The following is a 56,624-nucleotide window of genomic DNA, read 5'->3' on the forward strand; positions in this document are numbered from 1 at the left end:
GATGAACGCCCGCTATCGCCCGAAGGACGAGCCCGGTGGGAAGAAGGCCCAGCCGGCCTTCGTCCACACCATGAACGGCTCCGGCGTCGCGGTGGGCCGCGCGCTGATCGCGGTGATGGAGACGCACCAGCAGGAGGACGGCTCGGTGCTGGTGCCGGAGGTGCTGCGCCCCTGGATGGGTGGGCTGGAGCGCATCGGCCCCTGACGTCATGGCCCCCGGCGGCAAAGCCACGGGGGTGCCTTGCGTCCGGGCCCGCCTGCCCATAGGTTCCGCGCGCAAGCACTTTCCGGCACGGGGCGTGGCGCAGCCTGGTAGCGCGCCTGTTTTGGGTACAGGAGGTCGTGGGTTCGAGTCCCGCCGCCCCGATACCGGCAAGGGTTCCTGGGATTACGCCACAGGTTTCAGAAGGTACGGCATGAGCAAGGCGCGCATCTACAATCCCCCGAAAAGCGCGATGCAGTCCGGCCAGGCCCGAACCCATGGCTGGGTCCTGCGGCATGTGCCCGACCAGCCGAAGCGAATCGACCCGCTGATGGGCTGGACCGGCTCCGCCGACACGGAACAGCAGGTCGTCCTCCGCTTCGAGACTCTGCAGGAGGCTGAGGACTATGCCCGGGCGAACGGCATCGAGTACGAGGTCGAGGCCCGGCGGCAGGTTCCGGCCCTGAAGCCCAAGTCCTATTCGGATAACTTCCGCTGGGGCCGCAAGCAGAACTGGACCCACTGACCGCCGCTTGTCGCTTCTCGCCCCGGTGATCCTGCGCTAGAGCAGAGCACGATCAGGCGGTATCGCGCAGCGCCCTTAGCTCAACTGGACAGAGCAACCGGCTTCTACCCGGTTGGTTGGGGGTTCGAGTCCCTCAGGGCGCGCCAGCCATCCGTCTGACATGTCATCGATATTTCTTTGACATGAGGCCTTGCCCTCTCGACAGCGTCGGCGGCCTGCCGACATGCCGGGGCGATGCAGCAAGAGTCCAACGCCATCCGGCAGATTCCCACATCGGCGAGTCCTGTCCTGATCGGATCGGAGATCTACCGCCACTCCACCTATGGCGGGAAACATCCGCTGGCTATCGCCCGCGTTTCCACCGCGCTGGACCTGATCCGCGCCCTGGGCTGGCTGAACCAGGAACGCTACCGCGACAGTCCGATGGCCACGCCGGAGCAACTGGCCCGTTTCCACACGCCGGACTACATCGCCGCCCTGCAAAGGGCCGAGGCCGAGCAGGCGGCGGACGAAACGATGCGCGAGCGCCATCACCTGGGCGCCCATGGCAACCCCATCTACCGCGAGGTCTTCCGCCGCCCGGCGACGGGGGCGGGAGGCGCGATCCTGGCGGCCCAACTGGTGCGGCATGGCGGCATCGCCCATGTGCCGGGCGCCGGCACCCACCACGCCATGCCCGACCGGGCCAGCGGCTTCTGCTATGTCAACGACGTGGCGCTGGGGATTTTCGCCCTTGTGGATGCCGGGCTGGAGCGCGTCCTCTATGTCGATATCGACGCGCATCACGGCGACGGGGTGGAACTCGCCTTCCACGATGATCCGCGTGTCTTCACGCTCTCCGTCCACGAGGCCAATCGCTGGCCGCGCACCGGTCGCATTGAGGACCGGGCGGGAGGCTACGCCCGCAACATCCCGGTCCCGGAAGGATTCAACGACAGCGAGATGGACTGGGTGCTCCGCAACGCCATCCTGCCGGTCGCGAGGCACCTGCGGCCCCAGGCGATCGTGCTGCAATGCGGCTCCGACGCCGTGGAGGAGGACCCGCTGTCCCGGCTGGCCCTGTCCAACAACAGCCATTTCGCGGTGGTGGGGGCGCTGCGGGGCCTGGCGCCGCGCCTCATCGTCACCGGCGGCGGAGGCTACAACCCCTGGTCCGTCGGGCGTTGCTGGGCCGGGGTCTGGGCCACGTTGAACGACCTGCCCATCCCCGCCCGGCTGCCACCGGCGGCCGAGGCGGTGCTGCGCGGCCTGTCCTGGTTCCGCGCTGCGGGCCGGGAGCCGCCGGAGCACTGGTTCACCACGCTGCGGGACGAGTTCCGCCCGGGTCCCGTGCGGGCGGAGATCCGCGAGCTTTGCGCCATCACCTTGCGTGACCTTCCCTGACCGGGATGGCCGCGCCGGAGGATCAATCCGGCAGCAGGACCGAAACCGCCGCCTGGGCGGCGATGCCCTCGCCCCGCCCGGTGAAGCCCAGGCGCTCGGAGGTGGTGGCCTTCACCGAGACGCGGCCCAGGGGAATTCCCATCAGCTCGGCTAGGCGGGCGCGCATGGCGGGGGCATGAGGGGTGATCTTGGGGCGCTCGCAGATCAGGGTGACATCGGCATTGGCGATCAGCCCGCCGCGCTCCCGCACCAGACCGGCCGCGTGGCGCAGGAAGCGGGCGCTGTCCGCGTCCTTCCACTGTGCCTCGGAGGGCGGGAAATGCCGTCCGATATCGCCCTCCGCCATGGCGCCATAGATCGCGTCGCAGAGGGCGTGGATGCCGACATCCGCGTCCGAATGCCCGTCCAGGCCCATCTCGTGCTCGATCTGCACGCCGCACAGGATCATCGGCCGCCCGGCCACCATCCGGTGCACGTCATAGCCCGTGCCGACACGCGGCAGCAGGGCGCCGCGCCGCGCGGCCTCCAGCCGCTCCAGATCGCTGGGATAGGTCACTTTCACATTCTCCTCCGACCCCGGCACCAGGGCCACCGAGTGTCCGGCCGCTTCCAGCAGCGCGGCGTCGTCCGTGGCGCCGACCGGCCCGTTCCGGTGCGCCTCCAGCAGCGTGGCGAAGCGGAAGCCCTGCGGTGTCTGCGCCCGGAACAGGTTGTCGCGCGGCACGGTGCCGGCGATCACGCCCTCGCCGCACAGCTTCAGCGTGTCGCTGACCGGCAGGGCGGGGATCGCCCCGTGATGCCGCTCCAGCGCCTCGACCACGGCGCGGACCGTGCCCGGCGGCAGCACCGGGCGGGCCGCGTCATGCACCAGGACGAAGTCCGGCGGATTCGCCGCCAGGGCTTCCAGCCCGGCCCGCACGCTGTCCTGCCGCGCGATGCCGCCCGGCACGGGAGGCAGGACGGGCAGGCCGTCGAGGATGCCGCTCACCCGCGCCTCCTCCCCGGCGGAGCAGACCGGCAGCACGGCCTCCACCAGCCCGTCCGCCAGCAGCGCCTCGGCGGCATGGCGCAGCACCGGCCGGCCGGCCAGGGCGAGGAACTGCTTGGGTTCCGCGGCGCCGAAGCGCTGGCCGCGACCGGCGGCCACCAGAAGCGCGACGACGCGCATTCGCTGAACTCCCTGCTGGATAGGGTCATGCGGGATCGGACCACGGGTTCCGAGCCGCTTTTCCAGAGCAGATCTGCCCCGGGCGGCGCAAACTAGCCGCGCGGGATGGCGGCGCCCAGGGGGGCGGGAGCGGTAGGGAAGGAGGATGGTGGGCGAAGCAGAGGCCGCGGGAGGGGCTCCGGCGAACGCTCCTTCGTGTGCATTGGCGGAATGATCGCCTGTACCCCTTGCCCGCTGGATTAAACGGTCGTCAGATTGTCACGAAGCAGGAGGCATTCTGCCGCGCGGATCGGCGCTTGACGATCTGCCTGCCCAAGGGATAGGCATCCCGCATGGACGGTTCAGAAGATTTCTCGCCGGCCGTTTCCCCCGCGACCACGGGAAACGGCCCCGGCATGTTGCGCCCGATCGACCTGGGGGGCGTTACGATCGATTGCCCGGTCCTGCTCGCCCCCATGTCGGGGGTGACGGACCTGCCCTTCCGGCGCCTGTCGCGCGAGCTCGGCACGCCGATGGTGGTGAGCGAGATGATCGCCAGCCAGGCCATGGTGCGGGAGAACCGGCAGACGCTGAAGATGGCGGAGGTGGACGGCTTCGGTGGCCCGGCCTCGGTGCAGCTCGCGGGCTGCGACCCGCAGGTGATGGCGGAGGCGGCGAGGCTGGCCGCGGACCGGGGCGCCGCCATCGTGGACATCAATTTCGGCTGCCCGGTGAAGAAGGTCGCCCTGGGCCAGTCCGCCGGCTCGGCACTGATGCGCGACGAGGTCGCGGCGGCACGAATCCTGGAAGCGACGGTGCGTGCTGTCTCCGTGCCGGTGACGCTGAAGATGCGCATGGGCTGGGACCACAACAGCCTGAACGCCCCGCGCCTGGCGGTGATCGCACGCGAGAGCGGTATCCGCATGGTCACGGTGCACGGGCGCACCCGGCAGATGTTCTACACCGGCAAGGCGGACTGGGACTTCATCGCCCAGGTGAAGGCGGTGGCCGGGATTCCGGTGATCGCCAATGGCGACATCCTGAACGCCGCCGACGCGGCCGAGGCGCTGCGGCGTTCCGGCGCGGATGGCGTGATGATCGGGCGCGGCGCCTATGGGCGGCCCTGGGTCATGGGCGCCGTCGCGGCCCGGCTGCGCGGGTTGCCGGAGGGCGTCGCGGTCGCGGAAGAGCCTTCGCTGGCGGAACGCTATGCCATCATGCTGCGGCATTACGAAGCGATGCTGGATTATCACGGCCGCGACCCCGGCATGCGCCTCGCCCGCAAGCATCTCGCCTGGTACTCCTACGGCCTGCCCGGCAGCGCCGAGTTCCGGGGGCGCGTGAACCGCGCCGATACGGTGGAGGCCGCGCTGGAAGAAATCCGGCGCTTCTGGGAGCCGCTGATCGAGAGCGGCGTCACCATCCAACATGGTCGCGCGGAGGCGATTGCCGCATGAGCGGAGCCGTCAGTGCCCTGATACGCCGGGTGACGCCCCGGAGCGGGAAGAGCACCTTGCCGCCGGAAAGCGCCGCCGTGCTCGCGGCGATCCCGATGCCGGTCGTGGTGCTGGACGAGGCGGACCGCTTCCACTTCGCCAACCCGGCGGCGGAACTCTTCTTCGACCTCTCCGCCGTGTCCCTGGCGCAGATCTCGCTGCACGAGCTGCTGCCCGAGGACAGCCGCCTCTTCTCGCTGATCCGGCAGGTGCGGATGGCGGAGGCGCCGGTGTCCGACCACGACCTGATCCTGGAAAGCCCGCGCCTGCACCGGACGGACGTGACCGCCCATGGCGCGCCACTGCCGGAACTGCCGGGGGCGGTGGTGCTGACGCTGCAGGACGGTTCCACGGCGCAGAAGCTGGACCGGCAGCTCAACTTCCGTGGCGCGGCGCGCGGCGCCTCGGCCATGGCGGCGATGCTGGCGCATGAGGTGAAGAACCCGCTTTCCGGCATCCGCGGCGCCGCCCAGCTCCTGGAACAGTCGGTGGGAGAGGGCGACCACGAGCTCTGCACGCTGATCCAGGACGAGGTGGACCGCATCCGCGACCTCGTCGAGCGGATGGACATGTTCAGCGAGCGCCCGGTGGAGCGGGGCCCGGTGAACATCCACGAGGCGCTGGGCCATGTCCGCCGCGTGGCCGGGACGGGCTTCGCCGCCCATCTGCGGATCGTGGAGGAATACGACCCCTCCCTGCCGCCGGTCCTGGGCAACCGGGACCTGCTGGTGCAGGTGCTGCTGAACCTGGTGAAGAACGCCGCCGAGGCGGTGGACCCGGTGGAGGGGGAGATCGTGCTCTCCACCGCCTACCGCCACGGCGTCCGCATCGCCATCCCCGGCAGCGACGAGCGCGTGCATCTGCCGCTGGAGGTCTGCGTCCGCGACAACGGACCGGGCATCCCGGAGGAGGTCCGCGCCAACCTCTTCGAGCCCTTCGTGACCACCAAGCGCGGCGGGCAGGGGCTCGGCCTGGCGCTGGTGGCCAAGCTGGTGGCCGATGCCGGCGGGCTGATCGCCTGCGAGAGCCGGCCGGGCCGCACCATCTTCCGCCTCGCCCTGCCGATGCCGCCGGCGGTGCAGGCCGTCGTGCCCGCCGCCGGGGCCAAGAGCCGCCCCTCGTCTTCCCGTGCCGCCAAGGACCCCGCCGTACCGTGAGTGAGCAGACCATCCTGATCGCCGACGACGACCGGGCGATCCGCACCGTTCTTTCCCAGGCCCTGGGTCGGGCCGGCTACAATGTCCGCGCCACCTCCTCCGCCGCCACGCTCTGGCGCTGGGTGGAGGACGGGGAGGGCGACCTCGTCATCACCGACGTGGTGATGCCCGACGAGAACGGGCTCGACCTCCTGCCCCGGATCAAGCGGATACGGCCCGACATGCGCGTGCTGGTGATGTCGGCCCAGTCCACCTTCACCACGGCGGTGAAGGCGGCCCAGCGCGGCGCCTTCGAGTACCTGCCTAAGCCTTTCGATCTGAAGGAGCTGCTCTCGGTGGTGGGGCGCGCGCTCACCACCCCGGTCCCCTCGGTCGCGCCGCCGGAGGATGGGGAGAGCGAGCGCCTGCCGATCGTCGGGCGCTCCACCGCGATGCAGGAGATCTACCGCACCGTCGCGCGGCTCACGACCACTGACCTGACGGTGATGATCACCGGCGAATCCGGCACCGGCAAGGAGCTGGTGGCGCGCGCCCTGCACGACTATGGCAAGCGCCGCACCGGCCCCTTCGTGGCGATCAACATGGCCGCCATCCCGCGCGAGCTGATCGAGGCGGAGCTGTTCGGTCATGAGCGCGGCGCCTTCACCGGCGCCCTGGCGCGCGGCGTGGGCCGCTTCGAGCAGGCGGCGGGCGGCACGCTCTTCCTCGACGAGATCGGCGACATGCCGCCGGAGGCACAGACCCGCCTGCTGCGCGTGCTGCAGGAGGGCGAGTTCACCACGGTCGGCGGACGGCAGCCGATCAAGGCCAATGTCCGCATCATCGCCGCCACCCATCGCGACCTGCGTCAGGCGATCCGGGCCGGGACCTTCCGCGAGGACCTGTTCTATCGCCTGAACGTGGTGCCCATCCGCCTGCCGCCACTGCGCGAAAGGCTGGAGGACATCCCGCTGCTCGCCCGCCACTTCCTGGAGCGCGCCCGCGCCGCCGGCCTGCCCGGCAAGACGCTGGACGAGGAGGCGATGGAGCGGCTGAAGGACCATTCCTGGCCCGGCAATGCGCGCGAGCTGGAGAACCTGATGCGCCGCCTCGCCGCGCTCTATCCGCAGGAGGTGATCGGCGCCGACGCGGTGGCGGCGGAGCTGACCGAGACGGAAAGCAGCCCGGCCCTGCCCGGGGAGCCGCGCAGCCCGGAGACGCTGGAACAGGCGGTGGAGCGCCACCTGCACAGCTTCCTCGGCGCCCATCGCGACGGCATGCCGGTGCGCGACCTCTACGAGCGCGTGGTCTCCGAGGTGGAGCGGCCGCTGATCCGGCTGGCCCTGGCGGCGACGCGGGGCAACCAGATCAAGGCGGCGGCGATGCTGGGGCTGAACCGGAACACGCTGCGCAAGAAGATCCGGGAACTGGAGTTGCCCGTGGTCCGGGGCTTGTCCTGACGGACCGGCCGCGCGCCCCGGGGCGGCGGGTTGGGGTCCGGGGATCGGGTTCTGTGTGGCGGCGGGGAACTGCTCTAGACTGCCCCCGATGAGTTCCGCCCCCGCTTCCCGCAGCCTCACCCGGCGCGCTGCCGACCTCCTCCTGGGCCGGGCCATGACGCTCGGCCTGGCGCTCGGGGCGCTGCTGCTGGGGATCGGCACCTTCACCCTGCTGTCCAACGGCAGCCCCTTCGGCCCGACCCGGCCGGGGCAGGTGGCCGCCATGGTGCTGGTGAATGCCGCCTTCCTGCTGCTGCTGGGCGCCTCGCTGGCCGGGCGGCTGGTGCGGGTCTGGGCGGAGCGCCGCTCGGGCAGCGCCGGCTCGCGCCTGCATGTGCGGCTGGTGCTGATGTTCGGCGTGGTGGCGGTGGTGCCGGCCCTGCTGGTGGGCACCTTCGCGGCGGTCTTCTTCAACCTGGGCATCCAGGCCTGGTTCAGCGACCGCGTGCGCTCGACGCTGGAGGCCAGCCTCGTTGCCTCCCGTGCCTATCTGGACGAGCACCGCAACGCCATCCGGGCGGATGCGCTGGGCATGGCGGCCGACCTCAACCGCGCCTCCATGCTGCTCCAGAGCAACCCGGAGGCCTTCGGGCGGCTGCTGGCCACCCACACCGCCATGCGTGGCCTGACCGATGCCATCGTCTATGAGCCCGTGTTGGGAACCGTGGTCGCCCATGCGGGACTGTCCACCGCCACCGTCATGCCGCCGCTGGAAAGCTGGGCCTACGAGCTGGCCCGCTCCGGCGAGGTCGTGGTGCTGCCCAACGAGTCGGACGAGCCGCGCGTGCAGGCGCTGTTGATGCTGGATATCGCGCCGGGGCTGATCCTGCAGATCGGCCGCCCGGTGGATTCCGGGGTGCTGGAGCATATGCGGGCCACGGAGCGCGCCTTCCAGGCCTATGACCAGCTCGACCGCAACCGCTCCGGGTTGCAGATCACCTTCGCCATGATCTTTGCCATCGCGGCGCTGCTCGTGCTGATGGCGGCGGTGCTGATCGGGCTGGTCCTGGCCACCCAGATCGCCCGGCCGATCGCCCGGCTGATCAACGCAGCGGAGCGGGTGAGGGGCGGCGACCTTTCGGTCAAGGTGGAGGAGGGACCGCAGAACGACGAGGTCGCCTCCCTGTCCCGGGCCTTCAACCGCATGACCAACCAGCTCGCCGCCCAGCGGTCGGAGCTGATGGAGGCCTATCGCCAGATCGACGAGCGCCGGCGCTTCACCGAGACGGTGCTCTCGGGCGTCTCCGCCGGGGTGGTGGGGCTGGACACGGAGGGCCGGGTGAACCTGCCCAACCGCTCCGCCTCCGACCTGCTGGGCAAGGACATGGAGGCCGCGATCGGCCAGCCGCTGGCGGAGGTTGTGCCGGAATTCGCGCCGCTGATCCGCGCCGCCACAGCCGCGCCGGAGCGGGAGCAGACCGCCGAGATCCGCCTGGGGGCCGCGCCGGAGCGGCGCACCCTGCTGGCCCGCATGGGGGCAGAGGTGCAGGCCGGGCAGGTGGTGGGCTATGTCCTGACCTTCGACGACATCACGGCGCTGCTCTCGGCCCAGCGCAAGGCTGCCTGGGCCGATGTGGCACGGCGCATCGCGCACGAGATCAAGAACCCGCTGACCCCGATCCAGCTCTCGGCGGAACGGCTGAAGCGGCGCTACCTGAAGGAGATCGCCTCCGATCCCGAGACGTTCCAGGCCTGCACCGACACCATCGTCCGGCAGGTGGGCGACCTGCGGCGCATGGTGGACGAGTTCTCCGCCTTCGCCCGCATGCCGCAGCCGGTGATCCGGCCGGAGGACCTGTCGCGCCTGGGGCGGGAGGCCATGGTGCTGCAGCGGGACGCGCATCCGGCCATCACCTACGAGACCAGCTTTCCCGAGAACGGCCCCATCGTTCCCTGCGACCGGCGGCTACTGAACCAAGCCCTGATCAACCTGCTGCAGAACGCCGCCGACGCGATCGTGATGCGGCCGGAGGGGGAGGCCGGCGGCCGTATCGCCTTCACCGTCACGCCCGAGAAGGACGGGGCCGCCTTCATCGTCGAGGACAACGGTGTAGGCTTGCCGACCGGCGAGGACAGGGACCAGCTCACGGAACCGTACGTGACCCACAAGGCGAAAGGCACCGGTCTGGGCCTTGCCATCGTGAAGAAGATCATGGAGGACCATGGTGGCCGGCTGACGCTGAGCGACCGTGGAGACGGTCCGGGGGCGCGGGCGTCGCTCTTCCTGCCTTTCGCGTCCCCGGGGGAAAAACCAGGGGACAGACCGGGAGACAAACCGGGCGAGAAGAGGGAGGGTCATGCCGTGCCAGGTGAGACTGCCAGGGAAACGGAGAGCCTTCGTCATGGCGCATGACATCCTGATCGTGGATGATGAGCCCGACATCCGGTCCCTGATCGAGGGCATCCTGCAGGATGAGGGGTACGAGACGCGTTCGGCGCGCAATTCGGACGAGGCGCTGGCTTCCTTCCGACAGCGCCGGCCGAATCTCGTGATCCTGGATATCTGGCTGCAGGGTTCGCGCCTCGACGGGTTGGGCATCCTCCAGGCCATCCATGGCGAGGAGCCACAGGTGCCGGTGGTGATGATCTCGGGGCATGGCACCATCGAGACGGCGGTCCAGGCGATCCAGCAGGGGGCCTACGATTTCATCGAGAAGCCTTTCCAATCGGATAGGCTGCTACTCGTGGTCTCCCGGGCGCTGGAAGCCGCGCGGCTGAAGCGGGAGAACAGTGAGCTGCGCCTGCGGAGCGGGCCGGAAACGGAGCTCGCCGGCGTCTCCTCCGCCATCGCGCAACTCCGCCAGGCGATCGAGCGCCTGGCGCCCACCGGGTCGCGGGCGCTGATCACCGGCCCGGCCGGCTCCGGCAAGGAGGTCGCGGCGCGGATGATCCATGCGCGCTCCAAGCGCGCCGCCGAGCCCTTCGTGGCACTGAATTGCGCCACGCTGAACCCCGCCCGCTTCGAGGAGGAGCTGTTCGGCGTCGAGGGCGGCACCGATCCGGCCACCCAGCCGCGCCGCGCCGGCGTGCTGGAACGTGCCCATGGCGGCACGCTCCTGCTCGACGAGGTCGCGGACATGCCGCTGGAGACCCAGGGCAAGATCGTCCGGGCGCTCCAGGAGCAGGGCTTCGAGCGCGTGGGCGGCTCCACCCGGGTGAAGGTGGATGTGCGCGTGCTGGCCACCACCAACCGGGACCTCGCCGCCGAGATCGCCGCCGGGCGCTTCCGCGAGGACCTGTTCTACCGCCTCGCGGTGGTGCCCCTGCGCGTGCCGCCGCTGCGCGAGAGGCGGGAGGACGTGCCGGTGCTGGCGCGCTCCCTGATGGCCCGTTCCGCCGAGGCCGCCGGCATCCCGCCGCGCGAGATCAGCGAGGACGCCATGGCGGCGATGCAGGCCTATGACTGGCCGGGCAATGTCCGGCAGCTTCGCAACATCGTGGACTGGCTGCTGATCATGGCGCCGGGCGGGCCGGGCGAGAGCATCCGCCCGGAGATGCTGCCGCCCGAGATCGGTTCCGCCGCCCCGGCCATGCTGAAGCTGGACCGTTCCAGCGAGATCATGACCCTGCCGCTGCGGGAAGCGCGCGAGCTCTTCGAGCGACAGTATCTGGAGGCACAGCTTCTGCGCTTCTGCGGCAATATCAGCCGCACGGCGAATTTCGTCGGCATGGAGCGTTCGGCCCTGCACCGGAAGCTGAAATTCCTGGGTGTGAGCGCCGATGAGCGCGCCAATGCCAGCGTGGGGGCCTGAAGCGGGCCCCTGAGCCGGGTCACTGACCGAGCCTTCAGTCTTTTTTGCCCGGGTTTCGGGCCTGATGGGAGACCCCGGAGGGAAAGCCCCCGGGGATATCGGATGTCGCGTATCGCCTATGTGAACGGCCAGTATGTCCCGCAGCGCCAGGCCAGCGTGAATGTGGAGGACCGGGGCTATCAGTTCGGGGACGGGATCTACGAGGTCGTCCACATCCACCAGGGCCGCTTCATCGACGAGGACCGCCACCTCTCGCGGCTGGAGCGCAGCCTGCGCGAGATCCGCATCCCGATGCCGATGAGCATGGTGGCGCTGCGCTCGGTGCTGCGCGAGGTGGTACGGCGGAACCGGATCGCCGAGGGGCTGGTCTATATGCAGGTGACGCGGGGCGTGGCGCCGCGCGACCACGCCTTCCCGAAGAAGCCGGTGCCGCCGGCGGTGGTGATGACGGTCAAGCGGATCCCGCCTTATCCCGCCAGCATCGAGGGCTGGAGCCTCAAGGCCATCACCGCGCCGGATGAGCGCTGGGCGCGGCCCGACATCAAGACGGTGAACCTGCTGCCCAACGTGTTGGCGCGGCAGGCGGCGCGGGAGCAGGGCGCGGCCGAGGCCATCCTGTTCAACCCGGCGACCCGCGAGGTCACGGAATGCGCCGCGACCAGCTTCTGGATCGTGGACGAGGCCGGCACCATCCGGACGCGGCATCTCGACCAGCACATCCTGCCCGGCTGCACCCGTGGGGCGCTGATCGCGGAGATGCGGGAGGCCGGCATCCCCTTCGAGGAAGGCAGCTTCACGCTGGACGACCTCGCCCGGGCGCGGGAAGCCTTCATCACCTCCGCCACCTCCTTCGTGAAGCCGGTCGTCGAGGTGGACGGGAAGCCGGTTGGCGAGGGCAAGGCCGGGCCGGTGGCGCGGCAGCTCTTCGACCTCTTTGCCCGGCACGTGAAGGGCGGGCTCCCGAACGCCGCGTGAGCGCCCTGGACACTCTACCCCGGGCCATCGTCTGGGACTGGGACAACACCCTGGCCGATGGTTGGCCGGCCATCATGGCCGGACTGAATGCCGCCTTCTCGGCTTTCGGCCTGCCGCGATGGTCGTTGGAGGAGGTGCGGGCCAATGTCCGCAAGTCCCTTCGGGATTCCTTCCCCACGATCTTCGGGGCCGAATGGACCCGGGCGCGGGACATCTTCTACGCCGAGGTCCGGGCCCGGCATCTCGCGGTTTTGGAGCCCATGCCCGGCGCAGGCGCCCTGCTGGCCGAGGCCGCGCGGCATATCCCGCTGGCGGTAGTCTCCAACAAGCAGGGGCCGCTGCTGCGGGCCGAGGCCGCGCAACTCGGCTGGACGGGCCATTTTCGTGCGCTGGTCGGGGCAGGGGATGCGGCGGCCGATAAGCCCTCGCCGGAGCCGATCCGCCTCGCCTGTGCCGCCTGCGGCATTTTGCCGGGGCCGGATGTCTGGTATGTGGGGGATAACGCCCTGGACATGGAGGCCGCGCGCCGTGCCGGCTGCCGGGGCGTGCTGCTGGGCCTTGCCGAACACGATGGCGGGCTCGCGGCGATCATGCGGGACGGGGATTACCCTGACGCCGAAATGATGCGGTCCGCCCTGGCGGGGCTTGCATTGACGGCGCGCTTGGGCTGAACCTCGCCCGCTTGGGTGCGGGGGTGCCGCACCCTGTTTTCCAGGAGAGGGCCGGGCAAACCGGCTCCGCTCACAAGAAGAAGGACCGAGCCGATGGCCGCCGAGAAGTCCCAGAACGTTCAGGACGTGTTCCTGAACCATGTCCGCAAGAGCAAGACCCCCGTCACGGTATTCCTCGTGAACGGCGTGAAGCTCCAGGGCATCATTACCTGGTTTGATAATTTTTCCGTGCTGCTTCGTCGCGACGGGCATACCCAGCTCGTCTACAAGCACGCCATCAGCACGGTCATGCCGGGTGCCCCGATCCAACTCTTCGATGCCGCCTCGTCGGGTCAGCAGGCGCCTGAGCGCCCGCTGCGCGAGACGACCATGACCCTGCACCGGGAGCCGCAACCTGTCGGCAGTTCTGACTGACACGCGCGGCGGGCCGACGCCCGCCGCCGTCATCCTTCCCTGGGAAAAGCCCGGCCGCATCGGCCTGGAATTTCCCGGGGCGAGCCGCGCCGCCGAGGCACGACTGGCCGAGGCGGTCGGCCTCGCGGCCTCCATCGGTGTCGCCATCGTCCACAGCGCGGCTCTGCCGCTGCGCATCCGCCGCCCCAGCACCCTGCTGGGCGAGGGGCAGGTGGAATCCGTCGCCCAGGCGGTGAAGGAGCACCATGTTCAGGTCGTGGTGGTGGATGCGGCGCTCACGCCCGTCCAGCAGCGCAACCTGGAGCGCGACTGGGGCTGCAAGGTCATCGACCGGACCGGCCTGATCCTGGAGATCTTCGGCGAACGCGCCCGTACGCGGGAAGGCTCCCTGCAGGTCGAACTCGCGCACCTGGAATACCAACGCACACGCCTCGTGCGGTCCTGGACCCACCTGGAGCGGCAGCGGGGCGGCTTCGGCTTCCTCGGCGGCCCCGGTGAGTCGCAGATCGAGATCGACCGCCGCCTGATCGGCGAGCGGATCGTCAAGCTGAAGAAGGAGCTGGAACAGGTCCGCCGCACCCGCGGCCTGCACCGCCGGGCGCGTGAGAAGGTGCCACATCCCGTGGTGGCATTGGTCGGCTACACCAATGCTGGCAAGTCCACCCTGTTCAATGCGCTCACCGGCGCCAGCGTCTATGCGCAGGACCAGCTCTTCGCGACGCTGGACCCGACCATGCGCGCCATCCGCCTGCCCAGCGGGCGGACGGTGATCCTGTCGGACACGGTGGGCTTCATCTCGGAACTGCCGACCCAGCTCGTGGAGGCCTTCCGCGCTACGCTGGAGGAAGTCGCCGCCGCCGACGTCATCCTGCATGTGCGCGACGTCGCGCATCCTGACTCGGCCGCTCAGCGCGCCGATGTCCTGGAGGTGCTGAACGAGATGGCCGAGGGCCCGGACGCGCCGCTGGACCCGGACTGGACCGGCCGCATGCTGGAGGTGCTGAACAAGGCCGACCTGCTCGGCGGGCTGGACCAGGCCGCCGAGCGCGGGGCAGGGGAGGCGATCGCCGTCTCGGCCCTGACCGGCGAAGGGCTCGACCGGCTGCGTCACGCGCTGGACGAGCGGCTTTCCGCCGGCATGGTGGTGACGGATGTCTCGGTGGAGCCGGCCGACGGCGCCGCCGTCGCCTGGCTCTACCAGAATGGCGAGGTGCTGGCCCGCGAGGATGGCGAGGACGCCATCCATCTCCGGGTCCGGCTCACCCAGGCCGATCTGGGCCGCTTCGAGACACGCCAGGGACCCTGAACACCCGATGACCATCAACGCACGGGCGGTGACCGACATCGCCCAGTTGCTGCGCGAAGCGGCGCAGCGCGAGATCATGCCCCGCTTCCGCCGCCTGGCGGAGGGGGCGGTGCGGATCAAGACCGGCCCGACCGATCTGGTGACCGATGCGGACGAGGCGGCCGAGCGCCACATCGCCGCCGGGCTCCAGGCCATGCTGCCGGGCTGCGTGGTGGTGGGCGAGGAAGCGACCGCCGCCGATCCGGGCCTGCTGGACCGGCTGGCGGATGCGGAACTGGGTTTCGTGGTCGATCCGGTGGACGGAACGGCGAATTTCGCCGCCGGCGTGCCGCTCTTCGGCACCATGGCAGCGGCCTTCCGGCGCGGGGAGATCATCGCCGCCTGGATCCACGATCCGGTGAGCGACGACACCGCCGTGGCGCTGCGTGGCGAGGGTGCCTGGAACGAGGCGGCGGACGGCACCCGGACCGGCGCCTTGCAGGTGGCCGAGCCAGTGCCAGTGGGGCGGATGGTGGCGGGAGTTTCCTGGACCTATCTGCCGGAGCCGTTGCGCTCGCGCGTGGTGAATCGCCTGCCGGCGCTGGGCTCGACCTTCCATTTCCGGTGCGCCGCGCATGAATACCTGTTGCTGGCGAGCGGCCATATCCATGCGACCTTCTACAACCGCCTGATGCCCTGGGATCACGCCCCGGGATGGCTGCTGCACCAGGAGGCCGGGGGTTATTCCGCCCAGTTCGACGGCAAGCCCTATGACGCGGCACGGGTCCGGACCGGCGGGCTGATCTGCGCGCCGGACCGTGACTCCTGGCAGGAGCTGCGGGACACCCTGCTGGGCGGCTAGCCCTGTCCCTGGCGTTCCGCCGCCTTGGCGGACTGCCAGAGCGCCTCCATCTCCTCCAGCGAGGCGTCGCGCGGCGCGCGGCCCTCCCGTGCCAGGGCCGTCTCGATGGCTCCGAAACGGCGCTCGAACTTGGCGTTCGCCCGGTTCAGGCACTGCTCCGGGTCGAGGTCCAGCTTCCGCGCCAGATTGGCCAGGACGAAGAGCATGTCGCCCATCTCGTCCTCCAGCCGGGCGCGGTCGGCACCGGGCAGTTCAGCCCGCAACTCCGCCGTTTCCTCGGCCAGCTTCTCCAGCACGGATTCCGTATCCGGCCAGTCGAAACCGACCCGGCCGGCGCGGCGAGTCAGCTTGGCGGCGCGAGTCAGGGCGGGGAGGGCCTCCGGCACCCCGGCCAGCGTTCCGGTCTCGCCGCGCTTCGCCCGCTCGGTGGATTTGCGGGCCTCCCAGGCCTCGGTCTGGGCGGCGGCATCGGCGATCTCGGCCGAGCCGAAGACATGCGGGTGCCGCGCCAGCATCTTGTCGCCGATCGAGCGCGCCACGTCGGCGAAGCGGAAATGCCCCGCTTCCTCAGCCATCTGCGCGTGATAGACGGCCTGGAAGAGCAGGTCGCCCAACTCGTCGCGCAGGGCCGGCCAGTCGCGCCGGGCGATGGCGTCCGCGACCTCATAGGCTTCCTCGATCGTATAGGGCGCGATGCTGTCGAAATCCTGCACCTGGTCCCAAGGGCAGCCATCCGGCGCCCGGAGCCGTGCCATGATGTTCAGGAGGCGCCGGATCTCCCGGGCGGCGTCCTCGCGCTCCGGTTCTTCCGGACCATGCGAGACGTCGGGGGAGGACGGATTGGCTGGGTTCATCGGGCTGCTTCTTTAATTTCGATAATATATATTATGTAAAATGATGGAGGCCTGGGAGAGCCTCAGCGGCTCTCCAGCACCAGTCCGTCATGGGCCGCTTCGATACCCTCCGGCAGGTTCGCCCGCATCCAGGCCCAGTCCAGATCCGGCCCCATATGCGTCAGCACGGTGCGGCGCGGACGCAGCCGCTCCACCCACTGCACCACCTGTTCCAGATGTGCGTGTACCGGATGCGGGCGCCGGCCGAAGCAGCCCACGATCCAGGTATCGAGCCCGTGGAGCTGCTCCAGGCTTTCCTCCGGCATCACCACCACATCGGTCGAATAGGCAAAGTCGCCGATCCTCAGCCCCAGCGTGTCCATGACCTTGTGGTCCTGGCGGAACAGCCGGATCGGAAAGCCGGCGGCCTCGATCTCCTGCCCCGCATCGATCTCCACGGGCACCAACGCCGGGCGATAGAAGGTCGGCGTCGGCTCGCGGAAGGCATAGTCGAAGCGCCGGGCGGCATCCTCCAGCGTCGCCAGAGTGCCGAAGCACGGCAAGGCCCGGTCCATGAGGCGGTTGAGCTGCCGCACATCGTCCAGCCCCATCACGTGATCGGCATGGGAATGGGTCAGCAGGATCGCATCCACCCAGGCACAGCCCACGGCCAGGAGCTGCGTCCGCATGTCGGGCCCGGCATCGACCAGCAGAGTCTGCCCTCCGGGCGCCTGGATCAGGATGCTGGAACGGCTGCGACGGTTCCGCGGCTCCCAGGGGTCGCAGGCGCCCCAGTCGCCACGGCCATCCGCGCCGCCGATGATCGGAACACCCCCGGAACTGCCACAACCCAGGACAGTGATTTTCAACAAGAACAGCTCCTTAGGCGATCTTCTTGAAAAGCCTTCTGACATTTCCCGTGGTCAGTGCGGCAAGCTCTTCCAGGCTCATCCCCCTGACTTCGGCCAGTTTCCGGGCCGTGTGCATGACATAGGCCGGTTCGCAGCGCTTGCCGCGGAAAGGTGCGGGCGCGAGATAGGGCGCATCCGTCTCAACGAGCAGCCGATCCGCAGGAAGATCGCGCGCCACATCCCTGATATCCTGGCTTTTCGGGAAGGTCAGGATGCCGGAGAAGGAGACATAGCCCCCATCCGCCACGACCTCTTCCGCCAGGGCGCGGCCGGAGGAGAAACAGTGCAGCAGCACATCGAAAGCCCCACCCGACTCACGCTCCTCGCGCAGGATTCGGGCCGTGTCCTCGTCCGCCGCCCGCGTATGCACCACGACCGGCAAGCCAAGGCGCCGGGCCACGCGGATATGGCGCCGGAAGCTCTCCGCCTGGATCGCCGCGTGCTCAGCCGCGTAGTGGTAGTCCAGCCCGGTCTCGCCAATGCCCACGACGCGCGGATGATCGGCGGCGGCGGCGATCTCCGCTTCCTCCGGCATCGGCACCTCATGGATGCTCAGCGGATGCACACCGACCGTGCCCCAGACATCAGGGAAGCGCTCGATCAGCCCCCTCACCGCCTCCGCCTGGGCAATCCTGGTGCCGATGGTGATCATCCGCCCCACGCCCGCCTCGCGGGCACGCCCGACCACCGCCTCGACCTCTTCCTCGCTGAAATAGTCGAGGTGGCAGTGGCTGTCGGTGATCGTTTCGCTCACGCCTCGACCTCGATCTTGCGGAACAGCGGCGTGGGCGGCGGCAGCACGGTGCCCTCCGGCAGGGCCTTCAGCGTGGAGAGCGTCCGCTCCCCCTCGCCCACACCGAGCTGGTCCAGCAGCGCCCCCATCGTGCCCGGCATGAAGGGCAGCAGCACGGTGGCCAGCATCCGCAGCGTGGTGTGCAGGTTGCGGAGGACCGCGCCCATGCGCTCCGGGTCGGTCTTCTTCAGCGACCAGGGCTTCTGCGCGTCGATCCAGGCATTACCGAGGCGCACCACGATCCAGACCCGCTCTAGCGCCTCATGAAAGGCCTGGCGGTCCAGGGCCTCGCCCACCGAGTCAGGCAGGCCGCCCATGGCTTCCAGGAGCTCGCGATCAGCCTCCGTCGGCGGGCTCAGCGGCGGCAGACGGCCATCGCAGTTCCGCTGGATCATCGACAGGGTGCGTTGCGCCAGATTGCCAAGATCGTTGGCCAACTCGTTGTTCAGGCGGGAGATCAAGGCTTTCCGGCTGAAGTCGCCATCATTGCCGAAAGGCACTTCGCGCAGCAGGAAATACCGCACCGGGTCGAGCGCGAATTCCTCGACCAGCGCCACGGGGTCGATCACATTGCCCAGGGACTTGGAGATCTTGCGCCCCTCGTTCGTCCACCAGCCATGGGCGAAGACCCGCTTCGGCGGCGGCAGGTCGGCGGCCATCAGGAAGGCCGGCCAGTAGATGGCGTGGAAGCGCAGGATGTCCTTGCCCACGAAATGCACGTCCGCCGGCCACCAGAGCGTCTCGCCGGGATAGCCCGCGGCGGTCAGGTAGTTGGTGAGCGCGTCGAGCCAGACATACATCACATGCTTCTCGTCGCCCGGCACCGGCACGCCCCAGGTGAAGGAGGTGCGGGAGATCGAGAGGTCCTGCAGCCCGGCCTTCACGAAGCTCAGCACCTCGTTGCGGCGGGAGTTCGGCGCGATGAAATCCGGGTTGGCCTCGTAGAATTCCAGCAGCTTCCCGCCCCATTCGCTCAGGCGGAAGAAGTAGGAAGGCTCCTGCGTCCACTCGACCGGAGCACCGGAAGCGATGGCATAGCGCTGCCCGTCGCGCTCCTCGATCTCGTCGGGGCCATAGAAGGCCTCGTCGCGGACGGCATACCAGCCCTCGTAATGGCCCAGATAGATCTGGCCCTTCTCGACCAGCCGCTGCCACAGCGCGGCGCAGGCCTTCTTGTGCCGCTCCTCGGTGGTGCGGATGAAGTCGTCGTTGGACAGTCCGTCCAGCTTCGCCAGGTCGCGGAAGGCCTGGGAAACGCGGTCGGTGAAGGCCTGCGGGGCCTCGCCCGCCGCCTGGGCCGCCTTCTCCACCTTCTGCCCGTGCTCGTCCGTGCCGGTCAGGAACAGGACGTCGAAGCCGGCCATGCGCTTCCAGCGCGCCAGCACATCGGCGGCGATGCCCGTATAGGCGTGGCCGATATGCGGCTTGTCGTTCACGTAATAGATCGGGGTGGTGAGAAAGAAGCGCTGCGCTTCGCCCATCGTCGCGTTCCCATCGCTCGCGCTGCATCAGGGGCGGAGGCGACGGTGGGTCGCGGTGGTCAGCGTCGCCCGGGACCGCCGGTTTGCGACGTCCCCTGAGGCTCCGCGAGCGCGCCGAGGCTGACCAGGACCGCCTGCTTGCGATCGAGGTTCAGCAGCTCCGTCTCTTCCGCCATTCGTCCCAGGGTGTCCCACAGCCCCGCCCAGTCCGCAAGCGGGCGCTGCCCCAGCCAGGGCGGCGGCGGGGCTCCGCGCCCCGTCTGGCGGACCGCGGTGGCGATCGCGTCCCGCAGCAGGTTGACGAAGGTGGTGAAGCTGCTGCCGTCCCGCTTGGCGGCGAGGCGGTCGGCCAGGACATGCAGGGCACGCGGCTCGGGCCTGGGCAGGCTGCGGAGGAAGGACTCCACCTCCTCCTGCAAGGCCAGGGCCTCGCCCTCGGCAAGGCGTAGCGCCCGGCCCGGCGAACCGGCGGCGAGGCTGGCCAGCGTGGCGCGCTCCCCTTCGCCCATCTCCGGCAGCCAGCGGCCCAGCAGGCTCTCCAGCAGCGGCGTTTCCAGTGTCGGCAGATCGAGCCGGCGACAGCGGGAGCGCACCGTGGGCAGCAGCCGGTCCGGCGCATCCGTGACCAGGATCAGCACCGCCCGGGCCGGCGGCTCCTCCAGCGTCTTGAGCAGCGCGTTCTGCGCTTCGTTCGCCAGGGCCGCGGCCTCGTCCACGATCACCGCGCGCCAGCCACCCTCGGCGGGAGTCATGGACAGGAAGCGTGGCACCTCCCGCGCCTCCTCCACCGAGATCTGCCGCTTCACCTTGCCCTCGGCCACCTCGGGCGAAAGCGTCCGCAGATCGGCATGGGCCCCGTTTGCCACACGGGCGAAGACGGGATCGCGCGGATCGACCCGCAGCGGCTGCTCCACGGCATCGGGCTGCCCGGCCAGCAGCCAGCGGGCGTAGCGATAGGCCAGCGTCGCCTTGCCCACGCCCAGCGGCCCGGCCAGCAGCCAGGCATGGTGCGGCCGCCCACCTTGGGCAGCCTCCAGCAGCGCCAGGGCGGCGCCGTCCTGGCCGAAGAGATCGGGGTTGGCGCGCGGTTCCGGCGGCGCGCTCATGCCTCCAGATCCCGGCCCAGCCTTTCCCGGATCGTGGCCAGCGCGGCCAGCAGCACCGCATGCGGCGTGCCCGTGGCGTCCAGCACCGCGCAGCGCTCCGGCTCGGCCAGCGCGATATCGCGAAAGCCCTGGCGGACACGCTCGTGGAACGCCTGCTCCCGCGCCTCGAAGCGGTTGGTGTCGCCCCTTCCCAGGGCGCGGCGCGTCCCGGTGCCCGGCGGCACGTCCAGCATCAGAGTCAGGTCAGGGCTCAGCCCCTCCAGCGCCAGTTCAGCCAGGGTCCGGCAGCGTTCCGGACCGACCGGACCGGCGAGCCCTTGATAGACCATGGTGCTGTCGGCAAAGCGGTCGGAGACCACCCAGATCCCGGCCTCCAGGGCCGGACGCACCGTATGGGCCACATGCTCGCGCCGGGCAGCCGCCATCAGCATGGCCTCGGCCACCGGGTCCCAGCCGCCATGCTCCAGCACGAGGCGGCGCACCGCCTCCGCCCCCGGCGCGCCACCGGGCTCGCGCGTGCGCAGCGCCGGCAGGCCCGCCAGGGCCAGGCGCTGGACCAGGGCGCGGGCGAGCGTGGTCTTCCCCGCCCCTTCCCCGCCCTCCAGCGTGATCAGCCGGCCAGCCAAGGGCGTGCTTCCGCTCAGGAGCCGGAGACCCAGCGCCCGATCACCGCCGGGATGCGGGCCACGAGACCCATCTTGCCGACATCGGCGCCCGCGATCAGCGGCAGGCTCATCTCGGGCACGCCCTGGCCGGAGACCTGGATCTTCCCGACCTCCTGCCCCTTGGCCACGGGAGCCTGCAGCGGCGCGCTGTAGCTGACCTTGACCTCCAGGTTCTTGCGCCAGCCACGCGGCAGGGTGAGGACCAGATCGCGGCCGCCCACCAGCGGCACGGTCGGCCGGTCGCCCAGATAGACAGGCGCTTCCTCCACCGTCTCGGCGGCACGGAACAGGGTCACGTTGTCGAACTCGCGGAAGCCCCATTCGAGCAGGCGCTCGCCTTCCTCACCGCGCGCCCGCATGGTCCCCAGCCCGTTCACCACCAGCAGCAGGCGCCGGTCGCCACGCTTCACCGTGCCGACGAGGCCATAGCCGCCATCATCGGTATGCCCGGTCTTCAGCCCATCCGCCCCGGCCATGCGGGCCAGCAGCGGGTTGCGGTTCTCCTGGGTGATGTTGTTCCAGCGGAAGGAGCGCTCGTTGTAGTACTGCGCCTCCTGAGGGAAGTCCTGCAGCAGCTTGCGGGCGACGATGGTGAGGTCGCGGGCCGTCATGTAGTGGTTCGCATCCGGCCAACCGGAGGAATTGCGGAAGTTGCTGCCCCTGAGCCCGAACTTCTTGCCGTAGTCGTTCATCAGCTCGGCGAACTGGTCCTCGCTGCCTGAGATGGCCTCGGCGAAGACGACGCAGGCATCGTTGCCCGACTGCACGATCACGCCCTGGATCAGGTCTTTCACCGGAACCTGGGAGCCGAGGGCGACGAACATCTTGGAGCCGCCCATGCGCCAGGCGCGCTCGCTGACCGGCAGCTCCTGATCCATGCGCAGGCGGCCCTGCCGGATCATGTCGAAGACGATGTACATCGTCATCAGCTTGGTCATGGAGGACGGCGTCATCCGCTCGTCGGCGTTCTTCTCCAGCAGCACCGCGCCCGTGTTGACGTCGATCAGGATGGCCTGCCGCGCCTGCGTGTCCACCGGCCCGAGCGGCGTCGAGGCGGGGTCCGAGGGCGGGGTCGGGGCCGCCGGCTTCTTCGCGGCGGCATGGGGGGCGGCCCGGCGCTGCGCCAGGGCCTCGCCCGTCCATCCCACGAGACCGGCCCCGGCCCCCATCGCGGCCACGGCCCCCAGCAATTCGCGGCGCTTCGCCATGTCGAGAAATCCCCTTACCTGTCCGGCTTCCCCGGGTCTCCCCCGGGGGGTGTTCCCCAGGCGAGTTCCCCCCGGCTGGCCCCCCTGGCCAGCCCCCGGGAGCCGGAAGCCTATCCTGCCACAATCAGTCGACCAGGATGCGCGCTTCCGATACGCCGGTGTGCAGCACCTGCTCAAGAGCCCGGTCGGCGGAAGCCGCATCCGGGAAGGGCCCCAGCCGCACCCGCCATTCCGGGCGCCGGCCTGGGCCGAAGGGCTCGGCCCGCGCACCGGGCACACGGACCGCGAGCCGCCGGGCCGCGTCCGCGCCGGTGAAGCTGCCAAGCTGGATCATCAGCCGCCCCGGCATGGCCGGCCCCTGACTCACGCGCTCCGGCAGCCGTTCCGGTGGCGGGGTGCGATCCGGCTCCGGCACGGCGACGGCTCCGGATGCGGCCATCCCGGCCTGGCCCGACCGACCCGCGCGGGCGCCGGGCGGCGGATCGAGGCTCTCCCGCTGCACCGTCCCGGCCGCGGCGGTGGCGATCTCCAGGGCGGGCATCTCGCCCGGCGCGCGGGCGAGCGAGGCGGCCAGGGCGCGGGAGGAGTCGGCCTCCACCGCGATCCGGACCTGGGCCGGACGGCCAGGCGCGATGCCAAGCAGTTCCGCGGCGCGCGGGGACAGGCCGATCACCCGCCCCGGGTCCTGCGGCCCGCGGTCATTGACCCGCACCGAGAGGCTGCGGCCGTTCTCCAGATTGGTCACGCGCAGGATGGCCGGGAGCTGCAGCGTGCGGTGCTGCGCGGTCAGCAGCGCCGGGTCGTAGGTTTCCCCGTCCGTGGTGCGCCGGCCACCCCGCTTATCCGGCACCACGGCCGCCAGCCCGGTCTCGGCCAGTCCGTAATCCTCGCGCGGATAGGACCAGAGGCCGCCCATGCTGTAGGGCTGGCCGATCGTATAGACGGCGGGCGTCGGCGCCACCGGAGGCTGGCGCGGGCCGCAGGAGGACAGGGCCAGCCCCGCCAGCAGCAGGCCGGTCAGGGCGCACCCGGTGCCGGGAGAGCCGATGCGGAAGGCCCGGCCCCTCCCGGCGGCGGGATGGATCACGCCACGCGGTCCGACAGCATCCCCACCGCCAGCGCATAGAAGTCGGAGGGGTTGTAGCGGCGGATGGCGTTGAAGTTCCGGTACACCATGAAGACCTGCCCGTCGTCGCCGGGCACCACGATCGCGGCATCCTGGTCGAAGCTCGGCAGGGCCGAGCCATCGGCCTTGCGCACCCCCAGGCGTGCCCATTCGCCGAGCGGCTTGCGGTTCTCGCGGCCCAGGTCGCCCCGGTTCAGCCCGGCCGGCAGCGTCACTTCTCGCCCCCAGAGCACGCCACCTTCCCAGCCGCTCTTGGACAGATAGTTGGCAATGGAGCCGAGCGCGTCGGCACGGTCGTCCCAGATGTCCTTGCGGCCATCGCCGTCGAAATCCACCGCCAGCCGGTTGAAGCTGCTCGGCATGAACTGCGGCTGGCCCATGGCGCCGGCATAGGAGCCACGCATGCGGTCCACGCTGACATGACCGGCGTCCAGGATCTTCAGCGCGGCGATCAGCTCGCCCCGGAAGAACTTCGCACGGCGCCCTTCCCAGGCCAGGGTGGCCAGCGCCTCCACCGTGTTGAAGTTGCCGGTATAGGCGCCGTAGTTGGTTTCCAGCCCCCAGATCGCCACCACCACGCGGGCGCTGACGTTGAAGCGGCTTTCGATCTGCTGCAGCAGCGCCATGTTCTCGGCGACCATCTGGCGGCCGCGGTCGATGCGCGTCTGGCTCAGCCGCCCATCGCGGTACTGGGCCCAGGTCATGGTGAATTCCGGCTGCTTGCGGTCCAGCTCGATGACCTTGTCATTGGGCCGCAGGCCGGACAGGGCGCGGTTCAGGGTCGCGTCCGAGACCCCGCCGCGGCGCGCCTCGGCGCGAAGCCCCTGCAGGAAGGAGGCGAAGCTTTCCTCCTGTGCCCGTGCCCCGAACGGCACCAGGGAGGAGGCGGAGGCCCCGGCGGCAGCCAGGGTGGAAAGGAGAGCGCGTCGTGTGGCCGGCATGCGCGCAGAGGTGGCACGCGGCGCCGATTCCGGCAACGGATCGCGTGCCGCGCACGAGTAACCTTTCCGGGGTGTTGCACTGTTTCCCTGATGCGCCGTCGGAGCCGCGCCCAAGGGGTTCCTTAAAAGCGGTGCCTCAGAACCGGACGGAGAAGTTGAGCGAGCCGAAGGCCTGCGTCCCGCGCTGGCCGTAGAACTCCTCGGAGCGCAGGATCTGCGTATAGGCGATGCGCATGTCGCGCCACAGCACGGCGAAGCCCGCCTGGAGGTCGCCCACCAGCCAGCGCCGGTCCACGCTGCGGCTGTCGCGCCAGGTGTTGCCGTCCAGCGTGATGTCCCGCCCCACGACGCGTCCGTCCACGCCGCCGAAGACGTACCAGCCGAATTCCCGCGTCGGCTCGACCCAGCCCGAGCCGGCCAGGGCCGGGCGGATGCGCGCCGGCCCCCAGTCCGACTTCAGGCCCTTGCCCAGGCGGAAGGTGCCGCCCACCGCGCCATAGATGTTGCCATTGCCCAGGGATAGCGTGGTGGCCGGGATGATCTCCGTTTCGATCCCCTGCCAGCTACCTGTGGAGATCCGCCAGCGCCGCTCCGTCAGGAGGTCGATCACCGGCTCGTCCTTGATCTGGTAGTCCCATCCCTTGGCGGTCTTGACGCCGATCAGCCGGTGCCAGTTGTTCTGCACCTGCTCGCCCAGCGCGCCCGGCCCCACCAGCCCGGCCTGGATCTCGAAGATCGTCTGCTGGGTTGGCGTGGCATGGCTGAGGCTGAGCGCGCCGTAGAGGTGGCCGGCATAGGGCCGGTCCGTCGGGTCCGGATTCCGGAGCTGCTTGTCCTCCGGCGTGAAGATGTTGTGCCCGAAGGACCAGCCCCAGCGCAGCGGCCCCGGCCCCAGCAGCCAGCCCATGCCACGGTCGATCCAGGCCAGCGATTCGGGCATCACGGTGGCCGGGGAACGCCAGGTCAGCAACAGGCCATTGGTATAGTAGCGATCGGAATTGCCGCCGAAGAGGTCGTTCTCCACCGTCAGGCCCCAGGTGCCGGACCGGTTGGGCGTGGCCTCCGCCGGCGGCGTGACCGGGGAGACGGCTGTGGTGGGTTCCAGCGCCCGGGCGGGTGCCGGAGCTGTCAGGGACAGCGACCCCGCCAGCACGCCGGGGAGGATCGCGGCCAAGCCGGATTGGAGAATGGCGCGAGCGCGTGGCACGGAGTTCATCACCCCGGCTTGCCTTGCGGAGCGCTCCGGAGCAAGGAGGGGCCTCGCCAGGATGGGTGGCCGAGCGGTCTAAGGCAGCGGTCTTGAAAACCGCCGTGGGTGCAAGCCCACCGTGGGTTCGAATCCCACCCCATCCGCCATTCCCCCGCAGCTTCCCCGACCTTCTGCCGGGATACGCCAGCCCTTCCCGCCGCGAAAGGGCCACCCTCGCCTAGCCCGCTGCGATCCTGCGGATCGGGCTGCCGGCGAGGAACGCCTCGACCGCCTCCACCGCCCCCGCGAAATAGGCGCGGTAGTTCTGGTCCGTGACATAGCCGAGATGCGGTGTCAGCAGCGTGTTGGGACAGGACAGCAACGGATGGTCCGCCGGCAGCGGCTCGGTGTCATAGACATCCAACCCCGCGCCGGCGACCCGGCCGGAGCGCAGCGCCTCGACCAGCGCTGCCTGCTCCACCAGCGGACCGCGGCTGGTGTTCACCAGGAAGGCGCCGGGCTTCATCGCGCCGAGTTCGGCGGCGCCGATCAGGCCGCGCGTCCGCTCCGACAGCACCATGTGCACCGTCACCACATCCGCCTCCGCGAAGAGCCGGGGCTTCTCCACCAGCGTGGCGCCAGCCGCCTCGGCCCTTTCCCGGGTGAGGTTCGGGCTCCAGGCGATGACCGTCATGCCGAAGGCCCGCGCCACCCCGGCAACCCGGCTGCCGAGATGGCCCAGGCCCAGAACCCCCAGGGTCAGCCCCTCCAGCCCCAGGCCGATGCCCGTCTGCCAGCGCCCTTCGCGCAGAGCCTGCTGCTGCCCCGGAATGTCGCGCAGGAGGCCGATGATCAGCCCCCAGGTCAGGTCCAGGGTCGGCGCCCCGACCGAGGTCGTGCCGCAGAAGATGATCCCGAGTTCCTCGCAGGCCATGGCATCGACGGAGCGGTTTCGCCCGCCCGCCGTGACCAGCAGCCGCAGCCTCGGCAGACGCCGCAACAGGGAGGCCGGAAAAGGGGTGCGCTCGCGGATCAGCATGATCGCGTCGAAATCCCGCAGCCGGGCGACGAGGGCGTCCTCCTCGGCCAGCCCGTCCCGGAAGATGGTAAGCGCCACCCTGTCCCCGAGGCGTTCCCAGGGACCCCGGCTCGCCGCCGCGCCCTGGTAGTCGTCCAGCACCGCCAGCCGCATCGCTTCCGCCATCCTTACCCCCCTGCCCCGGCCATCCGGGCGCGGCCGGGGGAGCTGGCCATGGTCATGCGGGCTGCCCGGCATGTCCATGCCGGCGCGCCGGGGCGCGGGGCGAGGCGCCGAAACCGCCGTGCCATGCCCGGGCGACGAGCCAGGCCATCCGGATGCATTGCCCAGAACGGTTTCCCCCGGGCGGCAGTGCTCCTATATTCGGCGCCGTGAACGTCCTTTCGCCACCACGCGCACGTCTCAGCATCGAAGTCGTCTTCGACCTCGTCTGTCCCTGGTGCTTTCTCGGCATACGCCGCCTGCGCCGGGCCCTGCGCTCGCGACCCGACGTGATGGCCGACATGGTCTGGCGCCCCTTCCTGCTCAACCCGGATGCGGGCGTGGGGGGGATGCAACGTTCGGACTACATCGCGCGGCGCTTCGGCGGGGAGGACCGCACGCGGCGGCTGCACGCCACGCTGACGGAACTCGGCCGGGTGGAGGGCATCGATTTCCGCTTTGACCTGCTGCATCGCTCGGCCTCCTCGCTGGACGCGCACCGGCTGGTGCGGATGGCGGCGCGGATCGGCAGGGCGGACGAGGCCGTGGACCGGCTTTTCACCGCCTACTTCACCCAGGGGCTCGATATCGGCCGGCAGGACGTGCTCCTGCCCCTCGGCGTGTCGCTGGGGCTGGAACAGGGGGCGCTGCACCGCTTCCTGTCGGGCAATGCCGAGGTCGAGGACGTGCATGCGGAAAACCTTCGCGCCCATCGCCTCGGCATCAACGGCGTGCCCTGCTTCGTGGTGAGCGGCCGCCACGCCATCGCGGGGGCGCAGGAGCCGGAGGTGCTGGAGCGCCTGCTGGACATCGCCATCACCGAGGGCGAATTCGCCTGAACGGCTCGTCCCGGACCTGACCTTCGGGACGCCACCTTCCGGGCCTGACGCTCAGCCCGTCCTGGCACTGCCCGGCTGGTGGCCGCTGACCAGGCGGGCCGCGTCCTGCGGGAGCCGCAGCGCATCGGCCAGGCTCAGCAAGGCCAGCGCGGCGACCACGAGGAAGGCCAGGCGGAAATCCGCCAGATCCGGAACCCCGGCCTCCCCGTGTAGCGACTGGCCCAGCCGCAGCACCACGGCGCCAAGGGCGATCCCGAGGCCCAGTGCCATCTGCTGCACGGTGCTGAACAGCGTGTTGGCGCCGCTCATCCCGCCCGGCGGTACATCGGCGAAGGCCAGAGTGTTCAGCGCGGTGAACTGCATCGACCGCGCCAGTCCACTGACGAAGAGCAGGGCCAGGATCACCGGCACCGGTGTCTGCGGCGTCAGGAAGGCGCAGGCCAGGATCGTCGCCGCCGAGAGCAGCCCGTTGCACAGCAGCGTACCGCGAAAGCCGAGGCGCCGCAGCACGGGGGTGGTCAGCGGCTTCATCATCAGGTTGCCGGCGAAGACCGCCAGCACCATCAGCCCGGAATGGAAGGCGTCCAGCCCGAAGGCGAGCTGGAACATCAGCGGCAGCAGGAAAGGCACGGCGCTGATCGCCATGCGGAACAGGGAACCGCCCGCCAGCGTCACGCGGTAGGTCTGCACGCGCAGGGCCGACAGGTCGAGCATCGGCGCCGCCCTTCCCCGCGCATGCCGGACTGCCAGGGCGGCCAGCAGGAAGCTGCCCAGCAGCAGCCCGCCACCGGCCCAGGCCTGCCCTCCCGGCTGCGCGACGAGCTCCAGCCCGTACATGAAGCCGAAGCAGGCGCCGCCGGTCAGCAGGAAGCCGATGCCGTCGAAGCGGCGCCGCTCCACGGCATGGTCGTTGGGCACGATCCGCAGTGCCATCGCCAGGGCCACCACGCCCAGCGGCAGGTTCAGCAGGAAGATCCAGGGCCAGTCGGCATAGGTGGTGATGAAGCCGCCCAGCGGGGGCCCCAGCACCGGCGCCGCCAGGCCGGGCCAAGTGATGGTCGCGATGCGCTTCACGAGGTCCTTCTTCTCCGTGTTGCGCAGCACGGCGAGGCGCCCGACCGGCACCATCATCGCCCCGCCCAGCCCCTGGAGGACGCGGGCAGCGGTGAAGGTGAGCACGCTGTCGCTGACGGCGCAGAGCAGCGAGGCCAGGGTGAAGACGGCGATGGCCCAGGACAGCACCGTCCGCGCCCCGAAGCGATCGGCGAGCCAGCCGCTGGCCGGGATGAAGACGGCAAGCGTCAGCAGATAGGCCGACATGCCGATATTGAGGTCCACCGCCTCCACCCCGAAGGATTCCGCGATCCGGGGCAGCGCCGTGGCGATGATCGTGCCGTCCAGGTTCTCCATGAAGAAGGTGCCCGCGACCAGCAGGGCCACCAGGACGGAACGGTTGCGATCACGACTCATGCACGGGGCCTTCGCGGCTCGGCGGCCTTCCCGGACGGCCGGCAGAAGAGGGCGACCGCATCAAACCATGCCGGGGCAGCCCTGGCACCCCCAGCCTTGGCACCCCCAGCGCCTCCGCCCCGGGGCGTCGCGCGGTCGGCGATCGCGGCATGGCTGGCCTCAGGCGGGCCGGATCTCCTCCAGCACGCGGACCAGGGCGCCCAGGATGCTCCTGGCGGCCTTCACCCGGGCCGGCAGGTCCATCTCCCGCACCAGGGCCAGCTTGTGGTCGGGCCTCAGCTTCACGGTGCTCTTCTGCGAGGCGACCCAGTTCACCAACCCGGCCGGGTTGTCGAAGCGGTTCCGGCGGAAGGCCAGGACCACGCCCTTGGGCCCGGCATCCAGCTTCTCCACCCCTGCTTCCCGGCAGAGGCGCTTGATGGACACGACCTGGAGCAGGTTCTCCACCTCCGGCGGCAGGGCCCCGAAGCGGTCCACCAGCTCGGCCGCCATCGCCTCGATTTCCGCCTCGGAGGCCAGGGTGCCGATGCGGCGGTAGAGGCCGAGCCGGACCGGCAGGTCGCGCACATAGGCATCGGGGATCAGAACCGGCAGGCCGAGATTGATGTTCGGAGTCCAGTCGGTGTCCTCCTCCCCGTCCCGCCGCCGCTTGCCCTTGGCGCGGTTGCGGACGTCCTGCACCGCATCCTCCAGCATCTGCTGGTAGAGCTCGATGCCGACCTCGCGGATCTGGCCCGACTGCTCCTGCCCCAGGAGGTTGCCCGCCCCCCGGATGTCGAGGTCGTGACTCGCCAGGGTGAAGCCCGCGCCGAGATTGTCCAGCGTCTGCATCACCTCCAGCCGCTTCTGCGAGGCGGCGGAAAGGCGGTGCGCCGGCGGCCAGGTGAGATAGGCATAGCCCCGGTGCTTGCCGCGCCCGACCCGGCCGCGGAGCTGGTAGAGCTGCGCCAGCCCGAACATGTCGGCGCGGTGGATCACCAGCGTGTTCACCGCCGGCATGTCCAGCCCGCTCTCCACGATGTTGGTGGCCAGCAGGATGTCGTGCTTGCCGTCGCCGAACTCGGTCATCACCCGTTCCAGCTCGGTGGCGGAAAGGCGGCCATGCGCCTCCACCACCCGGGCCTCGGGCACGATCTCGCGCAGCCGCTCCGCCAGCTTGGGCAGGTCCTCCAGGCGTGGGGCCACGCAGAAGACCTGCCCGCCGCGGAAGCGCTCGCGCTGGATGGCCTCGCGGATCACCACGCTGTCGAAGGGGGCGATGAAGGTCCGTACCGCCAGCCGGTCCACTGGCGGCGTGGCGATCACGCTCATCTCCCGCACGCCGGAAAGGGCGAGCTGCAACGTGCGCGGGATCGGGGTCGCGGTCAGCGTCAGCATGTGGACGTCGGTCTTGAGCGCCTTCAGCCGCTCCTTGTGGGCGACGCCGAAATGCTGCTCCTCGTCCACGATGACGAGGCCGAGATCGGCGAACTCGACCCCTTTGGCGAGCAGCGCATGGGTGCCGATCACGATGTTGACCGTGCCGTCCTTCAGCCCGGCCCGCGCCTGCGCCGCCTCCTTCGTCGTGGCCAGGCGCGAGAGCTGCGCCACCTTCACCGGCAGCCCCTCGAAGCGCCGGGCGAAGGTGCGGAAATGCTGCCGCGCCAGCAGGGTCGTCGGCACCACCACCGCGACCTGAGCCCCGGTCATCGCCACCAGGAAGGCCGCGCGCAACGCCACCTCGGTCTTGCCGAAGCCCACATCGCCGCAGATCAGCCGGTCCATCGGCCGGCCAGAGGCAAGGTCCTCGACCACGTCGCCGATGGCGCGCTGCTGGTCCTCGGTCTCGGCGAAGGGGAAGCGGGCACAGAACTCGTCCCAGGCCCCCTCGGGCGGGACGGCGGCCCTGCCCTCCTGCACCTGCCGCTCGGCGGCGGTGCGGATCAGCTCGGCCGCCATGTCGCGGATGCGCTGCTTCGCCTTGGCCTTGCGGTTCTGCCAGGAGGCGCCGCCCAGCTTGTCCAGTGCCACGCCGGCGGTCTCGGAGCCGAAGCGGGTCAGGACCTCGATGTTCTCGACCGGCAGGAAAAGCCGGTCATTGCCGTCGTAGATCAGCCGCAGGCAGTCATGCGGGGCGCCGTTGACCTCGATGGTCACCAGACCGTCATAGCGGCCGATGCCATGGTCCGCATGCACCACGAGGTCGCCCTCGGCGATCTCGGTGGCATCGGCGATGAACTGGTCGGCGCGCTTGCGCCGGCGCGGCGGGCGGGCGATGCGCTCGCCCAGCAGGTCCTGCTCGCCGGTCAGCGCGATGCCGTCGGCGGTGAAGCCGCGCTCCACCCCCAGGATGGCCAGCGCCACCACTCCCTTGGGCAGGCGCTGCGCCGAGGGCCAGTTGCCGGTCGTCTCGGCCGCCACGCCATTCTCGCGCAGCAGGTTCGCCAGCCGCTCCCGCGAGCCTCGGGTCCAGGCGGCGAGCACGGCACGGCGCCCCTGCGCCGCCATGGCCTCGGCATGCTCCTTGTAGGCGGTGAAGACATTGCCGCCGGAGGTCCGCACATCGCTGAACAGCTTGCCCGGCCGCCCGCCGGCATCGGGGCCACTCTCGGCGGCGAAGGGCGAGAAATGCGCCAGCGTGCCGCGCGAAAGCATGCGGTTCCAGCCGGCGCGGTCCAGGTAGAGCTTGCGCGGCGGCGCCGGGCGATAGGGCTGCTCGCCCTCCCGCGGCGGCAGGCGGCGGGCCTCGTAATGGTCCTGGATCATCTCCAGCCGGGCATCGAGGACATCCTCGGCCTGGTGGTCGAGGCTCACCTGCGTGCCCGGCGGCAGGTAGTCCAGGAGCGTCGCCATGCTCTCGTGGAACAGCCCGGCCCAGTGCTCCATGCCCGGATGGCGCCGACCGGCGGAGACGGAGACGTAGAGCGGGTCGTCGGTCGCGGCCATGCCGAAGAGGTCGAGATAGCCGGCCCGGAACTGCGCGATCGAATCCGGGTCGAGGAAGACCTCGCCCACCGGGCGGATCAAAAGCTCCGTCAGTGCCTCGGCGGAACGCTGGGTCTCGGGGTCGAAGCGGCGCAGCCCCTCGATCTCGTCGCCGAACAGGTCCAGCCGCACCGGGCCGGGCTCGCCCGCCGGGTAGAGGTCCACGATGCCGCCGCGCACCGCGTATTCGCCGGGCTCCATGACTGTGCCGGTGCGGCCGTAGCCATTGGCCTCCAGGAAGGCGGTCAGCCGCTCCGGCTCGACCCGCCCGCCCTTCTTCAGCTGCAGCGTGGCACCCTCGAAGACCTCGCGGGGCGGCACCTTCTGCACCAGGGCATTGACGGTGGTCAGCAGGACGCGGGGCTTCCCGCCCGGCTCCAGCAGCCGCGCCAGCGTGGCGACCCGCTCGGCCAGGATCTCCGGATTGGGCGAGACGCGGTCATAGGGAAGGCAGTCCCAGGCCGGGAAGCGCAGCACCTCGACATCCGGGGCGAAGAAGCCCAGTGCCTCGGCCATCCGCATCATCCGCGCATCGTCGCGGCAGGCATGGAGGATAGGCCGGTCGCTTTCCGCCCTCTGACGGGCGAGCAGGAGCGCGTCGAAACCTTCCGGCGCGCCATGGACGGTGGCGCCGACGACCTGCCGCTCCGCCGTCACGCTCAAGAGCGGCCCCCCTCCCCTTGGCCTGCCTCTTGGCCGAGCCCGCCGCGCATCTCGGCGGTCATGCCGGCGCCGCTCACGGCACATTCCCGGGCCATGCGCTCCAGCATCGGGGTCCGGACCTCCTCCGGGATCGGCCGGCGGCCGCTCAGCCAGTCCTGCATGTCCACGTCCAGGTGCTCCAGCACCCCCTCCAGATCGTCCAGTTCGGCCTCGCTGAAGCTGGCGATGTTCCGCAGCACGAAGTGGCCGACCATCAGGTCGGTTTCCTTGGTGCCGCGATGCCACGCGCGGAAGACCAGGCGCTTGCGGCGCGGGTCGAGTTCGGCGGGTGGCGGGGTGTCGGGGGTCTCGGACATCAGGAACATACCGGTCGGTTGGGCGCCGGAAACCGCCGGGAAAAGGCCCGGAGGGCACGGCATGGGCGACCAAGGGTTCGCCCTTCGTTCGATCACTGCCATATAGAGGCCGACTCCCGCCATGTCAGCCCAGCCGCCCCACGAGCCCCCGCCCCCGCTGCTCGCTCCCCTCGACACGCTGCCCGCGGCCCAGCCCAAGGCGCCCCGCCTGGCGGAGGCGGTGGGCGGGTCGCGGCTGATCGACCTGCTCTTCCACCTGCCCGAGCGGTACGTGGACCGGCGGCGCGTGACCTCGCTGGCCGAGGCGAATGACGGCGACGTGGCAACGCTCGCCATCCAGGTGACCGCCATCTCCGCCCCCGGCAGCCCATCCCGCCCCTGGGTGCTGCGGGCGCGCTGCGAGGATTCGGTGCTGGAGATCGCCTGGTTCATCCGGGCACGCTGGGTCGGCCCCTGGCTGCACCGGACCTTCCCGGAGGATTCCGTGCGCACCGTCTCCGGGCGGGTCCGCCGCTACGGCAACCGCTGGCAGATGGAGCCGCCGGATTTCGTCAACCCGCCCGACGAGATCCCCGCCCTGCAGCCGATCTGGCCGCTGGTGAAGGGCCTCGCCGCCAAGGATGTGGCGAAGGCCATGGAAGCCGCCCTGCCGCTGCTGGCCGAGGTGCGGGACTGGGCCGATCCGGTGATCCTGAAGCGGCGCCGCTGGCCGGGTTTCTCCGAGGCCGTCCAGGCCCTCCAGGCGCCGGAGCGCATCCCCGGCCCGGAACCGCTGGACCGGCTGGCCTATGACGAGCTCCTGGCCGGTCAGATCGCCATCGGGCTGGTGCGCCGGGCCGCCCAGACCCGGCCCGGCCGGGTGCTGACCGGCGATGGCGCGTTGCGGGAGAAGGCGCTCGCGGCCTTCGGCCACCCGCCCACCGGCGCCCAGCGCCAGGCCATTGCCGAGATCGACGCCGACCTCGCCGCGCCCCGCCGGATGCTGCGGCTGCTCCAGGGCGATGTCGGCTCCGGCAAGACCCTGGTGGCGCTGATGGCTATGCTGCGCGCCGTGGAGGCCGGCACCCAGGCCGCCATCATGGCGCCCACCGAGATCCTGGCGCGGCAGCACCTCCGCACCTTCTCCCGCCTCGCCGGGGCGGCGGGGGTACAGGTGGCGCTGCTGGCCGGCAGCGTGAAGGGCAAGGAGCGGTCCCGCGTCCTGCTCGGCCTGGCCAGCGGCTCCATCCCCCTGGTGGTCGGCACCCATGCGCTGTTCCAGGAGAAGGTGGCCTTCCGCGACCTGGGCCTCGTCGTGGTGGACGAGCAGCACCGCTTCGGCGTGGCGCAGCGCCTCGCCCTGGCCGGCAAGGGAGAGGACACGGACATGCTGGTGATGACCGCCACCCCGATCCCGCGCACCCTGCTGCTGACCCAGTGGGGGGAGATGGCGGTCTCCCGCCTCGCCGAACGCCCGGCCGGGCGCAAGCCGATCATGACGCGCATCATCTCCCGCGAGCGGCGGGAGGAGGTGGTGGCGGCGCTGCGCCGCGCCTTCGCGAAGGGGGACCGGGCGTACTGGGTGGTCCGCGCCGTGGAGGAAGGCGAGCATCACGACAACGTCGCCGCCGAGACCACCTATGCCACGCTGCGCGAGATCTTCGGCGAGGAGGTCCGCCTCGCCCACGGCGCCCAGGCGCTGGACGTGCGGGAGGCGGCGCTGCGCGACTTCGCCTCCGGGCAGGCGAAGCTGCTGGTGGCCACCACCGTGGTCGAGGTGGGCGTGGACGTGCCCGAGGCCACGATCATGATCATCGAGCAGGCGGAGCGCTTCGGCCTTGCCGCCCTGCACCAGCTCCGGGGCCGGGTCGGGCGCGGCGAGGCGCAGTCCTACTGCCTCCTGCTGCCCTCCTCAGACCTCGTGGACGGGGAGAAGCGCCGCCTCACCGTGCTGCGCGACACGGAGGATGGCTTCGTCATCGCGGACGAAGACCTGAACCACCGTGGCGGCGGCGACGCCCTGGGCACGCGGCAGGCGGGGCAGATGGGGCGCCGCATGGTCGATCCGCAGCGCCACGGCAGCCTCGTCCGCATGGCGCACCAGGATGCCACGCTGCTGCTGGAGCGCGACCCCAGCCTGGATCGCACCGAGCGCGGGCGGGCCGTGGCGCGGTGGCTGATGCCCTTCTTCGGCCACGACGTGACGCTGGAGCGCCTTGCTGCCGGATAGCAGCACCGGACAGAGGTCAGAGCAGGTCGTGGTCCCAGCCCGCCTGATGGGCCAGGAAGGCCCAGGAGTCCTGCCCATGTCCATGTCCGGAGCCGGGATCGGCACAGGCCGGCGTCACGTCCTCCGCCGAAAGGAGATAGGCGCCCACCTCGTCGCCGGGCCCATGCACGGCGATGTCGTAGCTGCCGGACCAGCGCGCGGTGAAGGCGATTTGCACCCCATCGCCGCAGGCATCCGTGTCGGCGCGCAGGACGTCACCATGGGCGCCGAGCAGTTCCATCGCGCCACCGGGCAGGCCGCTCTCTCCCTCGCCGCTCGTCAGCGTGAAGACATAGCGGTGGCCGCGCTCCAGCCCGACCGCGAAGACATCCACATCCCCGGCCGTCCCGACATGGCCGCTCGCGGTGCCGCCGACCGCCAACTGGCCCAGCGGCAGGCCCATGTCGCAGGGCGTGTCGCGGTAGTCGTCGGGCGGGATCAGCAGGGCAGCGATGCCGAAGAGCAGGTCAGCGCCGAGGAATCGCACCTGTTCCGCGTTCAGGATGTGGTCGGTGACACCCAGACTCGTCACGGTGAAATCCGCCGCGCTGCCGGCGAAGAGATAGTCGCCAGGCAACCCGTCCAGCAGCAGCGTGTCCGTGCCCAGCCCGCCATCCAGCGTGTTCGACGCCTGGTTGCCGTGCATCGAATCGTCGCCCGAACCGCAGACGGCGTTCTCGATCAGAGCCCGCATGTCGCCATCCGGCAGCAGGGCATTGGCGATGTTGCCGACCGCCTGATGCCCGAGGCCGAGCTGGGCAAGCTGGTCCGCCGCGGTCACCGTCCACTCGCCCGGGCGCAGGTCCACGGACACGCCCTGCGTATAGGCGGAAAGGTCGTAGGTGTCGTGGCCGCCGCCGTCCCAGACGGTCATGAAGACCCGGTTCGCGACGGGCGCCGTCTGGGCGATGCCGTCGATGGAAAGCTGCCCACTCGCCGGGTCCCAGTGATAGACCGTGTCGCCGGCGCGGGTCGTGAAATTGGCGCCGTATATGTGCTGCAGGGCCGCGATGTCGTAGAGCATCGGCGTCTGCGCATAGCCGGAATACTCGTTGTAGTAGTAGCTGCCATCGGCGCCCGGATAGCTCCGGTAGGTCATCACCGAGTATTCCATCGAATCATGCGCCGGCGTCATCGCGCCGAAGACCGTGGTTTCCTGCCCGTGCTTCAGGCCGAGCGCGTGGCCGATCTCATGGATGAACGCATGATAGGCGTAGGTTCCCGGCACGGGATAGCTGAACGTGCCGTCGTTCCGGTACCAGGTGTCGCCGCCGGTATCCACCGTGCTGGGATAGTAGCCCCAGGCCGTGGGCGTCGCCGAGGTCATGGCGAAGCGCAGATCCGCATGCTGCGTGGCCGTCTCGGCCAGTTCCGTGAAGCCCAGATTGGCGATGCCGGCATAAAGGCCGAGGATCTCCCGCGCCATCGCCTGCTGCTGCACGTTCAGGGGCAGGAAGCCCAGGCTGGGCTCGCCGCTGCCATAGGACGTGCCGTAGAAGGCCGGGTCGGTGGGAAAGCTGTAGCTCAGCTGGCCCGTGGCCCATTGCCGGCCGATGAACAGGGCATCCGTGTCCTGGACACCTGTGGCCGTGGTCGTGACGATTCCAGGCATCGAGCGATCAACCTCCCCCTTGCCGTCCCGTATCCCGCGACCCTGCCTGTGCCTTGGGGCACCGGCCGGGAATCAGGGATCTGGGACCGCCAGGGGGATCATGCGGTGCGGCGGCGGGATAGACGATTCGAGATCGAATCAAGATTCCGTGGCGGCTCCCAGAGGCGCCGGGCCGGGGCGCCGAGCCGGGGCGCCGGCCCGGACCCTGGCGGCCCCGTTCCTTTCCGCCTATCCACCTCCCGCAGCAGAGAGATCAGGACAGGGGTTCCCGCGTGAAGCAGGCCTATGCCACCACCGTCGCCTTCAACGTGACGGACCCGGACTCGCCCACCGGCGAGGAGGTCCAGCGCTTCTCCCTTTCCATCGTCATCGAGACCAATCCGAAGCGGGCCGAGCAGCGGGCGGCACAGAACGTGATGCGACAGGAACAGGGGGCGCGCATCCGCAACGTCCTGGTCCTGCCGCTGGACATCGCCCGCATCCAGGCGGAACTGGCCCGGCCCTGAGCGCCCAGGCCCCCTGGTAACATCGTCACAATCCGAGACCGAGGGAGGGCGCCCCCGGCTCTTGCGCTCGCGACGCCGCGCACTAAACCCGGCGGCCACGAGTGGATTGAGGACGGGCCCTTGTCGAGCGATACCACCGCGCTGATCGAGATCGACCGGCTGACCAAGAGTTTCGGTGGCTTCACCGCCGTGAACGACGTCTCTTTCGATGTCGGACGGGGTGAGGTGGTGGGCTTCCTCGGCCCCAACGGCGCCGGCAAGTCCACCACCATGAAGATGCTGGCCGGCTTCGTGACGCCCAGCGCCGGCACCGCCCGCATCCTGGGCGAGGACGTGGTGGACCGCCCGGTGCAGGCCAAGCGCCACCTGGGCTTCCTGCCCGAGGGCGCCCCTACCTATCCCGAGATGACCGTCACCGGCTTCCTGCGCTTCATCGCCCGGGTGCGCGGCTATTCCGGTGCCGAGGCGCGGGAGCGCGTGGCGCGGGCGATGAGCCTGACGACGCTGGAGGGCGTGCGCCTGCAGCCGATCGAGACGCTTTCCAAGGGCTTCAAGCGCCGCGTCGGACTGGCCCAGGCGCTGCTGCACGATCCGCCGGTCCTGGTGCTGGACGAGCCGACCGACGGGCTCGACCCGAACCAGAAGCGCGAGGTGCGGGACCTGCTCACCCGCATGGCGCCGGACAAGGCCATCGTCATCTCCACCCATCTGCTGGAGGAGGTCTCGGCCATCTGCACCCGCGCCGTGGTGATCGCGCGCGGCCGCGTGGTGGCGGACGAGACGCCCGCCCAGCTCGCCGCGCGGGGGCCGGACCTCGACACCGTCTTCCGCGACCTGACCATGGAACGCCCCTTGACGCAGCCCGAAGCCGAGGCCGCCTGATGCGCAACACACTCGCCGTCGCCCGGCGCGAGCTGACGGGCTATTTCGCCACGCCGGTCGCCTATGTCTTCATCGTCATCTTCCTCGTGCTCTCCGGCGCGCTGACCTTCACCCTCGGCGGCTTCTTCGACCGCGGCGTGGCCGATCTCTCGCCCTTCTTCCAGTTCGTCCCCTGGCTCTTCCTCTTCCTCGTCCCGGCGCTGACCATGCGCCTCTGGGCGGAGGAACGGCGGCTGGGCACGATCGAGCTGCTGCTCACCCTGCCGATCGCGCAGTGGCAGGCGGTGCTGGGCAAGTTCCTCGCCGCCTGGGCCTTCTGCGCCATCGCCCTGGCCCTGACCTTCCCGCTGGTCATCACCGTCAACATCCTGGGCTCCCCCGACAACGGCGTGATCGCCACGGGCTATCTCGGCTGCCTGCTGGTGGCCGGGGCCTATCTGGCGGTGGGCGCGGCGGTCTCGGCGCTGACCAAGAACCAGGTGATCGCCTTCGTGCTCGCCGTCGCGGTCTGCTTCCTCTTCGCCGTGGCGGGCTCGCCCGTGCTGGGTGCCTTCCTCGACCGCAACATCCCCGTGCTCTCCGACATCGCGCGCGGCCTCTCGGTCACGGAACGGCTCCAGGCCTTCTCGCGCGGCGTCGTCTCCGCGCGCGACCTCGTCTTCTTCGCGACCTTCACCGGCTTCTGGCTCTTCGCGAATGCCGTGGCCGTGGACAACCGCAAGGCCGATTGACCCCCGTGAGCGACACGACCACCTCCCCTCGCGGCCCCCGCCCCGCCCGCAACCGCCTCTGGGTCGCGCTCCTGGCGCTGCTCGCGGCGCTGGGCCTCGCCATCGGGCTCAACCTGCTTTCCGACCGGCTGCTGCCGCGCGCCCGGCTCGATCTGACGCAGCAGCATCTCTACACGCTCAGCACCGGCACCCGCGGCGTGCTGGCCGGGCTCAGGGACCCGATCACGCTGCGCCTCTTCTATTCCCGCCGCCTCGGCGCCACGGTGCCGCTCTATGGCGCCTATCACGACCGGGTCTGGGAGATGCTGCAGGAATACGTGGCGCTCTCCCACGGCAAGCTGCGGCTGGAGACCTTCGACCCGGAGCCCTTCAGCGAGACCGAGGACCGCGCCGTCGCCTATGGCCTCCAGGGCGTGCCCGTGGACCAGTCCGGGGAGCAGGTCTATTTCGGCCTCTCCGGCTCCAACCTGCTCGACGACGAGCGCAACATCCCCTTCTTCCAGCCGGATCGCGAGCGCTTCCTCGAATACGACCTGACGCGGCTGGTCTATGAGCTGTCCAACCCGGAGCGGCCGGTGGTGGGCGTCATGTCCTCCCTGCCGCTGAACGGCGACCCGCGCGCGATGATGATGCGCGCGGCCGGCGGCGGGCAGCCCTATGCGATCATGAACCAGCTCCGCCAGTTCTTCACCGTGCGCGACGTGCCCACGGACGCGCAGGTGATCGACCCGGCGGTGAAGGTCCTGGTCGTGGCGCAGGCGCAGAACCTCAGCGACGCCACGCTCTATGCCATCGACCAGTTCGTCATGCGCGGCGGGCGGCTGCTGGCCATGACCGACCCGCACAGCGAGAGCCAGCTCAGCCATCCCGGGCCGACCGGGCAGCCGCCGGCCAGCACCGCTTCCAACCTCGACCGGCTCTACAGGGCCTGGGGCATCGAGGCACCGGAGGACAAGGTGGTGCTCGACCTGCGCGGCGCCTGGCGGGTGCGGAACAGCAACCCGAACGACCGGGTGCAGGCGGTGGACTACCTCGCCTGGTTCAACCTCCAGGGCGACAGCCTGGACCGTGGCGATGCCGCGACGGCGGACCTGAACCAGGTGACGGTGGCCTCCGCCGGCGAGGTCCGGAAGGCCCCGGGCGCCAGTATCGACTTCACGCCGCTGCTGACCAGTTCCGGCCAGTCCATGCTGGTGGATGCCGCGAAGGTGCGGCAGGCGCCGGACCCCGCCGCCCTGCTGGCGGGCTTCCAGGCGGATGGGCAGCGGCACGTGATCATGGCCCGGGTCCATGGCCTGCTGCACAGCGCCTTCCCCGACGGGCCGCCCGCACCGTCCCAGGGGGAGCAGCGCCCGGCGGATTTCCCGGCGCATCTGGCCGCGACCCAGGGGCCGGCCAATCTGGTGGTGGCCAATGATTCCGATATCCTGGAGGACCGCTTCTGGGTCCAGACCCAGGATTTCTTCGGCCAGCAGATGGCCACGCCCTTCAGCGACAACGGCGCGCTGATCGGCAACCTGGCGGAAACGCTGGCGGGCGGCGACGCCCTGATCTCGCTGCGCTCCCGCGGCGAATCCCTGCGCCCCTTCACGGTGGTGGAGGACATGCAGGCCCGGGCCGAGGCACGCTACCGCCAGACCGAGCAGGAATTGCAGAACCGGCTCCAGGCCACGGAGCGGCGGCTGCGCGAGCTGCGCCAGGGGACGCAGGGCGGCCCGCAGGCGCCGGGGACGGAGCGCAACGCCGCCCAGGCGGTGATCACCCCCGCCCAGCGCGCCGAGATCGACAAGGCGCGCGAGGAGATCCTGGCGACGCGGCAGCAGCTCCGCGCCGTGCAACTGGAACTGCGGCGGGACATCGAGCGGCTGCAGACCTGGGTGAAGGTCCTGAACATCGCCGCCGTGCCGGTGCTGCTCACTGTCTTCGCCATCGTGCTGGCGGTGCTGCGGTCCCGCCGCCGTGCCTCGGCCCGGGCCTGAGGAGGGACAGGATGAGACGTCGAACCCTGATCGGCCTGGGCGCGGCGGCAGCCGCCTCGATCGGTGCCGCCGTGTTGCTGACCCCGCGGGAGGCCGCGACGCCCGACCCGGACGATGCGCGACTGGCCTTCCCTGGCCTGGCGGAACGCCTCGCCGGGGCCACGAGGATCGAGCTGCGCCACGCCGGCGCCACCATGACCCTGGCCCGGCGCGACCCGGAAACCTGGACCCTGCCGGAGAAGGACGACTACCCCGTGCGCTCCGAGCGCATCCGGGAGCTCCTGGTCGGGCTGACCGAGCTGCGCCTCGTGGAGCGCCGCACCGCCAGCCCGGAACTCTTCGCCCGGCTGGGCGTGGACGATCCGGAGGACAAGGATTCCACCGCCATCCTGGTGCGGGTGCTGGACGCCGCCGGCGTGCCCATCGCCCAGGTGATCGCCGGGCACCGCCGCGTTCGCACCCAGGGCGGGGTGCCCGAGAGCATCTACCTGCGCTTCCCCGGCCAGAACCAGACCTGGCTGGCCGAAGGGCGCCTGCCGGTGGACACCGACCCGCAGCTCTGGATCGACCGGGACATCGCCAACCTGCCGCGCGATCGCGTGCTGCGGGTGCTCGTTTCGCGCGGGGAGGCGCCGCTGGAGTTGCGGCGGGGCGACGCGCCGGACTCGCCGCTTCGCGTCGTGGTGCCCGCCGAGGCGACCGGACTGGACGAGAACGCGGTGAACGACGTGGCGGGCGCCTTCGAGTTCCTGACCTTCAGCGACGTGCTGCCGGAGGCGAAGCTCCAGGCCGATCCGGTGGGCGAGTCGCGCTTTACCCTGACCGACAACCTGGGCATCGCGGTGCGGGTCGGGCTGAACCAGGGGAATGTCTGGATCCGCCTGACCGCCACGGGCGACAGCGAGGCGGTGCGGCTGAACAGCCGCTGGCGCGGCTGGGCCTATCAGGTCGGTGCCTGGAAGGAGAAGGCCCTGGTGCCCCGGATCGAGGATCTGCGCCGCGAGGCGCCCACCCCGCCCCCACCGGGCCAGACGGAGCAGCCCGGGGTACTGCCCCCTGCCCCGCCGGCCAGCCCATGAGCATCCGGGAATACCCGGACCGGCCCTGGGTCGGCATCGGCTGCGTGGTCCTGCGAGGCGAGGATGTGCTGCTCGTCCGGCGCGCCCGCCCGCCGCTCCAGGGAAGCTGGACCATCCCCGGTGGCGCCCAGTCGGTGGGCGAGACGATGGAGGACACCGCGCGGCGCGAGCTGCGCGAGGAGGCCGGGATCGAGGTTGGCCCGCTGTCGATCGCCGTGGCGGTGGACGTGATCGACCGCGACGCGGAGGGCCGCGCCCGCTTCCACTACAGCATCCTCGATTTCTGCGCCCCCTGGCTGTCCGGCGAGCCCGTCCCCGGCGACGATGCCGCCGAGGCGCGCTTCTTCCGGCCGGAGGAGCTGCCGGGCCTCGGGCTCTGGGCCGAGACCCTGCGCGCCATCGAGACCGCCCGCGCGGTGCTGCGGCGGGCGGCGGAGACGGGCTGACCCCCCGTTCCGCCGCGCGGCCCGGGCGTTAGAATACCGGCAAACCGATGGGGAAACCGGGCCCATGAACCGCCGTCAGTTCCTGCCTCTCGCCGGCCTCCTCCTGCCCGGCTCCGCCGCCCTCGCCGCGCCCCGCCGGGAGGCGGCTCCCGCGCCCAAGCCCCTGCCGGTGCTGCCCTCGCTGGATGCCGACGGCAAGTCCAGCCTGACCCCGGAGAAGCGTGCCCTGGTGGAGAAGGTGCGCGCCTCCTGGCGCGCCGCCGATGGCCGCAGCGCGGAGGAGGTCGTGGCATCGCTCGGCGGGATGGTGCGCGGCTTCCGCGCCCTGGGCTTCCGGGCGGAAACCGGGTGGCCCGACCATACCGGGACGGTCGGCTTCCTGGGCGCGCCGGTGCTGGTCACGCTGGTCCTGTCGCATGACAAGGAGGTCGGCTGGCACCTGCAGCCGGACGGGCGCTTCCAGATCGGGCCGGATGTCTTCCAGCTCGGTGCCCTGGCCTATGCGTTGAACTGGCTGCAGGAGGATGAGGATCGGGGCGGCCCCGCCGGAAGGGCGCGGCTGCGCGACCCGAGGAGCCTGGATTTCCTGGAACCCGCCTCCGGAACCTCGCAGGGACGGCGCCTCGGCACGCTGCTCGCCGAAGGTGGCTATGGCATCCGCGACCTTTCGGTGCGCGCGGTGAGCCTGCCCCGTCCGGGCTTCACGGCCGGCTTCACGCTGCGGCCCCCGGCGGGTTCCGCGGCGCAGGGGGCACTGCGGCCCGTCTTCACCCGCCGCGCCGCCGATCTGGAGACCCAGCCCCAGGCTCTGGCCTGGGAGCCCGGCAACGACGATGCGCGGCAACTGGCGCAGCGGCCGCCCGGCGAGTGGCGCTTCACCACGCCGGGGTGAGTGGCGGGGGGCTCAGGTATAGAGCCGCTCGCCCTCCAGCCCCTTGTAGAGATCGGCCACGAACTCGCCATAGCCGTTGAAGATCCGCGTTGGCACGCGCTCGTTGTTGCCCAGCAGGCGTTCCGTGGCCTGGGACCAGCGCGGATGCGGCACCGCCGGGTTCACATTGGCCCAGAAGCCGTACTCGCTGCTCTGGAGCTGTTCCCAGAAGGAGACGGGGCGCTTGTCGGTGAAGGTGACCTTGACCACCGACTTGCCGGACTTGAAGCCGTACTTCCAGGGGAAGAGCACCCGGATCGGCCCGCCATTCTGCGGCGGCAGTGGCTTGCCGTACATGCCGGTGGCGACGAAGCCCAACTCGTTCTGCGCCTCGGCCAGGGTGCAGCCTTCGATATAGGGCCAGGAATACCAGATCTGTCGCAGGCCCGGCATGACGTCCGGCTGCTGCGCCGTTTCCAGGACGAGATACTTCGCCCCGGAGCTTGGCTGGGCGAGGCGGACGAATTCGGACAGGGGAAAGCCCGTCCAGGGCACCGTCATGGCCCAGGTCTCGACGCAGCGGTGCCGCAGCACGCGCTCCTCCATCCGCACCTGCTTCAGCAGGTCCTCCAGCCCGATCTCGCGCGGCTGGGCGACCATGCCCTCGAAGCGGATGCTCCAGGGACTCATCTTCAGCTTCCGGGCCGCCGAGACGACGTCCTTGGAATCCCCGAACTCGTAGTAGTTGTTGTAGGTCGTCGCGTTGCGTTCCGGCGTCGTGGCCCGGCCCGGATCGAAGCGCGGATCACCCGGCGCGGCGGCGCCCTGCGCGGAGGCCGGGGCGTTTCGCAGCAGGCCCAGCCCGGCGGTCAGGCCGCCGCCGATGAGCCCGAGCCCCTTGCGGCGCCCGACCACCAGGGCCTCGGGCGTCGCGGCGCTTTCGGGAAGTTCCCAGCCACGGCGGGTGCGGACGAGCATCGGAAAGCCTCCTGCGACCCGTCTCATCTCCGCATGCAGGGGCGGAACGTCAAGGGCCGTGGCCGAATGATGACCGGGCCGCCTCACGGCGCCCGCCGTCAGCGGGCGCGTGGCAGCAGGGCCGTGGATGCCTCCGGTGCGGGCGTAACGGCGTAGAGGCGATACAGATCCGCCTCCACCCCGCTCCGCGCGCGGGCGATCAGTCCAGGCAGTTCCCTTGCCCCGGGCCAGAGCGGCGGCCCGTCGCCGCGGCGCGTGCTGCGGATCAGCAGCCCCTTGCCCGTCACCGGCCCTCCCGGCAGGGAGAAGAGGTCCCAGCGATCCCCGATCGCCACCACCGGCACGCCGGGCGGCAGACGCAGCGCGAGCTGGCTCGCCAGCCCGTATTCCTCCGAGGCGACGAAATCCGCCCCCTCGGCGACCCGGGCCTGTTCCACCGCGGCGGCGAAGCGGTCCCAGCCACCGAGCCGGGCCAGGGTGGGGTCGGTGCGGCGTGGCAGATGGAACGGCGCATAGGCGGCCTGGATCAGCACCAGCCCGGAAAGCAGGACGCCGATCGCCAGGGCCGGGCGGACCAGCCGCTGCCAGAACCCGGCGAGGCAGGCCGCGGCCAGGCAGGCGGAGGGGTAGAGGATGGCCGGCCAGTTGCCCTGGACCCGGCTGCCCGTGGCCTGCCAGAAGAAGACCAGCGCGGCCGGCACGGTGAGCGCCACGAGCAGCCCGGCACCGCTGTCCCGCCGCCGGACCCAGGCGCCGGCCACCATGGCGGTGCCAGCCACGCAGAGCAGGAAGATCAGCGGCGTGGCAAGCCCTGCCTGACCGCCGATCAGCTCGCCCAGGTAGCGGACGGTGAAGCCCCCTTCGCGCAGCCCGGCTCGCCCGCCCTGCTTGGCGAAGGAGGCCCAGCCGTGCTGGGCGTTCCAGAACAGCACCGGGGAGAAGACCAGGATGGCCAGGACCCCGCCCGCCCAGAGCCGCCAGTCGCGCAGCCAGGCCCGCGCCTTCGCGTCCAGCAGCAGCCAGACCAGCAGGCCGACACCCAGGAAGGCGGCGGTGTATTTCGACAGCAGCGCCGCCCCGGCGAAGAGGCCCACCGCCAGCCACCAGCGCCCGTCCCCGCGCACATGGGCCTCGGCGACCGCCCAGAGGGCCAGGCACCAGAAGACGATCTGCGGCGTGTCCGGCGTCATCAGCACGGCGCCCGCATTCACCAGCAGCGTGGCGTTGAACAGGGAGGCCGCCATCACCCCGGGGCGCCGGTCGGGAAACAGGAGGTTGCCTGCCCGCGCCAGGGCCAGCGAGGCCAGCAGCAGCCCGACGGGCCCCAGCAGCCGGATGCCGAGCGGCGTGTCACCCAGCAGCAGCGTTCCCGCCCGGATCCAGAAGGCGACCATCGGCGGATGGTCGTAGTAGCCGGGTGCGAGCGCCCGGGACCAGACCCAGTAATAGGCCTCGTCCGGCGAGACCGGCACGGCGGCCGCCGCGATCAGCCGGGCCAGGGTGATGGCCGCCAGGGCCAGCAGCGGCGTCAGCAGGGATTGCGTGCGGAGGGACTGCATCATCGGCCTTTCCTCAGCGCGCGCGCCAGACCAGGGTCGAGGAGACGGCATAGTTCCAGACGGCGGTGATCAGCGCCCCGGCGGCGCCGGCGAGGCCCCAGCCCAGCGTCTCCTCCCGCACCAGCAGCCGGGCGATGCCGACATTGGCCGCCGCCCCGATGCCGCAGACCAAGTAGAAGAGCACCAACCCCCGCCAGAGGGCCGGCCCCTTCAGCCGCACGTCGCGATAGGTCACGCGGTTGTTCAACAGGAAATTGGCCGTCATGGCGGCGAAGGTGGCGATCCATTGCGAGGTGGCGAAGCCGAGATGGCCCATCCCCACCGCGCCCCAGAGCACCAGTAGGTGGACGGCGATGCCGATCAGTCCGACGGCGGCGAAGCTGAAGAAGCGCCAGGGCAGCGCCCCGCCCAGCGCTTTGTCCAGCAGCAGGCCGAGGAATTCCATCAGCACCGTGGCGTCGAGCTTGGATTCCCCTGCCTCCCGCGGGCGGAAGCGATAGGGCACCTCCTTCACCCGGAGGGGGCGACCGGCGGAAAGCAGCAGATCGAGCAGGATCTTGAAGCCCCGCGCCGAGAGCCGTGGCGCGATCTCCTCGAACAGAGACCGTGGCAGCAGGAAGAAGCCGCTCATCGGGTCGCTCACCGAGGTGGGCAGGACCGAGCCGGCCATGCGTGCCCCGGCCTCGCTGATCCGGGCGCGCAGCGGGGAAAAGCCGCTATCCTTCTCGCCCCCCTCCACGTTGCGGGAACCGATCGCCACCTCCGCCTCGCCGCCCTTCACGGCGGCCAGCATCAGCGGCAGCCGCGTCTCGTCATGTTGCAGGTCGCCGTCGATGACCGCCACATAGGGGGCGGAGGAGGACAGGATGCCTTCCACGCAGGCCGAGGCCAGGCCGCGCCGGCCGATGCGGCGGATGCAGCGCACCCGGGCGTCCTCCGCCGCAATGGACTTCACCAGCGGTGCCGTGCCGTCCGGGCTGTTGTCGTCCACATAGACCGCCTCCCAGGCGATCCCGTCCAGCGCGGCCTCCAGGCGGCGCAGCATCGGCCGTACATTGGCGGCCTCGTTGTAGCAGGGGATGATGACGGAGAGTTCGGCGGGCACGCCGGCGGCTTAGCCCCGCTGTGTCTCCGGCGGAAGTGCGCTCTGCGTCCGGCAGGGCCGCGATGCCCCCGGGACCGCCGACACAGGCTTCGGTGCGGCAGCGGATCGAGCCGTCATGCGCCCTTCATGGAACTGTCATTTATCTGTAGCATGCCCGCAACAAGCACCGGCGAAAGACCGGCCGCTCACACAAAGGGAGAACGTGATCATGCGGCGTCGTTCCGTTGCCGCCGGCGCCTTGGCGCTGGCTTCCGCTCCGCTGGCCTTGGGCCTGCTCGGCCGTCCCGCCCTGGCACAGGGCACCGGCAACCGCACCGAACTCCAGTTCTGGCACGGGCTGACCCAGCCGCTGGGCGGGATGCTGGAGCAGATCGCCGCCGACTTCTCCGAGTCGCAGGACAAGTTCCGGATCAATGCCAGCTTCCGGGGCAGCTATCCGGACACCATGGTGGCGGCCATCGCCGCCTTCCGCGCCGGCACCGCGCCGCATATCGTGCAGATGTTCGAGGTCGGCACCGGCACGATGATCAATGCCGGCCGCGCGATCGTGCCGCTGCACGAGCTCGCCTCGCAGACCAAGGTCGATCTCGGGACCGCGGACTACCTCGCCGCCATCAAGGGCTATTACAGCCTGCCGGACGGGCGGCTGATGTCCCTGCCCTTCAACAGTTCGACCTCGATCGTCTTCTACAACAAGGACGCCTTCCGCAAGGCGGGGCTGGACCCGTCGAAGTTCCCGGCAACATGGCCGGAGGTCGCCGAGGCGATGCGCAAGCTGAAGGCGGCGGGCTTCTCCTCGCCCATGACCACCTCCTGGCCCACCTGGCTGAACATCGAGCAGGTGAGCGCCATCCACAACATCCCGCTGGCCACCAGGGCGAACGGCTTCGAGGGACTGGATGCCGAGCTTCGCATCCACAACCCGCTGCTGGTGAAGCACCTGGGCAACCTCGTGGAGTGGCAGAAGGAAGGCCTCTACCGCTACGGCGGCCGTGACTCGGCGGCGGATGCGCTCTTCCCGTCGGGCGAGTGTCCGATCGTCATGGCCTCCTCCGGCCTGCGGGCCCGCACCGTGAAGGAAGCGAAGTTCGAATGGGGCGCGGCGATGCTGCCCTACTACCCCGAAGTGAAGGGCGCGCCGATCAACAGCATCATCGGCGGCGCCAGCCTCTGGGTGATGCAGGGCGGACCCCGGGCGCAGCGCTCGGCGGCGGAGCTCCAGGGCATCGCCGAGTTCTTCCGCTATCTTGGCCGGCAGGACATCGCCGCGAAGTGGCACCAGGATACGGGCTACCTCCCCGTCTCCATGGGCGCCTACAAGGCGACGAAGGAATCCGGATTCTACGAGAAGAACCCCGGCGCCGACGTGCCGGTGGAGCAGCTCCTGCGCGGCGGCGGCAACACCACGGAGAACAGCCGCGGCATCCGCCTCGGCGGCTTCCCGGAGATCCGCAACATCATCCAGGAGGAGATGGAGCGGGCGCTGCAGGGCAACCAGAGCGCCGACCAGGCCCTGGCCAATGCGCAGACGCGTGGCAACCAGGTCCTTCGCAACTTCGAGCGCACCAACAAAGGCTGACCGATGAGCGAGAAGGTCGCCTTTCGCGGCACGGCGCTGCCGCTGCTGCTGCTTCTGCCACAGCTCGCGATCACGGCGATCTTCTTCTACTGGCCCGCGCTCCAGGCGGTGATCCAGTCCACGCTGCGGGAGGACGCCTTCGGCCTCTCCAGCGAATTCGTCGGGCTGGAGAATTTCCGCGACGTCCTGTCCGACCCGAACTGGCTCCACGCCGCCTGGAACACGGCGATCTTCTCCTCCTCGGTGGCCATCCTGGCCCTTTCGGTGGCGCTGTTCCTCGCGGTGCAGGCGGACAAGAAGCTCCGCGCCGCCAGCATCTACCGCACCCTGCTGATCTGGCCCTATGCCGTGGCCCCGGCCGTGGCGGCGGTGCTCTGGCTCTTCCTGTTCCACCCGCAGATCGGGCTGATCGGCCGCGCGCTCAACAATGCCGGCCTCGCCTGGGACTACCGGCTCAACGGCACCCAGGCGATGGTGCTGGTGGTGATCGCCTCGGCCTGGAAGCAGGTCGCCTACAACTTCATCTTCTTCCTGGCCGGGCTGCAATCCATCCCGCAGAGCGTGCTGGAGGCGGCCGCCATCGACGGCGCCCGTCCGGTGCGGCGCTTCTGGACAGTGGTCTTCCCCCTGCTCTCCCCCACCATCTTCTTCCTGGTGGTGGTGAACCTCACCTATGCCTTCTTCGAGACCTTCGGCGTCATCCATGCGCTGACCCAGGGCGGCCCCGCCCGGGCGACGGAGACGCTGATCTACAAGGCCTGGATGGACGGCGTGCAGAACCTGAACCTCGGCACCTCCTCGGCCCAGAGCGTGATCCTGATGGTGATGGTGGTGGGGCTGACCGCCTTCCAGTTCCGCTTCATCGACCGCAAGGTGCATTACTGATGGCCGATGCCGCCACCGCGACACGCCACCGGCAGGCGCGTTCGAAGCTGCTGGCCCATGCGCTGCTGATCCTGGGCGTCCTCATCTTCGCCTTTCCGATCTGGATCGCGCTGATGGGCTCCACCCACGATGCTTCCACCCTGGGGCGCGGCGAGGTGCCGCTGCTGCCGGGGCCGGACGCGGTCGAGAACTACGTCACCGCCTGGACGCAGGGCGGCGGCCGCATGCGCACCACGCCCGCCTGGGTGATGCTATGGAACAGCGCGCTGATGGCGCTGATCATCGCGGTCGGCAAGATCACGATCTCCATGCTCAGCGCCTTCGCCGTGGTGTTCTTCCGCTTCCCCTTCCGGATGACCTGCTTCTGGCTGATCTTCATCACGCTGATGCTCCCGGTCGAGGTGCGGCTGATCCCGACCTTCCAGGTCATGGTGGACCTGCGCCTGACCGACACGATGACCGGGCTCACCCTGCCGCTGATCGCCTCCGCCACGGCGACGCTGCTGTTCCGCCAGTTCTTCCTGACCATTCCGGACGAGCTGGCCGAGGCGGCGCGGCTCGACGGCGCCGGGCCGCTGCGCTTCCTGCGCGACGTGGTGCTGCCGCTCTCGCGCAACTCGATCGCGGCGCTCTTCGTGATCCTCTTCATCTATGGCTGGAACCAGTATCTCTGGCCGCTGCTGATCGTGACCGACCGGTCGCTGGAGACCATCGTGGTCGGCCTTTCCAAGACCATCGGCAACGGCGATTCCCAGAACGAGTGGAACACCATCATGGCCATGGCGGTGCTGGCGCTGCTGCCCCCCGTCGCGGTGGTGGTGGCGATGCAGCGCTGGTTCGTGCGCGGCCTGACCGAGACGGAGAAGTAAGCCCTTTGGCGACCCTGAAGCTGGACGAGGTCCGCAAGTCCTTCGGCAAGACGCAAGTGCTGCACGGCATCGAGCTCGATGTCGCGGATGGCGAGATGGTGGTGCTGGTCGGCGCCTCGGGCTGCGGCAAATCCACGCTGCTGCGGATCACCGCGGGGCTGGAGACGCCGACATCCGGCAAGGTGCTGATCGCCGGGCGCGACGTGACACCGCTGGAGCCGGCCGATCGCGACATTGCCATGGTGTTCCAGAACTACGCGCTCTACCCGCATATGACGGTGGCGCAGAACATGGCCTATGGGCTGAAGATCCGCCGCCTGCCGCGCCCGGAGATCGACCGGCGGGTGCGCGAGGCCGCCGAGATCCTGGGCCTGGGCGCTCTGCTGGACCGGCGCCCGCGCCAGCTTTCCGGCGGCCAGCGCCAGCGCGTCGCCATGGGCCGCGCCATCGTGCGGGAGCCGGCGCTGTTCCTGTTCGACGAGCCGCTCTCCAACCTCGACGCCAAGCTGCGCGTGCAGATGCGGGCCGAGATCAGGCGGTTGCAGCGGCGCCTGGGCGTGACCTCGATCTTCGTGACTCACGACCAGGTGGAGGCCATGACCCTGGGCGACCGGCTGGTGGTGATGCACCAGGGCCGCGCGGCGCAGGTCGCCTCCCCCATGGAAGTCTGGGCGAAGCCGGCCGACACCTATGTCGCGAGCTTCATCGGCAGCCCCTCGATGAACTTCCTTCCGGCCACGCTGCTGGAAGGCGGTGTTGGCGCGAAACTGGCTTCGGGGCAGGAGATCCGTTTCGCGGACGGGCCACGCCCCGGTGCGGCGGGAATGCCCCTGACGCTGGGGCTGCGGCCCGAGCATGTGCTGGTCGGAGAGGCGCCGGATGCCCTGCCCCTCACCGTCGATCTCGTGGAACCGCTGGGCTCCGAGACGGTGGTGCATGGCAGGCTGCCGGATGGCGTGCCGCTCACCGTCCGAGTGAACGGTCCCTTCGCGGGAAGCAGCCTGACGGCGCTCCTCGACCCAAGGGAGCTACATGTCTTCGATGGCGGGACCGGGCAGCGGCTGGAGGCCGCCTGAAGGCAGGGCCAGGCCGGGAAAAATTGGAGTGCGCCCGCTGGGGCTCGAACCCAGGACCCCAAGATTAAAAGACACCGAAGCGGGCTTTTCGCTAGACCCCGCAGACCCCCGCTAAGATACACTAAGTCTCTGAATTAGTCCGTATATCTGATCTTTCGGCCTCCGCAGCGGTCCGCTTGCATTCGCTACATTCCGCGCTAAATGTCCGGGCAGTGTCCGGGCAGATGGGGTTTGCTGGCGATGCGGAAGCTCTCGGAAGGGCCGGTGAAGATCACCAAGGCGACGGTCTCGGCGGCGTGGAAGCGGCGCGAGCCAGGGGTGCGGCTGACGATCCGGGATGAGGCATGCCGGGGGCTGGCCCTGGTGGTGAACCCGAACGGTATGGCCTGGATGTTCGGCTACCGCCCGCGCGGCATGGACCCGCTGACGGGCAAGCGCCCGGCCATGCGGGAAATCAGCCTCGGCACCCCCGAGGGCCTGTCACCGGAAGACGCCAGGACCGCCGCCGGGCGGCACAAGAGCGGGGTGAAGTCGGGAGAGGACCCGGCAGCCCAGCGCCGGGCCGCCAGGGACAAGGCTGCCAGGGAGCGGGCGACCACGATTGAACGCCTGATGGATGCCTACGCGGCCACGCTGCCGAAGCGGGGCAAGATGCGCGGCAGTGGAACCCTCTCCCCGGCCGTGGCGAAGGCGGAGGAACAGCAAGTCCGCGCCGCCGTTGCAACCATGAAGGCCGAGCGGATGCCGGTGGCCGAACTCGGCGCCAGCGAAATCCGGCTTCTCCTGGGCGCGGAGGCCAAGCGCCCGGCAACCGCCCGCCACCGTTTCGGCGCCCTCTCCCGCTTTCTCGATTGGTGCCAGGAAGAAGGGCATATCGCGCTCAATCCGTGTCTCGCGATTGCCAAGAACCGGAAGCCACGCCCGCTGAGAGCCAGGACGCATCATCTGGCGCCGAAGCAGTTGGCGCAGCTATGGCGCGCGGCGCAGGACGCCTGCGACAATCCGGGAGCGGAGGCCGAGCTTCGCCTTGAGCCGGTCCAACGCGACCTGATCCGCCTCATGATCGCTGTCCCGTGCCGTCGCGGCGAGGCGGCTTACCTCGAATGGTCGCATATCAACCTGAAAGACGGGCTTTGGACCATGCCCGGTCGCCTGACGAAGAACGGCGACCCGCATTGCGTTCCGCTGCCAGCGCTGGCGCTCGACATGCTGACCGAGCGGCATGCGGCAGCCGGGGAGCCAAGTGACGGGCTGGTGTTCCCTAGCCCGAAGTCCGGCAAGCCGATTGCGACATGGAGCGACATGAAGAAGGCCATGGATGCCGCGTCGGGCCTCACGGGCTGGCGCTGGCATGACTTTCGACGCTCATTCGTGACAGCGCTGGCGGAGAACGGCGTTGCCGAAGCAGTCGCGGATGCCCTGTTGAACCACCGTCAGAGCGCGACGCGCGGTGGCGTGCTTGGCGTCTATCAGCAAGCGCGGCGGATGCCGGAACGGATCGTGGCCATGCGTCGGTGGAGCGAAATTCTAAGCGCGAGCATCAACGGCGACGATGCGAAGCCAGGCAAGGTTGTGGGCATGGATAGGAGGGCTGTGGCGTGAGCGCCGGGAGCGACGGGAGCGGCGACAGCGGGGGGAGTATCTTCCTCCCTGACGGGATTGATCCCGAGGCACTTGCTGACACCGTACGAGAGCACGCGGAGGCGCGCGCTCGCGCCCAACATGCTGCCGTCCTCCTGGGCGCAGCCGATGAAATGCGGCGCAAGCTTGAGATGGTCGCGGGCGCGACTGAGGGAGGGCTGTTGGCGATCAACGCACTTAGCGCGGCCAGGGACATGGCCAGGGCTGCGCTGCTTGCGGCGGGGTGTGATCTGGCGCGCGCGGAGGAATTGATGGCGCCGATTGAACGTATTGTCTGGAACATGTGGGACGCGCAGGCGCGGGGGGCGGGGGAGACTGGACGCCCCCCTTTGTCATGGGCCGTGGCCACAAGGCGGGCTGCGCTCGCCGCTGCCATGGAATTGCTCGTGCAAAACAGCAGGCCGGAAGATGACGCCGCCAAGCAGGTTGCCGAATGGGCGGATGGCGATGCGGTGTTTGATGGCAGGGGAAGGGACAAGGCGGCCGCGCTCGTGGACCGGTGGCGCAGGGACGCGAGGGGAGAGGGCAAGAATTCGCACGCACGGCTTAGCGAACCGTTCTGGAAGTTTGTGGCGTTCGGCAAGAAGCACGGCGCCGAATTTATAGTCAGGCACTACCTCTAACCACTCCTTGGGGAAAAGTCGGAATACCCTCGATATTTTCCGACCAACAACCTCGCCAATCTCTAGCCCAGCGGGGCACAGCGCCCCTAAGCGGAGGCAGAGATGGGAGCATATCCCAAGGCGTTTGAACCGGACCTTTCCACCCTTCCGGCGGTGGTGGACCGCAGGGGCGGCGCGGATATCGTCACCCGGTATTTCTTCCCGGTATCGCCCCGGACGTTGGAGCGCTGGCCGCTCGCCGGGCGTCGGGTGAATGGAAAGCTGGTCTTCGCGACGGCTGACCTGATCGCGCATGCACGCGCCGTTCTGGCCGCCGCGCCAGCCATCCGAGGCGGGCATTCACACGCCAACCAGAGCCAGCAAGCCGCCTAAAGAGAAACGGCCACGCTCTGGCAAAGCGCGGCCGTTCCGGATCGGTGTTCGATAGGTATTCTCTGGCTCGAAAGAGATAGGGCCGTTCCGGACGGAGTGCAATGCTCAGGCGTGGCGCAAGAGGGAGCGCCAGCATGTCTTATGGCAAGGGCCATAACAGGCCACCAAAGCAGCCGCAGATGAAGCCGCCGATTGTGGCGTGCAATCTCTACCCCAAGAGGCGTGAACGCGACGGCGCGGGGTACCTCGCCGGGCGGCTAGGCGGCATGCGCGTGATGATCATGCCCAAGCTCGACGGCGACGAAGGCGAGCATTCGCATGTGTTGATGTTGGCGGAAATCGCGGAACGCGGCGATGGATGAGGCCGCAGACAATCCGCTTGGGCTGACCGTCATCACCACACGCGGCCCGCGCCTCGCGAAAACCTATGATGCCGCAACCGGCGAATGGACGGCCTATGACAAGGCCCGCACGGTTAACCTGCGCGAAGTTGTCATGGATGGGCTGCCCAAGTTAGCCGCCCTGCTGCAACGACTGAGCGGGCAGCCACGCCGGGCGATTGTCCGGGGCGCGATTGCCGATCCTGCCCGCGTGGAAGGCGTGCGGCGCCTGCTGCACCCCGACACACGAACAGGCGAGGCGGCAACCCTGCGCGACGCTTGCCGGGCATGGGTGGCGCTGGACCTAGACGGGCTGCCAGCGCCCGCCGGTCTGGACCCAAGCGACCTTGAAGCCTGCGGGGTGGCTGCCAGGGCCGCCCTGCCACGGGCCTTTCACGGGGCCGCTTGCGTGGTCAACGCCACCGCAGGGCATGGCGTGAAGCCAGGGCTCAGGCTGCGCCTGTGGTTCCTGCTGGACCGCCCCCTGACCGGCGCGGAGGCCAAGCGCTGGCTGGCGGGGCGAGGCGGGCTCGACGTGTCCACCCTGAACCCGGCCCAGGTGATCTACACAGCCGCCCCCGTCTTCCAGGGCATGCGCGACCCCCTGCCCTGCCGCGTGGCGCTCTTGGGCGGGCACGAGAGGGTCCAGCCCCCGCCGCCGGAAGCTCTTCTGGCGCCGAGGCCCCGTCCCGAGCCGAGACTGCTCCCCAAGGGACGTGTAGGGGATGCCCTGGCCGAGATGCAGCGGCGCGAGGCGGCCCGGCGGATCATCACGGCCCCCGAAGGCCGTCGGCACGCTGCGGCGGTGGGCGCTGCCGCCGGGCTGGCGGGGCTCGTGAGGCACGGGCGGCTCACGGAAGCCGAGGCCACACGGGACATTGAAGAGGCCCTGAGCCGCGCCACGGGGCGCCAGGGTGAGGGCGCGCGGATCATGTCCTGGGCGCTGCGCAGCGGAGCGGGGGCATGATCTGCTGCGAAAGCCCCGCCTATCTGCGGCAAATCGGGGTATCCCGGACCATATACCGGAATGGCCGCCGCCGGGCCATCCCACGGGCGTTCGCCAGTCCTGCCGCATGGACAATCCCGCCGCCGGGGACAACGGGCGCTCGCGTGTTCCCGAGCCGCATCGGGGAAAAGGGGCCGCCGACCTTACCGGGCGCCGCCGCACCCTGCCGCATGGGTGGCTGTTGCCGCGCTGGCTCAACGCGCGCTCCCCACAAACGCGAGTTTTTCATGATGGAACTCACTGACACCCCCCTTGTGCCCATGCTGCTGCGCGAGGCGCAGGTGGCCGAATTGCTCGGCCTTTCGAGGGATGGACTGCGCCGCCTACGAATTCGCGGCAGCGGGCCGCCGTATATCCGGCTCGGCGACCTGAAAGTGGCTTATCGCCGCGAAGATATAGAGGCTTGGCTCAATAGCCGGACCTTTCGCGACTACGCCAGCGAACTTGCCGAAAGCGCGGAGTCATAAGGGCCATGGATAGGTTTGACTCTGGCATGAACGCCCCCCGCGACGATGACGAATTCAGCGGCGAGGGGAGCAGGGAGCTCAAGGCGACGCGCGAGGATATCGTGGCTGCGGCTGGCGAAATCGCCAAAATGCCCATGCACGAGCGCGATAGCGACATCCGCGAAATGGCGGGAAGAATCGGCGTCCCCCAGAAGGCTATCCGCGAGGAAGTTGAGCGCATCGTTAAAGGAAATACTCAGCGGAGGCGAAAGGAAGTCCACGACAAACAGAAGGACAACCTCGTTAAGTTTCCGCTCGGCTATGAGATGCGGGATGATGGGCTGTACGAGATTTCAGACAGCGAAGGCTCCGATATCAAGCTTTGCGGGCCGTTCAAAGTCCGTGGAAGTGCGCGGGATGGTGATGGCGGGGGCTGGTCAACTCTAATCGAATTCATCGACCCGGACGAAAAGGAAAAATCCTTCCTTGTGACGCCTGAGCTAACTTTGAGCGGTTCAGGGAAGCTTGAGCCGCGCTTGGCGGCCGAAGGACTAGAACTCGCTGGGCAATGGACGCACGCCAAGTTGAGGGATGTACTGTCGCGGGTTGAGTGTGAAG

At 70.0% G+C, this 56,624-nt stretch carries 52 protein-coding genes and 3 tRNA genes (2 of these 55 only partly in view); 36 read left to right on the forward strand and 19 right to left on the reverse strand.

Translation table 11 applies throughout. The features are described 5' to 3' along the window. The 5 genes from serS to RGI145_RS08435 form a co-directional block, all read left to right on the forward strand. Nucleotides 1-205 carry the 3' end of a serine--tRNA ligase gene (gene serS / locus RGI145_RS08415; protein ID WP_075797997.1) on the forward strand. The gene continues 1,076 nt to the left of window position 1, outside the view, so 205 of the gene's 1,281 nt are visible here — the last part of the coding sequence; the start codon falls outside the window, past its left edge; it ends in the stop codon at nt 203-205. An 88-nt stretch (nt 206-293) separates the two neighbouring features. Next, a tRNA-Pro gene (locus RGI145_RS08420) sits at nt 294-367 on the forward strand. Between the two features lie 49 nt (nt 368-416). After that, nucleotides 417-728 (forward strand): ETC complex I subunit, encoded by a 312-nt coding sequence (locus tag RGI145_RS08425; protein WP_075797998.1) that lies wholly within the window; start codon nt 417-419, stop codon nt 726-728. 69 nt (nt 729-797) lie between these two features. After that, a tRNA-Arg gene (locus tag RGI145_RS08430) sits at nt 798-874 on the forward strand. 88 nt (nt 875-962) lie between these two features. Next, on the forward strand, nt 963-2,111 hold the full coding sequence (locus RGI145_RS08435) for an acetoin utilization protein AcuC (RefSeq protein WP_075797999.1): 1,149 nt from the start codon (nt 963-965) through the stop codon (nt 2,109-2,111). A 22-nt stretch (nt 2,112-2,133) separates the two neighbouring features. Here RGI145_RS08435 and RGI145_RS08440 read toward each other — a convergent pair whose 3' ends face one another. Continuing rightward, on the reverse strand, nt 2,134-3,279 hold the full coding sequence (locus RGI145_RS08440; protein WP_075798000.1) for a bifunctional 2-C-methyl-D-erythritol 4-phosphate cytidylyltransferase/2-C-methyl-D-erythritol 2,4-cyclodiphosphate synthase: 1,146 nt from the start codon (nt 3,277-3,279) through the stop codon (nt 2,134-2,136). 395 nt (nt 3,280-3,674) lie between these two features. On the opposite strand from RGI145_RS08440, the gene dusB reads away from it, so the two are divergent. The 10 genes from dusB (at nt 3,675) to RGI145_RS08490 (ending at nt 15,348) form a co-directional block, all read left to right on the forward strand. Continuing rightward, nucleotides 3,675-4,715: a tRNA dihydrouridine synthase DusB gene (gene dusB / locus RGI145_RS08445; protein WP_075798001.1), complete on the forward strand. Its 1,041-nt coding sequence runs from the start codon at nt 3,675-3,677 to the stop codon at nt 4,713-4,715. Then, a complete protein-coding gene (locus tag RGI145_RS08450; RefSeq protein WP_075798002.1) occupies nt 4,712-5,911 on the forward strand; it encodes a two-component system sensor histidine kinase NtrB in 1,200 nt (399 codons plus the stop codon). The genes dusB and RGI145_RS08450 overlap by 4 nt, the downstream gene beginning before the upstream one ends. Further along, nucleotides 5,908-7,350, forward strand: a complete 1,443-nt coding sequence (gene ntrC, locus RGI145_RS08455) for a nitrogen regulation protein NR(I) (protein WP_075798003.1) — start codon at nt 5,908-5,910, stop codon at nt 7,348-7,350. The genes RGI145_RS08450 and ntrC overlap by 4 nt, the downstream gene beginning before the upstream one ends. Nucleotides 7,351-7,438: 88 nt before the next feature. Beyond that, nucleotides 7,439-9,742, forward strand: a complete 2,304-nt coding sequence (locus RGI145_RS08460) for a sensor histidine kinase NtrY-like (RefSeq protein WP_075798004.1) — start codon at nt 7,439-7,441, stop codon at nt 9,740-9,742. Next, nucleotides 9,732-11,141 carry a nitrogen assimilation response regulator NtrX gene (gene ntrX, locus RGI145_RS08465; protein WP_075798005.1) on the forward strand — a complete coding sequence of 470 codons (1,410 nt, stop codon included), beginning with the start codon at nt 9,732-9,734 and terminating at the stop codon, nt 11,139-11,141. The genes RGI145_RS08460 and ntrX overlap by 11 nt, the downstream gene beginning before the upstream one ends. 102 nt (nt 11,142-11,243) lie before the next feature. Beyond that, on the forward strand, nt 11,244-12,116 hold the full coding sequence (locus RGI145_RS08470; protein WP_075798006.1) for a D-amino-acid transaminase: 873 nt from the start codon (nt 11,244-11,246) through the stop codon (nt 12,114-12,116). Then, entirely contained in the window at nt 12,113-12,787 is a 675-nt protein-coding gene (locus RGI145_RS08475) for an HAD family hydrolase (protein WP_075798007.1), read from the forward strand. Before RGI145_RS08470 ends, RGI145_RS08475 begins: the two co-directional genes overlap by 4 nt. 93 nt (nt 12,788-12,880) lie before the next feature. Continuing rightward, a complete protein-coding gene (gene hfq, locus RGI145_RS08480; RefSeq protein ID WP_027280984.1) occupies nt 12,881-13,201 on the forward strand; it encodes an RNA chaperone Hfq in 321 nt (106 codons plus the stop codon). Beyond that, the gene (gene hflX, locus RGI145_RS08485; protein WP_075798008.1) at nt 13,182-14,507 is read left to right on the forward strand and encodes a GTPase HflX; all 1,326 of its coding nucleotides are present in this window, start codon (nt 13,182-13,184) and stop codon (nt 14,505-14,507) included. Before hfq ends, hflX begins: the two co-directional genes overlap by 20 nt. Before the next feature lie 7 nt (nt 14,508-14,514). Beyond that, nucleotides 14,515-15,348 carry an inositol monophosphatase family protein gene (locus tag RGI145_RS08490; protein WP_075798009.1) on the forward strand — a complete coding sequence of 278 codons (834 nt, stop codon included), beginning with the start codon at nt 14,515-14,517 and terminating at the stop codon, nt 15,346-15,348. On the opposite strand, the gene mazG is transcribed toward RGI145_RS08490, so the two are convergent. The 10 genes from mazG to RGI145_RS08540 form a co-directional block, all read right to left on the reverse strand. Continuing rightward, a complete protein-coding gene (gene mazG, locus RGI145_RS08495) occupies nt 15,345-16,202 on the reverse strand; it encodes a nucleoside triphosphate pyrophosphohydrolase (protein ID WP_075798010.1) in 858 nt (285 codons plus the stop codon). The two genes, RGI145_RS08490 and mazG, sit on opposite strands and share 4 nt — an antisense overlap. Before the next feature lie 62 nt (nt 16,203-16,264). Continuing rightward, nucleotides 16,265-17,050, reverse strand: a complete 786-nt coding sequence (locus RGI145_RS08500; RefSeq protein ID WP_083670563.1) for an MBL fold metallo-hydrolase — start codon at nt 17,048-17,050, stop codon at nt 16,265-16,267. Nucleotides 17,051-17,063: 13 nt separating this feature from the next. Next, the gene (locus RGI145_RS08505) at nt 17,064-17,846 is read right to left on the reverse strand and encodes a TatD family hydrolase (protein WP_075798012.1); all 783 of its coding nucleotides are present in this window, start codon (nt 17,844-17,846) and stop codon (nt 17,064-17,066) included. After that, nucleotides 17,843-19,366, reverse strand: coding sequence for a methionine--tRNA ligase (metG, locus tag RGI145_RS08510; protein WP_075798013.1), 1,524 nt, complete (start codon nt 19,364-19,366; stop codon nt 17,843-17,845). The genes RGI145_RS08505 and metG overlap by 4 nt, the downstream gene beginning before the upstream one ends. Nucleotides 19,367-19,425: 59 nt before the next feature. Further along, nucleotides 19,426-20,472, reverse strand: a complete 1,047-nt coding sequence (locus tag RGI145_RS08515; protein ID WP_075798014.1) for a DNA polymerase III subunit delta' — start codon at nt 20,470-20,472, stop codon at nt 19,426-19,428. Continuing rightward, on the reverse strand, nt 20,469-21,098 hold the full coding sequence (gene tmk / locus RGI145_RS08520; RefSeq protein WP_075798015.1) for a dTMP kinase: 630 nt from the start codon (nt 21,096-21,098) through the stop codon (nt 20,469-20,471). The genes RGI145_RS08515 and tmk overlap by 4 nt, the downstream gene beginning before the upstream one ends. 14 nt (nt 21,099-21,112) lie before the next feature. Further along, nucleotides 21,113-22,345 carry a D-alanyl-D-alanine carboxypeptidase family protein gene (locus RGI145_RS08525; RefSeq protein ID WP_075798016.1) on the reverse strand — a complete coding sequence of 411 codons (1,233 nt, stop codon included), beginning with the start codon at nt 22,343-22,345 and terminating at the stop codon, nt 21,113-21,115. Nucleotides 22,346-22,469: 124 nt separating this feature from the next. Further along, complete coding sequence (locus tag RGI145_RS08530) at nt 22,470-23,432, reverse strand: septal ring lytic transglycosylase RlpA family protein (RefSeq protein WP_237183247.1); 963 nt, start codon at nt 23,430-23,432, stop codon at nt 22,470-22,472. Continuing rightward, entirely contained in the window at nt 23,429-24,412 is a 984-nt protein-coding gene (locus tag RGI145_RS08535) for a lytic murein transglycosylase (RefSeq protein WP_075798017.1), read from the reverse strand. Before RGI145_RS08535 ends, RGI145_RS08530 begins: the two co-directional genes overlap by 4 nt. A 136-nt stretch (nt 24,413-24,548) precedes the next feature. Then, on the reverse strand, nt 24,549-25,628 hold the full coding sequence (locus RGI145_RS08540) for a lipid A deacylase LpxR family protein (protein ID WP_075798018.1): 1,080 nt from the start codon (nt 25,626-25,628) through the stop codon (nt 24,549-24,551). 50 nt (nt 25,629-25,678) lie between these two features. Here RGI145_RS08540 and RGI145_RS08545 point away from each other — a divergent pair. Continuing rightward, nucleotides 25,679-25,768, forward strand: a tRNA-Ser gene (locus RGI145_RS08545). Between the two features lie 71 nt (nt 25,769-25,839). Here RGI145_RS08545 and RGI145_RS08550 read toward each other — a convergent pair. Then, nucleotides 25,840-26,805 carry a D-2-hydroxyacid dehydrogenase family protein gene (locus tag RGI145_RS08550; RefSeq protein WP_261340787.1) on the reverse strand — a complete coding sequence of 322 codons (966 nt, stop codon included), beginning with the start codon at nt 26,803-26,805 and terminating at the stop codon, nt 25,840-25,842. Between the two features lie 206 nt (nt 26,806-27,011). On the opposite strand from RGI145_RS08550, the gene RGI145_RS08555 reads away from it, so the two are divergent. Then, nucleotides 27,012-27,680: a DsbA family oxidoreductase gene (locus RGI145_RS08555; RefSeq protein ID WP_075798019.1), complete on the forward strand. Its 669-nt coding sequence runs from the start codon at nt 27,012-27,014 to the stop codon at nt 27,678-27,680. Between the two features lie 51 nt (nt 27,681-27,731). Here RGI145_RS08555 and RGI145_RS08560 read toward each other — a convergent pair whose 3' ends face one another. The 3 genes from RGI145_RS08560 to RGI145_RS08570 all read right to left on the reverse strand — a co-directional run bounded on the left by RGI145_RS08560 (nt 27,732) and on the right by RGI145_RS08570 (nt 33,133). Beyond that, nucleotides 27,732-29,150, reverse strand: coding sequence for an MFS transporter (locus RGI145_RS08560; RefSeq protein WP_075798020.1), 1,419 nt, complete (start codon nt 29,148-29,150; stop codon nt 27,732-27,734). 159 nt (nt 29,151-29,309) lie between these two features. Then, the gene (mfd, locus tag RGI145_RS08565; protein WP_075798021.1) at nt 29,310-32,777 is read right to left on the reverse strand and encodes a transcription-repair coupling factor; all 3,468 of its coding nucleotides are present in this window, start codon (nt 32,775-32,777) and stop codon (nt 29,310-29,312) included. Beyond that, nucleotides 32,774-33,133 (reverse strand): succinate dehydrogenase assembly factor 2, encoded by a 360-nt coding sequence (locus RGI145_RS08570; protein ID WP_237183248.1) that lies wholly within the window; start codon nt 33,131-33,133, stop codon nt 32,774-32,776. The genes mfd and RGI145_RS08570 overlap by 4 nt, the downstream gene beginning before the upstream one ends. A 121-nt stretch (nt 33,134-33,254) precedes the next feature. Between RGI145_RS08570 and recG the strand changes: the two genes are divergently transcribed. Beyond that, nucleotides 33,255-35,342 carry an ATP-dependent DNA helicase RecG gene (gene recG, locus RGI145_RS08575; protein ID WP_075798023.1) on the forward strand — a complete coding sequence of 696 codons (2,088 nt, stop codon included), beginning with the start codon at nt 33,255-33,257 and terminating at the stop codon, nt 35,340-35,342. A gap of 16 nt (nt 35,343-35,358) precedes the next feature. Here the strand turns inward: recG and RGI145_RS08580 are convergent, their stop codons facing one another. Then, nucleotides 35,359-36,993, reverse strand: a complete 1,635-nt coding sequence (locus RGI145_RS08580; RefSeq protein WP_075798024.1) for a M10 family metallopeptidase — start codon at nt 36,991-36,993, stop codon at nt 35,359-35,361. A 272-nt stretch (nt 36,994-37,265) separates the two neighbouring features. On the opposite strand from RGI145_RS08580, the gene RGI145_RS08585 reads away from it, so the two are divergent. From RGI145_RS08585 to RGI145_RS08615, 7 genes are all read left to right on the forward strand, one after another. Continuing rightward, on the forward strand, nt 37,266-37,499 hold the full coding sequence (locus RGI145_RS08585) for a hypothetical protein (RefSeq protein WP_027281000.1): 234 nt from the start codon (nt 37,266-37,268) through the stop codon (nt 37,497-37,499). A gap of 120 nt (nt 37,500-37,619) precedes the next feature. After that, a complete protein-coding gene (locus tag RGI145_RS08590; protein WP_075798025.1) occupies nt 37,620-38,381 on the forward strand; it encodes an ABC transporter ATP-binding protein in 762 nt (253 codons plus the stop codon). Beyond that, nucleotides 38,381-39,112 (forward strand): ABC transporter permease, encoded by a 732-nt coding sequence (locus tag RGI145_RS08595; RefSeq protein WP_075798026.1) that lies wholly within the window; start codon nt 38,381-38,383, stop codon nt 39,110-39,112. Before RGI145_RS08590 ends, RGI145_RS08595 begins: the two co-directional genes overlap by 1 nt. 5 nt (nt 39,113-39,117) lie before the next feature. Further along, the gene (locus RGI145_RS08600; RefSeq protein WP_075798027.1) at nt 39,118-41,091 is read left to right on the forward strand and encodes a Gldg family protein; all 1,974 of its coding nucleotides are present in this window, start codon (nt 39,118-39,120) and stop codon (nt 41,089-41,091) included. Nucleotides 41,092-41,102: 11 nt separating this feature from the next. After that, nucleotides 41,103-42,170, forward strand: a complete 1,068-nt coding sequence (locus RGI145_RS08605; RefSeq protein ID WP_075798028.1) for a DUF4340 domain-containing protein — start codon at nt 41,103-41,105, stop codon at nt 42,168-42,170. Beyond that, the gene (locus tag RGI145_RS08610) at nt 42,167-42,616 is read left to right on the forward strand and encodes an NUDIX hydrolase (RefSeq protein WP_075798029.1); all 450 of its coding nucleotides are present in this window, start codon (nt 42,167-42,169) and stop codon (nt 42,614-42,616) included. Before RGI145_RS08605 ends, RGI145_RS08610 begins: the two co-directional genes overlap by 4 nt. A 64-nt stretch (nt 42,617-42,680) precedes the next feature. Continuing rightward, complete coding sequence (locus RGI145_RS08615; protein ID WP_075798030.1) at nt 42,681-43,508, forward strand: hypothetical protein; 828 nt, start codon at nt 42,681-42,683, stop codon at nt 43,506-43,508. Between the two features lie 12 nt (nt 43,509-43,520). On the opposite strand, the gene msrP is transcribed toward RGI145_RS08615, so the two are convergent. From msrP to RGI145_RS08630, 3 genes are all read right to left on the reverse strand, one after another. Then, nucleotides 43,521-44,465, reverse strand: coding sequence for a protein-methionine-sulfoxide reductase catalytic subunit MsrP (gene msrP, locus RGI145_RS08620; RefSeq protein WP_075798031.1), 945 nt, complete (start codon nt 44,463-44,465; stop codon nt 43,521-43,523). Nucleotides 44,466-44,563: 98 nt separating this feature from the next. Next, nucleotides 44,564-46,027, reverse strand: coding sequence for a glycosyltransferase family 39 protein (locus RGI145_RS08625; RefSeq protein WP_075798032.1), 1,464 nt, complete (start codon nt 46,025-46,027; stop codon nt 44,564-44,566). 10 nt (nt 46,028-46,037) lie between these two features. Continuing rightward, entirely contained in the window at nt 46,038-47,129 is a 1,092-nt protein-coding gene (locus tag RGI145_RS08630) for a glycosyltransferase (RefSeq protein WP_075798033.1), read from the reverse strand. A 208-nt stretch (nt 47,130-47,337) separates the two neighbouring features. On the opposite strand from RGI145_RS08630, the gene ugpB reads away from it, so the two are divergent. The 11 genes from ugpB to RGI145_RS08680 all read left to right on the forward strand — a co-directional run. Then, nucleotides 47,338-48,708 carry a sn-glycerol-3-phosphate ABC transporter substrate-binding protein UgpB gene (ugpB, locus tag RGI145_RS08635; RefSeq protein ID WP_156878478.1) on the forward strand — a complete coding sequence of 457 codons (1,371 nt, stop codon included), beginning with the start codon at nt 47,338-47,340 and terminating at the stop codon, nt 48,706-48,708. Nucleotides 48,709-48,711: 3 nt separating this feature from the next. Then, nucleotides 48,712-49,593: a sn-glycerol-3-phosphate ABC transporter permease UgpA gene (ugpA, locus tag RGI145_RS08640; protein ID WP_075798034.1), complete on the forward strand. Its 882-nt coding sequence runs from the start codon at nt 48,712-48,714 to the stop codon at nt 49,591-49,593. After that, entirely contained in the window at nt 49,593-50,462 is an 870-nt protein-coding gene (gene ugpE, locus RGI145_RS08645) for a sn-glycerol-3-phosphate ABC transporter permease UgpE (RefSeq protein ID WP_027281012.1), read from the forward strand. Before ugpA ends, ugpE begins: the two co-directional genes overlap by 1 nt. 5 nt (nt 50,463-50,467) lie before the next feature. After that, nucleotides 50,468-51,538, forward strand: coding sequence for a sn-glycerol-3-phosphate ABC transporter ATP-binding protein UgpC (gene ugpC, locus RGI145_RS08650; protein ID WP_075798035.1), 1,071 nt, complete (start codon nt 50,468-50,470; stop codon nt 51,536-51,538). Nucleotides 51,539-51,802: 264 nt separating this feature from the next. Then, on the forward strand, nt 51,803-53,140 hold the full coding sequence (locus RGI145_RS08655; RefSeq protein ID WP_167668255.1) for a tyrosine-type recombinase/integrase: 1,338 nt from the start codon (nt 51,803-51,805) through the stop codon (nt 53,138-53,140). After that, nucleotides 53,137-53,802, forward strand: a complete 666-nt coding sequence (locus tag RGI145_RS08660) for a hypothetical protein (RefSeq protein ID WP_075798037.1) — start codon at nt 53,137-53,139, stop codon at nt 53,800-53,802. The genes RGI145_RS08655 and RGI145_RS08660 overlap by 4 nt, the downstream gene beginning before the upstream one ends. A gap of 102 nt (nt 53,803-53,904) precedes the next feature. Next, nucleotides 53,905-54,174, forward strand: a complete 270-nt coding sequence (locus tag RGI145_RS08665; RefSeq protein ID WP_075798038.1) for a hypothetical protein — start codon at nt 53,905-53,907, stop codon at nt 54,172-54,174. 134 nt (nt 54,175-54,308) lie between these two features. Beyond that, nucleotides 54,309-54,536 carry a hypothetical protein gene (locus RGI145_RS24990; protein WP_156878479.1) on the forward strand — a complete coding sequence of 76 codons (228 nt, stop codon included), beginning with the start codon at nt 54,309-54,311 and terminating at the stop codon, nt 54,534-54,536. Then, complete coding sequence (locus RGI145_RS08670; RefSeq protein WP_075798039.1) at nt 54,529-55,521, forward strand: hypothetical protein; 993 nt, start codon at nt 54,529-54,531, stop codon at nt 55,519-55,521. Before RGI145_RS24990 ends, RGI145_RS08670 begins: the two co-directional genes overlap by 8 nt. A 266-nt stretch (nt 55,522-55,787) precedes the next feature. Further along, entirely contained in the window at nt 55,788-56,027 is a 240-nt protein-coding gene (locus tag RGI145_RS24995) for a helix-turn-helix transcriptional regulator (protein WP_208863950.1), read from the forward strand. Between the two features lie 5 nt (nt 56,028-56,032). Then, a protein-coding gene (locus RGI145_RS08680) for a DUF927 domain-containing protein (protein ID WP_075798040.1) crosses the window boundary here: on the forward strand, nt 56,033-56,624 show its 5' end (the start). 1,412 nt of this gene lie beyond the right edge of the window; 592 of the gene's 2,004 nt are visible here — the first part of the coding sequence; it begins with the start codon at nt 56,033-56,035; the stop codon falls past the right edge of the window.

It is taken from the genome of Roseomonas gilardii, assembly GCF_001941945.1.
Taxonomy (GTDB): domain Bacteria; phylum Pseudomonadota; class Alphaproteobacteria; order Acetobacterales; family Acetobacteraceae; genus Roseomonas.

What these genes read in the sequence shown, in the direction of transcription:
- RGI145_RS08425 (WP_075797998.1), top strand. Translation starts at nt 417, where the DNA reads ATGAGCAAGGCGCGCATCTACAATCCCCCGAAAAGCGCGATGCAGTCC.
- RGI145_RS08435 (WP_075797999.1), top strand. Translation starts at nt 963, where the DNA reads ATGCAGCAAGAGTCCAACGCCATCCGGCAGATTCCCACATCGGCGAGT.
- RGI145_RS08440 (WP_075798000.1), bottom strand. Translation starts at nt 3,279, where the DNA reads ATGCGCGTCGTCGCGCTTCTGGTGGCCGCCGGTCGCGGCCAGCGCTTC.
- dusB (WP_075798001.1), top strand. Translation starts at nt 3,675, where the DNA reads ATGTTGCGCCCGATCGACCTGGGGGGCGTTACGATCGATTGCCCGGTC.
- RGI145_RS08450 (WP_075798002.1), top strand. Translation starts at nt 4,712, where the DNA reads ATGAGCGGAGCCGTCAGTGCCCTGATACGCCGGGTGACGCCCCGGAGC.
- RGI145_RS08460 (WP_075798004.1), top strand. Translation starts at nt 7,439, where the DNA reads ATGAGTTCCGCCCCCGCTTCCCGCAGCCTCACCCGGCGCGCTGCCGAC.
- ntrX (WP_075798005.1), top strand. Translation starts at nt 9,732, where the DNA reads ATGGCGCATGACATCCTGATCGTGGATGATGAGCCCGACATCCGGTCC.
- RGI145_RS08470 (WP_075798006.1), top strand. Translation starts at nt 11,244, where the DNA reads ATGTCGCGTATCGCCTATGTGAACGGCCAGTATGTCCCGCAGCGCCAG.
- hfq (WP_027280984.1), top strand. Translation starts at nt 12,881, where the DNA reads ATGGCCGCCGAGAAGTCCCAGAACGTTCAGGACGTGTTCCTGAACCAT.
- RGI145_RS08490 (WP_075798009.1), top strand. Translation starts at nt 14,515, where the DNA reads ATGACCATCAACGCACGGGCGGTGACCGACATCGCCCAGTTGCTGCGC.
- mazG (WP_075798010.1), bottom strand. Translation starts at nt 16,202, where the DNA reads ATGAACCCAGCCAATCCGTCCTCCCCCGACGTCTCGCATGGTCCGGAA.
- metG (WP_075798013.1), bottom strand. Translation starts at nt 19,366, where the DNA reads ATGGGCGAAGCGCAGCGCTTCTTTCTCACCACCCCGATCTATTACGTG.
- RGI145_RS08515 (WP_075798014.1), bottom strand. Translation starts at nt 20,472, where the DNA reads ATGAGCGCGCCGCCGGAACCGCGCGCCAACCCCGATCTCTTCGGCCAG.
- RGI145_RS08525 (WP_075798016.1), bottom strand. Translation starts at nt 22,345, where the DNA reads ATGGCGAAGCGCCGCGAATTGCTGGGGGCCGTGGCCGCGATGGGGGCC.
- RGI145_RS08535 (WP_075798017.1), bottom strand. Translation starts at nt 24,412, where the DNA reads ATGCCGGCCACACGACGCGCTCTCCTTTCCACCCTGGCTGCCGCCGGG.
- RGI145_RS08540 (WP_075798018.1), bottom strand. Translation starts at nt 25,628, where the DNA reads ATGAACTCCGTGCCACGCGCTCGCGCCATTCTCCAATCCGGCTTGGCC.
- RGI145_RS08550 (WP_261340787.1), bottom strand. Translation starts at nt 26,805, where the DNA reads ATGGCGGAAGCGATGCGGCTGGCGGTGCTGGACGACTACCAGGGCGCG.
- RGI145_RS08560 (WP_075798020.1), bottom strand. Translation starts at nt 29,150, where the DNA reads ATGAGTCGTGATCGCAACCGTTCCGTCCTGGTGGCCCTGCTGGTCGCG.
- RGI145_RS08570 (WP_237183248.1), bottom strand. Translation starts at nt 33,133, where the DNA reads ATGTCCGAGACCCCCGACACCCCGCCACCCGCCGAACTCGACCCGCGC.
- recG (WP_075798023.1), top strand. Translation starts at nt 33,255, where the DNA reads ATGTCAGCCCAGCCGCCCCACGAGCCCCCGCCCCCGCTGCTCGCTCCC.
- RGI145_RS08580 (WP_075798024.1), bottom strand. Translation starts at nt 36,993, where the DNA reads ATGCCTGGAATCGTCACGACCACGGCCACAGGTGTCCAGGACACGGAT.
- RGI145_RS08595 (WP_075798026.1), top strand. Translation starts at nt 38,381, where the DNA reads ATGCGCAACACACTCGCCGTCGCCCGGCGCGAGCTGACGGGCTATTTC.
- RGI145_RS08605 (WP_075798028.1), top strand. Translation starts at nt 41,103, where the DNA reads ATGAGACGTCGAACCCTGATCGGCCTGGGCGCGGCGGCAGCCGCCTCG.
- RGI145_RS08610 (WP_075798029.1), top strand. Translation starts at nt 42,167, where the DNA reads ATGAGCATCCGGGAATACCCGGACCGGCCCTGGGTCGGCATCGGCTGC.
- RGI145_RS08615 (WP_075798030.1), top strand. Translation starts at nt 42,681, where the DNA reads ATGAACCGCCGTCAGTTCCTGCCTCTCGCCGGCCTCCTCCTGCCCGGC.
- msrP (WP_075798031.1), bottom strand. Translation starts at nt 44,465, where the DNA reads ATGCTCGTCCGCACCCGCCGTGGCTGGGAACTTCCCGAAAGCGCCGCG.
- RGI145_RS08625 (WP_075798032.1), bottom strand. Translation starts at nt 46,027, where the DNA reads ATGATGCAGTCCCTCCGCACGCAATCCCTGCTGACGCCGCTGCTGGCC.
- ugpB (WP_156878478.1), top strand. Translation starts at nt 47,338, where the DNA reads ATGCGGCGTCGTTCCGTTGCCGCCGGCGCCTTGGCGCTGGCTTCCGCT.
- ugpA (WP_075798034.1), top strand. Translation starts at nt 48,712, where the DNA reads ATGAGCGAGAAGGTCGCCTTTCGCGGCACGGCGCTGCCGCTGCTGCTG.
- ugpE (WP_027281012.1), top strand. Translation starts at nt 49,593, where the DNA reads ATGGCCGATGCCGCCACCGCGACACGCCACCGGCAGGCGCGTTCGAAG.
- RGI145_RS08665 (WP_075798038.1), top strand. Translation starts at nt 53,905, where the DNA reads ATGGGAGCATATCCCAAGGCGTTTGAACCGGACCTTTCCACCCTTCCG.
- RGI145_RS24990 (WP_156878479.1), top strand. Translation starts at nt 54,309, where the DNA reads ATGTCTTATGGCAAGGGCCATAACAGGCCACCAAAGCAGCCGCAGATG.
- RGI145_RS08670 (WP_075798039.1), top strand. Translation starts at nt 54,529, where the DNA reads ATGGATGAGGCCGCAGACAATCCGCTTGGGCTGACCGTCATCACCACA.
- RGI145_RS24995 (WP_208863950.1), top strand. Translation starts at nt 55,788, where the DNA reads ATGATGGAACTCACTGACACCCCCCTTGTGCCCATGCTGCTGCGCGAG.